The organism is Mesorhizobium sp. B2-3-5 (assembly GCF_006442395.1).
Taxonomy (GTDB): Bacteria; Pseudomonadota; Alphaproteobacteria; order Rhizobiales; family Rhizobiaceae; genus Mesorhizobium.
The window spans coordinates 1-55396 of record NZ_VFVX01000003.1 but is presented as its reverse complement, the minus strand read 5'-3'; the positions used below and the strand labels follow the sequence as shown (position 1 = coordinate 55396).

Below are 55396 nucleotides of genomic sequence, written 5' to 3'. Positions count from 1 at the left end.
GACGTGGTGGTCGTCGGCGCCGGAGGTGCCGGCCTGCGCGCCACGCTCGGCATGGCCGAGCAGGGCCTGCGTACCGCCTGCATCACCAAGGTGTTCCCGACCCGCTCGCACACGGTAGCCGCACAAGGCGGCATTGCCGCATCGCTCTCCAATATGGGTCCCGATTCCTGGCAGTGGCACATGTACGACACCGTCAAGGGGTCGGATTGGCTGGGCGATGTCGACGCCATGGAATATCTGGTGCGCGAAGCACCGGCCGCGGTCTACGAACTCGAGCATTACGGCGTGCCGTTCTCGCGCACCGAAGAGGGCAAGATCTACCAGCGGCCGTTCGGCGGCCACATGATGAATTACGGCGAAGGGCCGCCGGTGCAGCGCACTTGCGCCGCCGCCGACCGCACCGGCCACGCCATCCTGCACACGCTCTACGGCCAGTCGCTGAAGCACAACGCGCAGTTCTTCATCGAGTATTTCGCCCTCGACCTGATCATGGAGCCGGACGGCGCATGCACCGGCGTCGTCGCCTGGAACCTCGATGACGGCACCATTCACCGCTTCTCGGCCAAGATGGTGGTGCTGGCGACCGGCGGCTATGGCCGCGCCTATTTCTCGGCAACATCGGCACACACCTGCACCGGCGACGGCGGCGGCATGGCGGCGCGCGCCGGCTTCCCGCTGCAGGACATGGAATTCGTGCAGTTCCACCCGACGGGAATCTACGGCGCCGGCTGCCTGATCACCGAAGGCGCGCGCGGCGAGGGCGGCTATCTCGTCAATTCCGAGGGCGAACGCTTCATGGAGCGCTACGCGCCCTCGGCCAAGGACCTTGCCTCGCGCGACGTCGTCTCGCGCTGCATGACGCTGGAAATCCGCGAGGGCCGTGGCGTCGGCAAGAAGAAGGACCACATCTTCCTGCATCTCGACCACCTCGATCCGGCGGTGCTGCATGAGCGGCTGCCCGGCATTTCGGAATCGGCCAAGATCTTCGCCGGCGTCGACCTGACCAAAGAGCCGATCCCGGTGCTGCCGACGGTGCACTACAATATGGGCGGCGTGCCGACCAATTACTGGGGCGAGGTGCTGAACCCGACGGCCTTCAATCCTGACCAGGTGTCGCCCGGCCTGATGGCGGTCGGCGAGGCCGGCTGCGCCTCCGTGCACGGCGCCAACCGGCTGGGCTCGAACTCGCTGATCGATCTGGTCGTGTTCGGCCGCGCCGCGGCGATCCGCGCCGGCCAGGTCATCGAACGCAAGTCGGCCATCCCTTCGCCCAACGAAGCCTCGGTCGAAAAGATCGTGGACCGCTTCGACAAACTGCGCCACGCCAATGGCTCGACGCCGACGGCGGTGCTGCGCGAGAAGATGCAGAAGGCGATGCAGGAAGACGCCGCCGTGTTCCGCACGCAGGAATCGCTGGAGAACGGCTGCAAGCGAATTTCGGAAATCTGGGGCGAGCTCAAGGACATCAAGGTCTTCGACCGCTCGATGATCTGGAACTCCGACCTTGTCGAGACGCTGGAACTGGAAAACCTGATGGCCAACGCCATCACCACGGTCTACAGCGCCGAGGCGCGCAAGGAGAGCCGCGGCGCGCATGCGCGGGAGGATTTCTCGGCGCGCGACGATGCCAACTGGCGCAAGCACACGCTGGCGCGCGTCGCCGAAGACGGCAAGGTGACGCTGAGCTACCGCCCGGTGCATACCGAGCCGCTGCTGGCCGAAAAGGACGGCGGCATCAGCCTCGCCAAGATCGCCCCGAAGGCCAGGGTGTACTGATGGCGCCGGCGGCGACGGGATATTCGGGCACGCCTCTTCCGGCCAAGCTCGGCCTGAAGGACGGCATGATCGCCGCCTTCATTGCGCTGCCGCCTGAACTCGACGAGCTAGCCGAAGCCGTGGACTTCGCCGAAGTCGACCGGCTGGCCGACTGGTCCGGTATTTCCGGGACGACCCTGAAATACGACGCCATCCATGCCTTCAGCCGCCAACGGGCCGAGATCGAAGATCGTCTTGGCGATATCGAGGCGGCGATCAAGCGCGACGGCATGGTCTGGGTCTCCTGGCCGAAGAAAGCATCGAAAGTGGCGACAGATGTCACCGAGGGGGTCGTCCGCGCCGAGGCGCTGAAGCTCGACCTTGTCGACGTGAAAGTCGCCGCCGTGAATGAAATCTGGTCCGGGCTGAAGCTCGTCATCCGAAAGGACCTGAGGTAATGGTCGAACTGACGCTCCCCAAGAATTCGAAGATCCAGCAGGGCAAGACCTGGCCGAAGCCGGAAGGCGCCACCAATCTCAGGGAATACCGCATCTACCGCTGGTCGCCGGACGATGACGAGAACCCGCGCATGGACACCTATTTCGTCGACATGGACGATTGCGGGCCGATGGTGCTCGACGCGCTGCTCTGGATCAAGAACAAGATCGATCCGACGCTGACCTTGCGCCGGTCCTGCCGCGAAGGCATTTGCGGCTCCTGCGCCATGAACATCGACGGCTCCAACACGCTCGCCTGCACCAAGGGCAGCGACGACATATCCGGCGCCGTCAAGGTCTATCCGCTGCCGCATATGCAGGTGGTGAAGGACCTGGTGCCGGACCTCACCAATTTCTATGCCCAGCACGCCTCGATCGAACCGTGGCTGAAAACGGTGTCGCCGCAGCCGGCCAAGGAATGGCTGCAGAGCCACGAGGATCGCGAGAAGCTCGACGGGCTCTACGAATGTATCCTGTGCGCCTGCTGCTCGACCTCATGCCCGAGTTACTGGTGGAACGGCGACCGCTATCTCGGCCCGGCGACCTTGCTGCAGGCCTATCGCTGGCTGATCGACAGCCGCGACGAGGCCAAGGGCGAACGGCTCGACAATCTGGAAGACCCGTTCCGCCTCTACCGCTGCCACACCATCATGAATTGCGCCCAGACCTGCCCGAAGGGCCTCAACCCGGCCAAGGCGATCGCCGAAATCAAGAAGATGATGGTGGAAAGACGGGTTTAGCAGGCCCCCAAGGCGATCCCTTCACTGATCGACAGCGCCGGATACGCTGATGTTCAATGTGGCGCATGCCGCCACTGGCCGGAAGACCGCGTGTGCCAGTATGGCACTGATACAGCGGACGCTTGGGCCGAATGCTTGTGCGGCTGCGCCGCAGTTCCGCCTTGCTCCGCCTGCTTTTGTTGCTTGGGCCCGCAGGCCGCGCATGAATTGCTGGCGTGCCGAACGCCATCATCATTGTTTCAAACATGTCGCTCGCCAGAACCGGGGACAGCGGCACATATTAGCAGTAATGCAAGTAATTGACTGCTGACGCGCGAAGCTGCGCAACGTTTGTCTTAGTATAGTTTTAAATAATCCTCGGTATCCAATTTCGAACTCCTCGCTCGAGTGCAAGGTGATGCGCGGCTCCATCACAAGTCGTTACTGGATAGTTGGACCATTGATCTCCACGGCGACAGTGGGATCGCTCACCTGGCTTGTGTCGCGGATCTATTTTCAGGAGAGCGGGCAGATCGCGGCTCTCGGCCTGGGGGTCTTGATAGCACTTCTCTTGCTAGATCGCTTCCAGGACAACAAGGCGGATCAGCAAGAAAGCAAGTGGTTCAGGCTCTATTTCTCGCTCTTCCCCTGCCTTTTATTCCTTGTCTATGTCTATCTCGAAAGTGCCTTCGGCTATTTTGACTGGGGTGCGATGCTGATGCATGCCGATGCCGGCATGCTGACCCCCGGTGTGGTGTATGAATATCTGCTGCATACCGGCGGCACGATACTGGTCATTGTGGTCGTCCTTTTCGGTCTTGGCGCACTCAAGGCACGCGGCACGCTGACCAGAGGATTGGATGTCGCCCTGATGGCGTTCTTCCTGGCGGCAAACCCGATGCTGACGCGTCCGATCTCGGCAGCGATCCATCCCAACCCGCTGCATGATTTCCTGTCCAAGCGGTTCGTCGACATCACCTCCTTGACAAAGCCGCTGGCTGAAATAGCGTCCGCGACCGCCGCGCCAAGGAACCTAATTCATATTTTCATCGAGAGCGCCGAGCGCACCTATATGAACGAGGAGTTCGGCGACGTTATGGACCCGTTGCGCGAATTCGACCGGCGTGGCCTTTCGGCAACCAACATGGTGCAGCTTGCCTACACCAATAATTCCATCTCAGGGATGGTCGCTGCGAACTGTGGAACGCCGCTGCTGATAACATTTTTCACAACGCGCCAGTATCTGGAGGAGAATTCGCAATTCCTGCCGGGCCTGACCTGCCTGGGCGATGTCCTGAAAGCACGGGGCTATCAGCAGAACTTTGTTACCGGTTGGCCACTCAGCTTCACCGGGCAGGGAACATTTTATTCCACCCACGGCTACTCGTCGCTTTTCGGAGGGTCCGAAGTGGTGGCCGCCGTCAACGGGCGCGGCAACTCTTTCGGCGCCGACGACGCCGAAGTGTTGGATCTGAGCATCGACATTCTGCGGCGCGCGAAGCGGGACGGCAAACCGTTCTCGTTGACGATCGCCGTCAGCGGCGGGCATGCGATGGATGGCTACCTGACGGACAAATGCATCGGCAAGACGGGGCTTTCTCCGCAAACGCCCAATATTCTCCATGCCGTGAAATGCACGAATATGCTCATCGCGGAGTTCATTCACAAAGCCGAAGCCGAAGGCCTGATGGCGAACACCGTCCTGGCGTTGCAAAGCGACCACCTTTCCGCGCCGAGCAAGGTCACGGATCGTTTGAACAGATATGAACGACGCAACTTTTTCTCCTTGTCGGGGGAAGGTATTCCTTCCAAACCGCATACCGGACTTTCGGGCACGATCGACATATTTCCCACCATTTTGGACGCGCTGCGTTTGCCGCCGCCCAATGGCAAGGCTGCCTTTGGCGTGTCGCTGCTAGGGAATCGGCCGACGCTGGCCCAGGAACTTGGACAGACCCAGTTCGACAGCGCAATCTATGCCGAGGATGTGCTCGTCAGATCATTCTGGCAGGTGAAACCGGCGCGGACGGCCGCGGCGCTTGGGGCTGCTGCATATTAGTGCCGACACGCGCACCGCTTCGCACCCTGTCCCGCCAATCGCCAACGACTCAAAGCGGTTCAGCGTTCGATCGAATTGTTGACCCGCTAACTCTTTGTTTTCGCGCAATTCCGGACGGAAACCGCTACACAGTTTTCCTGGAATTGCGCTACAACGGACGCCATCGACGAAGCTGCGGATCTCCGCTCGGAAAGGTCCGTCAGAGTCTGAAAGGATGCCCAATGAGCGATGACCTTCCTATCCTTTCTCCCAGCGAAGCGCGCGTGCTCGGCTGCCTGATCGAGAAGAAGGAACTGACGCCGGATGTCTATCCGCTGACGTTGAACGCGGCATTGGCCGCCGCCAACCAGAAGACGGCGCGCGAGCCGGTGATGGTCTTGGAACAAAGCGAGGTGCATCGCGCGCTGAAGCTGCTCGAGCAGAAGGGGCTGGTGCGGCAGATGTTCGGCTCGCGCGTCGAGCGCTACGAGCATCAGATGGCGCAGCGCTTCTCGCTGACCACGCCGCAGACCGCCTTGCTCGGTCTGCTCTTGTTGCGCGGACCGCAGACGGCGCATGAGCTGCTGGCACGTTCGGAACGCATGGCGCGCTTTGCCTCGTTCGAGGAGCTGCGCGACGATCTCGACCTGATGATCGGACGGCGGCCGCCATTGGTGCAGTTGCTGGAGCGTGCGCCGGGCCAACGGGAGGAGAGGTATGTGCATTTGTTGAGCGGACCGGTGGAGGCGGCAGCGGTTGCGGCGCCTTGGCAGCCGGCGATATCGTCTTCGGAGTCCGATCTCGAAGCGCGCGTGCGGGCGCTGGAGGAAGAGGTCGCGACGCTGCGGGCCAAGATAGAGGCGCTGGGCGGCTAGTTCACCGGAGGTTGGCGCGAGGCGCCCCCCTCTGCCCTGCCGGGCAACTCCCCCACGAGGGGGGAGATCAGATGTACGCCGGCTTTCGCCAATGTACGCCGGCTTTCGCCAATCGCCGACGTTGAAAGAGAAGCGCTAGCGACCGAGCTGCTAATCTCCCCACTCGTGGGGGAGATGCCCGGCAGGGCAGAGGGGGGGCGCGAAGGAACGCGATCTCGGCAAATAGAACGCAAATCACTCCAGCCTGGCGTCGAGTGACACTTTTATGGCGCCGAGCGCCTTCGAGACCGGGCATTCGGCCTTGGCCTTCTCGGCCAATTCCTTGAACTTCGCCGCATCGATCCCGGGCACCTTGCCGACCAGCGTGATCGCGCTGCCGGTGATGCCGGTGCCCGGAACCAGCGTCACCACGGCCTTGGCATCGAGTTCGTCGGCGGGCGTGCCGTTCTCGGCCAGGAAATGCGAAAGCTGCATGGCGTAGCAACCGGCGTGGGCAGCCGCGATCAGCTCTTCCGGATTGGTGCCGGATTTGCCGCTTTCATCCTCGAAGCGCGCCTTGAACGAATAGGGCGTGCCCTTGAGCGTCCCGCTCTGGCTGTCGAGCGTGCCCTTGCCCTCTTTCAGATTGCCTTTCCAGACGGCGGTTGCGGTGCGGTCCATTGTGGTCTCCTTGGCCTCGTTTGCGCCGGCCCGGCGCCAGCGTTCCTTCCAACTATAGCGCGGACGCATGGGAAGGCCATCGCGCCATCGCAGCGGAAACCGCGGCATCGGCGCCCGTGGCGAAATTTTTTCTGAAAAATGCGCGTGCGAAAATGTCGGCTTCCATCCGGTCCGGCCGTCCTGCGGACGGTCACGAAGCTTATGGCCGGATGGAGGTTCACATGGACAATCTGCTTTTCGCACTTTGGCACGAGCGGGGCCACAGGCCCGGGCGACAAGACGGCTTCTGGCTGGACCCGCCGGCGTCCGGTTTCGGCCGGCTGCTTGCGGCCGTCGCCATCATAGGGGCCGCGGCCTGCCTTCTCGACCAAGCAGCGGCGGTCGAGGGCAAGGCTGACACGCCCGCCGCCGCATCCTATGGTTCATCGCAGCACGGGAGCCGGAAATGAAATATGTCTGTCTGGTCTATGGTGAGGAAAAGGACCTCCATGCGCTGACCCCGGAGCGTGGGGCCAAGCTCAACGCCGATTCGCTCGCCTATGACAGGTCCCTGGACCAGGAGGGCAAGCTGATCGTCGCGCAGGCACTGCAATCGGTGCAGACCGCCACAACCGTGCGCCGCCGCAAGGGCAAGAGGCTGGTCACTGACGGACCATTCGCTGAAACCAAGGAACAATTGCTCGGCTTCGTCATGGTCGAGGCCGACAATCTCGATGAAGCGCTGGACATCGCCGCCAGGATTCCGTTGGCGGAGATCGGTACGATCGAGGTGCGGGCGATCTACGACGTACCGGGATCATAGAAGATGTCGGCTGGTGGGACAGCACCCCTCTGTCCTGTCGTCCACAGGGGTTGGGAAGGAACTCGGCGAACCGGTCTTGAACCCTGACGCCACTGCCAGCGCAACGAAATTTCTTCCCCTGACGCAACTTTTGCGTGTTGAAGCAACGCGACACTTCTCCTATCGTCGCCAGGATTTTGGGGGATTTCGGCATGCCTTTCCTGATTGCTATCCTTGGCGTGCTGGGAGCGGCGGCATTCTGGTATTACCGGATGAAGGCCATGAACGACGCCGCGCGCGAGGTTGCCGATGTCGTCGGGCGCGTGCAAGGCAACATCCGGCGCAAGAAGCTGCGCAAGCAGGCGGCGCTGTCGCCGCTGACGGCGATCGACGATCCAGTAGTGGCCGCCGCGACGCTGATCACATCGATCGTCTCCGAGAACGGGCCTGTCCTGCCGCAGCGCGAGGCCGTCATCCGCGAAGTCATCTCCGGCATTGCCGACAAGAAGAAGACAGACGAAGCGGTGATATACGCCAAATGGGCGGTGTCACAGATCGACGACACCACACTCGTCATCGACAAGCTGGCGCCGTTCCTGCGCGGTCGTCTCGACCCGAACGAACGGGAAGACCTGCTCAGGATGCTGAACCGCGTCGCCCAGGGCGGCGAGCAAAGCGTCAAGGTCGCCGACCAGCGGATGTTGAGGTTGCGGCAGAAGCTTGGGTTCGAGGTGAACTGAGGGGCCGCCTTCTCGTCATTCCATGGCGCAGCAAGGAGCGACGCGGCGCAGACCAGAATCCAATCCGTTACCTATAAGCGTTGCAGCGGTGCGGAATTGTGCTCGGCTGCATTCTTCGACCAAGGTCACGGCATGGATCCTCGGGTCTGCACGTCCGCTTCGCTCCCGCTCCGCCCGTGGATGACGACGTCGTGCAGGCCTCGGCCAATTGCCAGGCGATCAGATCGGCTCGCCTCGCAACAGCCTCGGCGTATTAACCGACAGTCCCGATGCCTGGCGGATGAAGAACTCCTTCAGGCGCGGCATGCGCTCGACCAGGCCGAGGCCGATGTCGCGGACAGTGCGCAGCGGGGTGATGTCGTTGGAAAACAGCCGGTTCAGCACATCTGTCGTGACGCCCATCTGCACCGTATCGAAACGGCGCCACTGCTGATAGCGCTCCAGAACGTCGAGCGCGCCGATGTCCTGGCCGAGCCGGTCCGCCTCGACGATCACCTCGGCAAGCGCCGCCACGTCCTTGAAGCCCAGGTTCAGGCCCTGGCCGGCGATCGGGTGGATGCCATGGGCGGCGTCGCCGGCGAGCGCGATGCGGGGCGCTACGAAGGCGCGCGCAAGCGTGAGGCCGAGCGGCCAGGCGCGCGGCTTGTCTGCAACGCGGATCTCTCCGAGCTTCAGACCAAAACGCCGTTCGAGCTCATGCTCGAAGACGAGATCGTCACCGGACACCAGCGCCTCGGCATCGGCGGTGCGCTCGACCCAGACGATCGACGAGCGGTTGGTGCCGTCCTCGTCAGGCTTGAGCGGCAGCGTGGCAAAAGGGCCGGCAGGCAGGAAATGCTCTTCGGCGCGGCCATGGTGGGGGCGCTCATGCGCCACGGTGCAGACGATGCCGGACTGGCCGTATTCCCACTTCACCGTCTTGATGCCGGCCATGTCGCGCAGCTTCGAATTGACACCGTCGGCGGCAACAAGCAGCCGCGCCGCCAGCGTGGCGCCGTCGGCGAGATGCACTGATATGCCGGCGCCGTTGGTTTCGAAGCCTTGCACCGCGACGCCTTCGATGATGTCGATGCCGAGCTTTTCGGCCCTGCGGCGCAAGGCGCCGTTCAAAACCTTGTTGGCCACCATATGCGCGAAGGGCTCGCCCGGCGCGACCTCGCCGCCGAAGGTCAGGAACACCGGGCGCACCGGATCGGAACTGCGCGAATCGGTGATGATCATCTCGGTGATCGACTGCGCCTGAGGTGCGATCTCGGCCCACACGCCAAGCTGGTCGAGCATGCGGCAGGCAGCCGCGGCAATGGCTGAGGCGCGGCCATCCCTTTGCCAGGCGCCGGCGGGTGCGGCATCGACCAGCGCTACGGCAAGGCCCGGCCGCGCTTGTTTCAGCGAGACAGCGCTGGCCAGCCCGACATAGCCGGCGCCGGCGACGAGAACATCGAGCCGGGATCTGGTCTTGGCGTCCGCCTTGCGTTCCATTGTCTTGGCTCCTTGCGCGCGCCCGGGCCTGCGCCCTTGACGGCTCGTTCTTCCTGTCGGAAACCGCCATAGCAATTTTGAGGCGAGGTCACAAAACATGACGGCGGCCATGGACGAGCTTCTGCGCATTCTCGACCTCGAGAGGCTGGAACACAATCTGTATCGTGGTCGCAGCCCCCAGGTGGAGTGGCAGCGCGTCTTCGGCGGCCAGACGATCGCCCAGGCCCTGGTGGCGGCGCAGCGGACCGTGGAGCCCGATCGCTTCGTGCATTCACTGCACAGCTATTTCATGCGGCCGGGCGACATCAAGGTGCCGATCATCTACGAGGTCGACCGCATTCGCGACGGCGGCTCCTTCACCACGCGCCGCGTGCTTGCGATCCAGCACGGGCAGGCGATCTTTTCACTGGAAGCCTCGTTCCAGGTCGACGAGAAGGGGCTGGAGCATCAATTCGCGCTGCCCGACGACGTGCCGCCCCCGGAAGGACTGAAGACGCAGCGCCAACTGCTCGAAACGGCCGACCGGGTGCCGGAAGCCGTTCGACGGTTCTGGGCACGGGAGCGGCCGCTCGAGCTGCGGCCGGTCAACCTCGAACACTATGAGAGCCGCGACAAGCTGCCGCCCCGGCAGAATGTCTGGATCCGGCTAGCCGGACCGGTTCCCGAGGACCGCGCGCTGCAATCGGTGCTGCTCGCCTATCTCTCGGACATGACGCTGCTCGATACCTCGACCTTCGCGCATGGGCGCGGCCTGTTCGATCCCGACATCCAGGCGGCGAGCCTCGACCATTCGATGTGGTTCCACCGGCCGCATTCGCTCGACGGGTGGCTGCTCTATGCGCAGGACAGCCCGTCGAGCTCGGGATCGCGCGGCTTCAGCCGCGGCATGCTCTACGCACGCGACGGCACGCTGATTGCCTCGATGGCCCAGGAAGGTTTGATCCGGCTCAAGCGTTGATCGGAAGCCGGCGAAATAGGCATTTCCAAAAAATTGCATAAATTTTAAGCATGCGGCATGCCGCAGGCTCCGGCACCTGTTGGCCGCGGCCCATCCATTTCTTTTGTTTACAACAGGTTAAGATGCTGCTTCGGCACTTGGCACGGAGCTTGAATCCTTGGGGGCACTCTCCGGCTCCTCGGGATCGGTGCAGTCGTGCAAACGCGGGGGACCGCAACAGCAAAGGGTGAAACCTTATGAAAATCGTGATGGCAATCATCAAGCCGTTCAAGCTGGACGAGGTGCGCGAAGCGCTTACCGCCGTCGGCATCCAGGGCCTGACCGTCACCGAAGTCAAAGGCTACGGGCGTCAGAAGGGGCATACGGAAATCTATCGCGGGGCGGAATACGCGGTCAGCTTCCTGCCGAAGATCAAGATCGAGGTCGCGGTCAGCGCCGACATGGCCGACAAGGCCGTCGAGGCCATCACCGCAGCCGCCAAGACCGGCCAGATCGGCGACGGCAAGATCTTCGTTTTCGGCATCGACCAGGCGGTGCGCATCCGCACCGGCGAAACAGACAGGGACGCACTTTAAGCGGCGGACACGTATTCCAATGGAGAGTTCAATGAACATGCCTTCCACCTTGAAGAAGACGGGACGCGCCGCCCTTTTGGGCTCGCTCGCTCTCGCAGCATTGGGCACGGTCGCCGCCTTCGCGCAGGAGGCCGCCCCCGCTGCCGCGGCGGCCGCGCCGGCCGCGGCCCCGACCCCGGTGCTCGACACCGGCAACACCGCCTGGATGCTGACCTCGACGGCGCTCGTGCTGATGATGACGATTCCGGGCCTGGCGCTGTTCTACGGCGGCATGGTGCGCAAGAAGAACGTGCTCGCCACGATCATGCAAAGCTTCGCCATCACCTGCCTGGTGACGGTGCTTTGGTTCATGTTCGGCTACTCGCTGGCCTTCTCCGACGGTGGCGGCATGAATGCCTATCTCGGCGGTTTCTCGAAGTTCTTCCATCACGGCATCACCACCGCGACGCTGTGGGCGCCGGGTGTGGCCAACATCCCCGAATTCGTCTTCTCGATGTTCCAGATGACGTTCGCCATCATCACGCCGGCGCTGATCGCCGGCGCCTTCGCCGAGCGCATGAAGTTCTCGGCGCTGCTGATCTTCATGGCGCTGTGGCTGGTGTTCGTCTACGCGCCGATCGCGCATTGGGTGTGGGGCGGCGGCTTCCTTGGCACGGCGGGCGTGCTCGACTTTGCCGGCGGCACGGTGGTCCACATCAACGCCGGTGTCGCGGGCCTGGTCTGCGCACTGGTGCTCGGCAAGCGTGAGGGCTACGGCACCACCAACATGGCGCCGCACAATCTGGTCTATTCGGTGATCGGCGCTTCGCTGCTGTGGGTGGGCTGGTTCGGCTTCAACGCCGGCTCGGAACTGGCGGCGGACGGGCTTGCCGGTGCGGCCATGATGAACACGCAGGTCGCGACCGCGGCGGCGGCGCTTGCCTGGATGTTCGCCGAATGGATCATCGCCAAGAAGCCATCGGTGCTCGGCATCGTCTCGGGTGCCGTCGCCGGCCTCGTCGCGGTGACGCCCGCTTCCGGCTTCGTCAACCCGACGGGCGCCTTCATCGTCGGCATCGTCGCAGGCGTCGTCTGCTACATCTCGGCGGTCAAGGTGAAGCATATTTTCGGCTATGACGACTCGCTCGACGCCTTCGGCGTGCATGGCGTTGGCGGTATCGTGGGTGCGCTGCTCACCGGCGCGCTCGCCGATCCGGCCATCAACGCGCTCGGCAAGGGCGCGTCGGTCGCCACCCAACTCTATGGCATCGCCTTCACCATTCTGTGGACGGCGGTCGTCACCTTCGTGATCCTCTACATCGTCAAGGCGCTCGTCGGCCTGCGTCCATCGAGCCAGGAAGAAGTCGAAGGCCTCGACGTCACCCAGCACGGCGAAGTGGTGCCGTAAGGCCACCCTCGCCAAAGGGCCGGCGGAACCTCCTCCCGCCGGCCCATATCTCCGCGCATTTCCGGGCGATGAAGCGCTGCATGCGTTTCCCGGAATTGCTTGAAAACAATCCCGTCGTGACGCTCCCGCAAGGAGCTCACGCCTTGAGGCCCGGATCGCATCCGGGCCTCTTTTTTGAGAAATTCGTTCCGGCCGCGCCTGGATTCGCGCAATCACGTTGGCGTGAGAAAGATTTTTGAAAGAAACATCCACTGCTTTGGCCCGAACTGTGGAGGCGATCGTCGTCCTGGCGTTCGTCTGTACAACGCAGGGAAGGAATTTTTCATGAACCTCAAGAATATCTGCCTCGGGGCACTGGCGCTTTCCATGATCAGCGGCGTGGCTTTGGCTGGCGGCGCTCTCGACAGCCCAGTCGACATGTCGCCTTTCTTTACCGATTCCAGCATGAAAACCATGAAGCCCATGGAAGAATTCAAGGCGGCCTTCATGGCCATGCCGAAGGAAAAGCAGGACGCCATGATGAAGGAGTGCAACGACGCGGCGATGAGCAAGCCGCATGCCGAGTTCTGCGCCAATGTGCGCGCCCTTGGCGGCGCCAGCAAGTAACGCGCTGCCTGATCCACCCGATCGGATGGCGGGCCAGGGCGCCCGCCATTTTCTGGGGTGCTGGGCCCAGAAGTTCTCTGTAGCAGAGGGGTAACCATCGGCGGCCTTATAGTTAATGCGCCCTTAACCTTCCCACGCATAGTCTGGTCCTCGAATCTGCCGGAGTGCGTCATGCGCTCGGGCCAGGCAATCACTGACGGGGAAGAGCATGCGTTCAGGGGCTTCAGCACCGCTCGCGCTGACCGATACGGGGCACGGCATCCACGCTTTCGCGCGGCGCCAGGTCGGCCGGCTTGTCGGCGCCGGCCTGTTCCTGGCTGTGGCCTTCGGGGTCGCCAGCCTCGCCACCTGGAATGTTGCCGATCCAAGCTTCTCGCACGCCACGAACAACACCGTCACCAACGCCATGGGCTATGCCGGCGCGGTGTTCTCCGACCTTGCCATGCAGTTCTTTGGCCTCGCCGCGGTTGCGGCGCTGGTCCCGGCGGTGATCTGGGGATACCTCCTGTTTTCGGCGCGCGGTGTCGACAGGCTGCCCAAACGCGGGCTGTTCTGGTTCGGCTTCGCGCTGCTCGCCGCCGCGATCGCCGGCTGCATCGTTCCACCCAAGACCTGGCCGCTGCCCACCGGCCTCGGCGGCGTGTTCGGCGACATGGTGCTCAAGATCCCCGGCGTTCTCATCGGCGGTTATCCGACCGGGCTGATCGCCAGCGTGCTCGCCGTGTTGCTGGCAGCGCCGGCGCTCTGGCTGTTCGCCTATGGCTCGGCGCTGATCGGGCGCAAGAACGGCTTTGCCATCATGGAGGAGCCGGCGGCCGCCGATCCGCGCGAGGATGAGCTTCTGTTCGACAATGACGAGGATGAAGGCGACGAGGGCATACTGGCGCTCGGCGCCATCACCCATTGGTGGCTTTCATTCCGCGCGTGGATGCACCGGCGCGCGATGCGCCGGAGGCAGGAGCGGGACGAATACGAGCCTGAGATGCAGCCGCGCGCCAGCGCCTGGCGCCGCGCCGCCGAACGGGTCGAATCGGCCGAGTTCGCCGAGCAGCGGATGAGCCAGGATGGCCGCGCCCGCGTCGAGCCCGAATTCTTCGCCGCCATGGTCAACGACCGCAGCGTTTCCGTCGATCCGGACGATGACGACGTCTTCGGCAGCGGCGAAGACATGGATTTCGACGACGAGCCTGTCGCCCGGCGCGGTGCGGCCCCCACGGCCAAGGTGCAGCAGTTCCGTTCCGATGCCGCCACCCGCGTCGAGGCGCCGGCGCCACGCCCGGCGCCCGGCGCACGCGTCCAGCGTGAGGCGCAGACCTCGCTGATCGGCTCGGACAGGTTCGAGATGCCGTCGCTGCATTTCCTGTCGGAACCGAAGAACGTGGCGCGCGACCCGAGCCTGTCCAAGGATGCGCTGGAACAGAATGCGCGGCTGCTCGAAGGCGTGCTGGAGGATTTCGGCGTCAAGGGCGAGATCATTGCCGTTCGCCCGGGCCCGGTCGTCACCCTCTACGAGCTCGAACCCGCGCCCGGCATCAAATCGTCGCGCGTCATCGGCCTCTCCGACGACATCGCCCGCTCGATGAGCGCGATCGCCTGCCGCGTCGCTGTCGTGCCCGGCCGCAACGCGATCGGCATCGAACTGCCGAACGCCAAGCGCGAGACGGTCTATTTGCGCGAGATCATGGCCAGCCGCGATTTCGAGACGACCAAGGCCAAGCTGGCGCTGGCGCTGGGCAAGACCATCAATGGCGAGGCGGTCATCGTCGATATCGCCAAGATGCCGCACGTGCTGGTCGCCGGCACCACCGGCTCGGGCAAGTCGGTTGCCATCAACACCATGATCCTGTCGCTACTCTACCGGCTCACCCCGCAGGAATGCCGGCTGATCATGATCGATCCGAAGATGCTGGAACTCTCCGTCTATGACGGCATCCCGCATCTTCTGACACCCGTCGTCACCGATCCGAAGAAGGCGGTGGTGGCGCTGAAATGGACCGTGCGGGAGATGGAGGACCGCTACCGCAAGATGTCCAAGGTCGGCGTGCGCAACATCGACGGTTTTAACGCACGCGTCAGCCAAGCCGAGAAGAAGGGCGAGAAGATTTCACGCACGGTGCAGACCGGCTTCGACCGCCAGACCGGCGAGGCGATCTACGAGACGGAGGATCTCGATCTCGAGCCGATGCCCTATATCGTCGTCATCATCGACGAAATGGCCGACCTGATGATGGTCGCCGGCAAGGACATCGAGGGCGCGGTGCAGCGCCTGGCGCAGATGGCGCGTGCCGCCGGCATCCACGTCATCATGGCCACGCAACGCCCCTCGGTCGACGTCATCACGGGCACGATCAAGGCCAATTTCCCGACCCGCATCTCCTTCCAGGTGACGTCGAAGATCGACAGCCGCACCATCCTTGGCGAGCAGGGCGCCGAGCAGCTGCTCGGCATGGGCGACATGCTCTACATGGCCGGCGGCGGCCGCATCCAGCGCGTGCACGGACCCTTCGTCTCCGACGACGAGGTCGAGAAGATCGTCGGGCACCTGAAGCTGCAGGGCGTGCCGGAATATCTCGACGCCATCACGGAGGACGACGGCGAAGATGACGACGAGCCGTCCGGCAAGGGCGGTTCCGGCGGCGGGGGCGGCGGCAATTTCGAGGATTCCGACGATCCCTACGATCAGGCCGTCGCGGTGGTGTTGCGCGACGGCAAGGCGTCGACCAGCTACATCCAGCGCCGGCTCGGCATCGGCTACAACCGTGCCGCCTCGATCATCGAGAAGATGGAGAAGGAAGGCATTGTCGGCCCGGCCAACCACGCGGGAAAACGCGAAATCCTGGTACCGACCGAAGAGGATAAGTTCTGACGGAGGGGGCCACGGCAACTTTGAACCCTCTGGCGCGTTCAAGCGACTGGGCAGCGTTCGTCCCGCCAAACTTCAGCCCAACTGGGGGTCCAGGACAGCGATCAAATCAGGAATCAGATGAGAGTGACCGATATGAAAAATGATCTTTCAGCGCTCAGCGATCTTGCCACGACCCGACGCCGGCTGCTTGGCCTTGGACTGGTGTTCGCGGGTGCCGCAGCCCTCAATGTGGTGCCTGGATTCGAGTTGCTGGCGTCCGCGCAGGCCGCAGTACCGCCGGCCGCGCAGAAAATCGCCGACCATTTTTCCGCGGTCAAATCGATGAGCGGCGAATTTGTCCAGTTCGGCCCAAAGGGCGAGCAGACCGGCGGCAAGTTCTTCCTGGAACGGCCGGGCAAGATCCGCTTCAACTATGACGGGTCGTCCAATTTCCGGGTGATCTCCGACGGCAAGTCGGTGGTCATCCTCAACAAGAAGCTGAACACGTCAGACCTTTATCCGCTGTCGAAGACGCCGCTGAAGCTGCTGCTCGATGACCGGATCGACCTGTCGGGCGACCGCGTCAAGAGCGTCAAGGAAGAGGACGACCTGACCACCATCCAGCTCGCCGACAAGTCGGTGTTCGGCAATGCGCGGATCACCATGATGTTCGACCCAAAAACCTATGACCTGCGCCAGTGGACGATTACCGATGCGCAAGGCAAGGACACGACGGTGATGATCTTCAACACCAAGGAAGGGGTCAGTTTCGCCCCCGACACCTTTGCCATCGACTATACCGCAAACCGCGAACTGAATACGAAGACCAGGTAATCCGCAATCTCTGCGGAAAGCTTTTGAGCGCCGGCGCCGGCCCCTTATCTGGCTGCCACCATCTCTCCCGGACAGCTCTGTGTTCACGGGAAGAATGCCCGGCAAGGCAATGAGGGCCGCGCTGGCCTCTGACATTATTGCAGTACTTGTCTTTGTGACGCGCGGCTGGCAGTAGTTCGATCTTTGTCGGACCCGCCGCATGCCCTTTTCCATCGCCACCTGGAACATCAACTCCGTTCGCCTGCGCATGCCGATCGTCGAGCGCCTGCTCGATGAATACGCGCCCGATGTGCTTTGCCTGCAGGAGACGAAAGTTCCCGATGAACTGTTTCCCGAAAAGGCCTTCCGCAGGCTCGGCTACCAGCACATCGCCTTCCATGGCCAGAAGGGCTATCATGGTGTTGCGACGGTGGCGCGGCGGCCGATCGAGGTGGTCGAGAAGCGCCGCTTCTGCGAGATCGAGGACAGCCGGCATCTGTCGGTGACGGTGCGGGCCGGCGGCAAAGCGATCCTGCTGCACAATTTCTACGTTCCGGCGGGCGGCGACGAACCAGACCCGGAAATCAACAAGAAGTTCAGGCACAAGCTCGATTTCGTCGCCGAGATGAACGCCATCCGCGCCGAGCACAATGAGGTGTCGGGTTCGATCCTGGTCGGCGATCTCAACATCGCGCCGCTCGAACACGATGTCTGGTCGCACAAGCAACTGCTCAATGTGGTCAGCCATACGCCGGTCGAGACCGAAAGCTTCGAAGCGATGCGGCTGGCCGGCAACTGGGTCGACCTCATGCGGCTCAACGTGCCGCTCGAACAGAAGCTCTACACCTGGTGGAGTTATCGTGCGCAGGACTGGGAGCTTTCCAATCGCGGCCGGAGGCTCGACCATGTCTGGTCGTCGCCAAACCTGGTCTCCGATTTCACCGGCTACGAGATCCTGCGCGCGGCGCGCGGCTGGGATCGGCCGTCGGACCATGTGCCTGTCATCGCGCGCTTCGATCTGGATTGACCTGCCGAAGACAGCTATCCTCCACGCCCCCCTGCGCTCTGGCTTAGTAGGATTTTATATTTGCCGCGCCTTCACTCGCTGGTAAATCGCGGCGCCAATTGCTCGATGCGGCGGATCATGGCCTGAAAATCCTCCAGGATGCGCTGGTGCAGCTTCACCGCCACTTCCGGATATTCCTCCAGGATGCGGCGGAACATCTTGCGGCTGAGCCGGATCACTTCCGAATCGATTTCGGCCGACGCGCTGGTCAGCCGGTTGGTGTCGGCGATCAATGCCAGTTCGCTGAGCATCGTGCCGGGGCCGACTGTGCCTAGCGGGATGCGCTCGCCACCGTTCTGCTCGCGATAGAGCACGATACGCCCGCTGACGACGACGTAGGCCGAGTCGGCCACGTCGTCCTCGCGATAGAGCTTGTGGTCTGCCTGCAAGAAAGTGGTTTCGGCACCGAAGGCGAGCAGGCGCAACTGTTCCTGCGTGAAGCCTTCGAAAAGCCTCACGGCGGACAGGATGCGGATGTCGTCATCCAGCGCCATCTAGCTGTGTCCCCGAACGGTCAGTCCAGTCCTCCTTTGCGGTACGATCCAGAATCCCCCTCCAACCGGATCGTATCCGAAAGCGGCCCCGCCCAGACCGCCTATTGGATAGTGAAATGTTTAAGGAACCAGCTTGTAGCCGCCGCTTTCTGTCACAAGAATTTCGGCATTGGAAGGATCGCGCTCGATCTTCTGGCGCAAGCGGTAGACATGGGTTTCAAGCGTGTGCGTGGTGACGCCGGAATTGTATCCCCACACTTCCTCCAGCAGCACGTCGCGCGTCACCACCTTCTGGTCGGCGCGGTAGAGATATTTGATGATCGATGCCTCCTTTTCCGTCAGCCGCACCTTGCCGCCGCGCGGGTCGATAAGCAGTTTCTGGCTGGGCTTGAAGGTGTAGGGGCCGACCGAGAAGGTGGCATCCTCGCTCTGCTCATGCTGGCGCAGCTGCGCACGGATGCGCGCCAAAAGCACCGCGAAACGGAACGGCTTGGTCACATAGTCGTTGGCACCGGCCTCGAGACCGAGAATCGTGTCCGAATCGGTGTCATGGCCGGTCAGCATGATGATGGGCGCCTTGTAGCCGCCCTTGCGCAGGATCTTCACCGCCTCGCGGCCATCCATGTCGGGCAGGCCGACATCCATGATGAGCAGGTCGACGAGGCCACCGCGCGCCGCGGTGACGCCTTTTGCCGCAGTCGATTCCTGCAGCACGTCGAATTCCTCGTAGAGGGACAATTGCTCGACCAGTGTGCCGCGCAGGTCGTCATCGTCGTCGACGATCAGGATGGTGCGTGAAGTCATGGATCAATCCGTTGTTTTGAAAAGAAAATTCAGTTGACCGCTGCCTGTTTATGCGGAAGCTGACCGGCACAACAGCCGATCACAGTGATTTGTTCCGTGGCACGATCATACAAGAAAAAACGCGCGCGCAATGCAGCCGGCGCAATTTTGCCGAAAGGGCTGCGTGTGCTGACCGTGCGGCCAAGGCCCGGTCATCCGACTCAGGGCCTGCTGCAGGTCGGAAAAACGGTGTTTGCGTGCGCATTGGGGCGCGGCGGCATCTCGGCCGACAAGCGCGAAGGCGATGGCGCCACGCCGCTTGGCTCGATGCGCATCCTGGCGGGCTATTTCCGGGGGGATCAGTTTGCCGCCGGCCGCAGAACCCGCCTGGCGATGGCGCCGATCGGCCCCGATCTCGGCTGGTGCGAGGTATCGGACGACCGCAACTACAACCGTCCGGTCAGGATTCCTTATGGCGCCAGCCACGAACGCATGCGGCGTGACGACCGGCTCTATGACGCCTGCCTTGTGCTCGACTGGAACATCGCGCCGCGCCGCAGGGGACGCGGCAGCGCCATCTTCTTCCACCTGGCACGCCCCGGTTTCACGCCGACGGAAGGCTGTGTCGCCGTCACCGCGCGCACGATGGCGCGGCTGCTGCCGCTGCTGTCGGACCGTACGGTGATGCGGGTGGTGAGGTAGGCAGTAGGCAGTAGGGGACTGTCTTTCTGATGCCCACGCCCTACTGCCTATTCCTTATCTTCTTGGCTGCTGCCAGCCGATGTCGAGAAGGCCGAGCCGGCCGATCTCGCGGTCCATGGCCCGGACGATGTCCTTGCGGGCAGCGCCGATGTCGCGCAGCTGGCGGTCGGACAGGTCCTCGACATTCTGGTGCGGAAGGCTGACCGCGACCCTGGCCTGACGCAGCCAGTCACGGACCGACGATAGCCAGCCCGGCCGGGGGGCATAGGCAGGATGGAGAGCGATGTGAGACATGATGTGATCCGTTCTTCCGGGCTTCAAATCCGGCTTGACAGTGTTCCGATGTTCACATCATGCCCGATTGAAATCCTGGGAGGAAACGAGTAGTTTTTTCCCGATTATCAAGTTTTCTTTGAGGATCGAGGGGACGTCATGAGCCGCTTCGCGGAGGTCACGCGCTGATGGCGGCCCTGCTGCCGGGGACGCGGGCGCTGAGGACGCTGGAGGCTGCGGCCCGCCACCTCAATTTCACACGCGCCGCCGACGAGCTCGGCCTGACGCCGGCCGCCGTCAGCCATCAGATCAAGGAAATCGAGGATCAGCTTGGCATCGTGCTTTTCACGCGCACCAGCCGCACCATCCGGCTGACGGAGGCGGGCACGGTGCTGGTCGAAGCCGCGACCGATGCGCTCGACCTGCTCGGCAGGGCCGCCATGCGGGCGCGCAAGATGGCGCGTGGAACGGAATTCCTGAAGGTGACGCTGGACGCGCAGTTCGCGGCGAAATGGCTGATGCGGCGCGTCGAGGATTTCCGCAAGCAGAGGCCAGGCATCGAGCTCAGGTTCGACATCGCCTACGGGCTGCGCGACTTCGATCTCGACGATGTCGATGTCGGCATCCGCTTCGGGGCCGGCAAATATCCCGGGCTTTGCGCGCACCGCCTGTTCGACAATATCATCATTCCGGTGTGCAGTCCGGGCCTTTTGGCGTCAGGGCCGCCCTTGCGCGAGCCGCGCGATCTCTTCCAGCACACGCTCGCCCATATCGAATGGGCACGGCAGGGCGTGACATGGCCGAACTGGCGCATGTGGATGGCGGCGGCCGGCATCAACGACTTCGATGACAGCCGCACCGTGGTCTTCGGCACCTCCACGGACGCCGTCCAGGCGGCGCTCGACGGCAATGCCGTCGCGCTCGCCGATTTCGCCATGGTGGCAAACGACCTCTCCGAAGGCCGGTTGGTGCGGCCTTTCGAGCTGAGCATCAAGGTTGCCCCCGAATACGCCTATTTCCTGGTCTATCCCAAGGCGACGGTCGACGATCCGCGCATCGTCGCCTTCCGCGAATGGATCCTTGAGGAAGTGGCCAGAACGCGCGCCACGGACAAAGCTTATTAGGCCGGCCGCGCCAGCGTTTCGCTCAGGACCGGGCGTTGTGGCCGAAGATCATGCGGGTGTATTTCTTCCAGTTCCACTGCAGTTTCTTGTAGAGGAGCGGGTGCGGCTTGCCGGCAACGGAGGTGTGGAAGGTGCCGTTTTCACTGCCCTGTTCGGCGATCGGCCGCTCAAACCACAACATTTCCACCCCCAGTTCTTCGTCCATCCGTTCGATCTGGTGGTCGATACCCGTGGAGATCTTGTTGCGGGCGATCCAGGCGCAACGGGCTTCGGCGACCGGGCGGGTGATGAGGTAGGAATCGGCGCATCTGGCATGCAGTGCGGGATAGAGTCTTTGACCCCTGCGCAATTTCCAGCTCGGCGTGTAATAGTTGCTGCCATTGCCGAGGTAGATGACGGCCTTGCGCGCGGGGTCGCCGAGCTCGGCGAGCCCTTGCCGGAATTTGGCGACGAAGCCACGGGCGAGGAAGACGTCATCCTCGAACACCAGGCAATAGGGCAGGTCGGTCTCGAGGAAATCGCGCCAGATGCCGACATGCTTCAGCGCCAGCGAGACGGCGGCCGGGTGGGTAAAGGTTGGAGCGATCAACTCGTCGCGAATCTCAGGGGTGATGTCTGGGCGGTCCCAGTCGGTGTAGAAGTAGACGGGCACGCCGCGCCGCTCGAACTCACCGACAATGTGCCGGCGCCGATCATCGTAGCCCTGCTTGACGTGGCAGATCCGGGTGAACACCAGGTCGCGTGGAAATCCGGATTCGTCTGCCATCCTCAACGCACCCGTCATTCGTTCAGCCTGCCGCGGCGCCGAACCAGCCGACCACAGCGCCGATGATCAACAGCACGCCGAGCCAGTGACCGCCGTCGATGAGGGTCAGGTCCCAGCCGAAATTTTGATAGCGATGGTTGACCGAAAGCGTCGTGGCGACGAAACCCAGCCAAAGCACGAAACCGAAGACAAGGCCGGCCAGCAGTGTCGGCTCGCCCCCGGTCATCGCTCCGACAACCAGCGCCATGATGTAGGCCATGACCAGTTCGGCGATGAAGCTGATGACGAAAGGCAGCGGCGATCTCTTCATCGTCGCCGGGTCGAGTTTGGCGGCCTTCAGCCAGGGCTTGCTCAAAGCCATGTACCAGGCGGCGCCGAACAGCCATGCGACGATGGCGGCGGCGATCACCGCCAGCCAGTTCACTGCGGAAAAATCCATGAATTCCCCTCCGATGCGGATTTTATGGAAACGCCTGTTCGGCGACGGCGTCAAGCAAGTCGCCAGACCGTCGTGCGCTTGATCTCCGCGTCCTCGAGCGCCCGCGTCACCGGAACCTCGTAGACACCGAGCGGCTCCAGTCCCGATGGTGGCAGATAGGACCGCCCGGGATCGCCGACCAGAATCTGGGCGCCACGCTGTTTGAGCGCCGAAAACCAAGGCATCAGCCGGTCGGCGAAAGGCTTGTCGTAGAAGACGTCGCCGGCCAGCACGACGTCCCAACCCATATCGGCGCCGATGCAGTCGGTGCCGAGGAATTCGATTTCGACGCCATTGGCCTGTGCATTGAGGCGGACCGCGGTTTCACTGAACGGATCGATGTCGGCGGCGGTTACCCCGGCCGCGCCCGCCTTGGCGGCGGCGATGGCGACGAGGCCTGATCCCGAGGCGAAGTCGAGCACGCGCTTGCCCCGCACGGTGGCCGGATTGTCGATGACATAGCGGGCGAGGCCCTGGCCGCCGGCCCAGGCAAAGGCCCAGAAGGGTGGCGGCAGGCCGATCTCGACCAGCTCGTCCTCGGTTCGCTGCCACAGTCCGTGTGCTTCATCGGCAAGATGAAGCTGAATCTCGGGTACGTGCGGCGGCGCCATCAGCGCGGTGTTGTCGAGGATGAATTGCCTGGCGCTGTCCGGGGTAAGCGCCGTCACGGAGCAGGTGCCAGCCCACCCATGCGGCAGACTTCCTTCCATTCGGCCGTGGTCACCGGCTGCACGGAAAGCCGTCCAAGCCGCACCAGTGCCATGTCGGCAAGCTTCGGATTGGCCTTGATCTCCGCCAGCGTCGGCGGGGTCGGCACGTCCTTGAAGGCGCGGATGTCGACGCACTCCCAGCGCGGGTCGTCCGATGTGGTGTCGGGGTGGGCCAGCGCGCAGACCTCGGCGATGCCGACGACGTTGAGCCCCTCATTGGAGTGGTAGAAGAAGCCGAGATCGCCGATCTGCATGGCCTTCATGTTGTTGCGGGCGGCGTAGTTGCGCACGCCGTCCCATTGTGTGCCGGCCTTGCCCTTGGCCTTCAGTGCCTCGAAGGAGAAAACCGAGGGCTCGGACTTGAACAGCCAGTAGTTCATCTCAGGGGTTCCTTACCGTTGTCGCAGTATATCACCATAGCGTCGGCGCTGCCCCGCACCCTGCCCGATGAGGGTTGCGCGACCGAACGGTCATTCGCTCGCAGGCTTCATGAAGACCCAGTTCCACGCGCGGATCTCGACGCTTTCGAACAGGCCGGCCTTGGCATAGGGGTCGGCTGCCGCGAGGGCTTGCGCGCCGGCCATATCAGGCGCTTCGATCATCACCAAGCTGCCGTCCGGCTTGCCGTCGAAATCGAGGAAGGGGCCCGCAAAGGCAAGCCTCCCTTCGCTGATCAGGCCTTCCAGAAACGCCGCGTGCGCCGGCCTTGTATCGACGCGCAGCTGCAGGCTGCCGGGCTTGTCCTTGCAAATCAACGCAAACAGCATGGTCTCTAACTCCGGATGGTTCAGTCGTTGGTTTCGGTTTTCAGCGGCCGCGTCATCAGCGCCGTCACGGCCTGGTCTATGGTCACCTTGCCGTCCAGTATGGCGGCGACGGCGGAAATGATCGGCGCGTCGATGCCACGCTCGGCGGCGATGCGGGCGGCGATCGCCGCCGTCGGCACGCCCTCGGCCAACGGCAATCCGGAAAGCGCCTTGCCTTGCCCAAGCGCCAGCCCATAGGCGAAATTGCGCGATTGCGCCGACGAGCAGGTGAGTAGCAGGTCGCCAAGGCCGGAAAGCCCCATCAAGGTCTCGGGCCTGGCGCCGAAGGCGGCACCGATGCGGCGCAGTTCGACGAAGCCGCGCGTCACCATGGCGGCCTGGGCGCTGGCGCCGAGCCCGGCCCCGATCACCGCGCCGGCGGCAATGGCGAAGACATTCTTCAAGGCGCCGCCGATCTCGACGCCGATCAGGTCGCTGCTCGAATAGCAGCGCAGGTTCTCGGCGGAAAAGCGGGCGGCAAGGTCGGCGGCCAGCATCTCGTCACGGGCGGCGACCACCACCGCTGTCGGCAGGCCACGCGCGACATCGGTTGCGAAGCTCGGGCCGGACAGGGCCGCGACGGGATTTTTCGGCAGGATTTCTTCGACGATTGCCGACAGCAGGGCGCCGGTGTCACGCTCGATGCCCTTGGCGCAGAGCACAAGCGGGATGCCGGCCGGCATATGATCTCTCGCCGCCGCCAGCGTTGCCCGTAAGGATTGCGCCGGGGTTACCGCCAGCACGCAATCGGCGTCGGCGAGCGCTGCCTCGATGTCGCTCGTCGCCTCGATGCCTGGCGCTATGGCAATACCGGGCAGATAGCGCGGGTTCTCGCCACGGCCGATCGCCGCCACGGTTTGCGGGTCGCGCGCGTACAGGCGCACCGAATGGCCGGCGCGCAGCATGGCCAGTGCCAGCGCCGTGCCCCAGGCTCCGCCGCCGAGCACGGTGACACGCCATCCGTTTTTGCCCGGACTACTTGTCGCTTGACCGCCTATCGCTTGGCCGCTCATTGCCTCACCAGTCATGCCTTGGCTCCGCGCCGGCCGGAACCGACCATCGGCGCCGAGATGCTGTCCAGCGGCCAGCGCGAGCGCGGCACGAAATCGAAGCCGTTCTCCTGCGCCAGGCCTTCGCGCAGCCGTTCGATGCCGGCCCAGGCGATCATCGCCGCATTGTCGGTGCACAGCTGCAGCGGCGGCGCGACGAAGGTGAAACCGGCCTCCGCGCAAAGCCGCTCCAGCGTCGCCTTGATCGTGCGGTTGGCGGCGACGCCGCCGGCAACAACCAATGCGGGCTGCTTGGTGCCGGGAAATGTTTCGCCGAACCGCTTCAGCGCGCGAGAAACGCGGTCGGCCAGCGCATCGGCGACCGCCGCCTGGAACGAGGCGCAGATGTCGGCGACATCCTGATCGCTGAGCGGCTCGATCGCCGTCGCGGCCTGGCGCACGGCGGTCTTCAGCCCGGAGAAGGAAAAGTCGGGCTGTGCCGAGCCCTTCATCGGACGGGGGAAGGCAAAGCGTGTCGCGTCACCTCCTGCCGCCGCTTTCTCGACATTCGGCCCACCGGGATAGGGCAGGCCGAGCATCTTGGCCGTCTTGTCGAAGGCTTCGCCGAGCGCATCGTCGATGGTGGTGGCCCAGCGCTGGTAGTCGCCGACGCCGCGCACGGCCAGGATCTGCGTGTGGCCGCCGGAGACGAGCAGCAGCAGGTAGGGAAACTCGAGCCCGTCGGTCAGCCGGGCCGTCAAGGCATGGCCTTCGAGGTGATTGATGGCGATCAGCGGCTTACCGGCCGCCGCGGCGATAGCCTTGGCCGTCATCAGCCCGACGATCAGGCCGCCGACCAGGCCGGGGCCGGCGGTGGCGGCGACCGCATCGATATCGGCAAGGGCCGTGCCCGAATCGGCAAGGGCGGCCTCGATGATGCCGTCCAGCGCCTCGACATGGGCGCGCGCGGCGATCTCGGGCACGACACCGCCGAAGGCGGCATGTTCCTCGATCTGGCTGAGCACCACGTTGGAGAGGATTTTCGGCGCGCCGCCGCCCTCCAGCGCCACGACGCTGGCGGCGGTCTCGTCGCAACTCGTCTCAATGCCCAGAACGCGGATCAATTCGTCGCTGTCTCCAGAGATTGTATGTCCGGGCGTTCCTCGTTAGGAGAATGCCCGGAAACGCAAAGCCAGCCGGGGGTTATCACGGACCGCGCGCCATGCAAACAATCTTGAAAATCGGAACACGCGGCAGCCCGCTGGCCCTGGCGCAGGCGCATGAGACACAGGCGCGGCTGATGGCCGCGCATGGCCTGCCGGCGGAAGCCTTCGAGGTCGTCGTCATCTCGACCAGCGGCGACCGCATCCAGGACCGGCCACTGTCGGAAGCCGGCGGCAAGGGCCTGTTCACCAAGGAGATCGAGGAGGCGCTGCTCGCCGGCGCGATCGACATCGCCGTGCATTCGTCGAAGGACATGCCGACGCAACTGCCCGATGGCCTTGAGCTCTCCGCCTTCCTGCCGCGCGAGGATGCGCGCGATGCCTTTGTCGGCAAGGCGGCGAAGAGCATCGCAGAGCTGCCGCGCGGCGCGACAGTCGGCTCGTCGTCGCTCAGGCGACAGGCGCTGATCCGCCGCATGCGGCCGGATCTCGACGTGGTGATGTTCCGCGGCAATGTGCAGACGCGGCTGCGCAAGCTCGATGAAGGCGTCGCCGCTGGCACCATCCTTGCCTATGCCGGGCTGAAGCGGCTCGGCCTCGACCATGTGCTCACCGACCTGATGCCGCTCGACATCTTTCCGCCGGCGCCGGGCCAGGGCGCGATCGGCGTCGAGACGCGCATCGGCGACAGCGAGGTCGAGAAGATACTGCTGGCCATCCATGACGTGCCGACCGGACAGGCACTCGCTTGCGAGCGCGCCTTCCTGGCGGCGCTCGACGGCTCCTGCCGCACGCCGATCGCCGGCTACGCGGCGATCGTAGCCGGGACGCTCTCGTTTTCCGGGTTGATCATTTCGCCCGATGGTACCCAGTCGCACACGGTCGAGCTGCGGGGGCCGGCACAGGACGCCGTCCGCATCGGCGATGAGGCGGCGCGGACAGTGCGGGCCAAGGCCGGCGAAAAGTTCTTCGACGGCTGGCTCTGAAAATGCTTCGCGTCCTGGTGACCAGACCTGAGCCGGGCGCATCGCGCACGGCGCGGCGGCTTCAGGATAAAGGTTTTAAGCCGGTTCTCCTGCCCCTGACCGAAACGGTGGCTTTGCCTGCCGATGCCCGGCTGGTTCCAGACGACGCTGTCGCTGTTGCCGTCACCAGCGCCAATGCGGTGCGCCATGCCTCAAACGAGATAATCGCGGCGTTGGCTGCTTTGCCTTGTCACGCCGTTGGCGCCAGAACCGCCGAAGCGGCGCGCAAAATGGGACTTTTGCCGGTCGTCGAGGGTTCCGGCGATGCCGAGGCGCTTGCCGGCGGCATTGTGGCGGCGTTTGCCGGCAAGACCGTCGTCTATCTCTGCGGACGCGTGCGGTTTCCAATATTCGAACAGCGGCTGGAGGCGGCTGGAGTGCGGGTTCGCGCGGTCGAAACATACGACACCCTTCCGGTGCCGTATTCGGACGAGACCGTTCTTGCGCGGCTGTCCAGCGAGCCGGTCGATGCGGTGCTGCTCTATTCCGCCAAGGCGGCTGTCGCGTTGCAGGCCCTGGTCAAACGACCCGCCTTGAAAGGACTATTTAAAAATACAAGGATTTTCGTACTTTCCGCGCGCATCGCCGCTGCCTTCGACGACAGCGCCGGCAAAGCAATTCGCATTGCCGCACGGCCCGACGAGGAGGCATTGCTGGCGCTTTTGACGGAGCAGGCGTGACCCGCGTCATCACACCGCCCCTTTTCACCGCTTGGTGATGTGCTAGACCCTTCTGAACCATCACGCGCCGCCAGGCGTTGAGACGAAGCGAATTTTGCGGAGCCCAGGCATGGTCAAGACGCCGAAGATGCGACACTCGAAAAGCCGCCGCGAGCCGGTGACCATCGATCTCGAGCCCGGCGCCGTGTCCCGCATCGTCGACGAGGATGCCGCCAACGACGCGGCCCAGACCGACGAGGCGAAGGCCGAGGAAGCCGCTAACGCTTCGCAGCCGGAGGCTCCGGAAGAGCCGGTGCATGCCGACCAGACCGATCTCGAACCCTGGGAGCATGCCGACGCCGCGGGGCAGGCTGGAGCGGATGCGCCGGCAAATGCGGGGACCAAAGCCGCGGAACCGGAGATGCCTTATCCCGGTTCGGAGGCGCCGCCCGCCGAGCCTTTCGACTACGGCTTTGAGGACGCAAGCACGAAGGCCGGCGAGACCAAGGCGGCTGCCGGAAAACCCGAGGCAAGGAGCGAACCGATGGCGGGACAGCCGAAGCGTGGCGGCGTCAACGGCATCGCCGCCGGCATTATCGGGGGTGTCATCGCACTGGTCGGCGCCGGCGGCCTGCAGTTCGCCGGTCTGCTCGGAGCGCCGGGTTCCGGCGCCGGTGTTTCACTCGACGGGGTCAATGGCCAGATCGCCTCGCTGAAGTCTGAAATCGCCGGCATGAAGGAAGCGGGCGGCGGCGACGCCTCGGCCAAGGTTGACGGCCTGTCGGCCGCACTTGATCAGGTCAAGAGCGATGTCGCGACGTTGAAATCGACGCTCGCACAGGGCGGCGCGGGTGACAGCGCCGGGCTTGCCGCACTCGGCGACAAGGTCAAGCAGATCGAAACGACGGTCACCGCCCTTGGCAAGGCCGGCAATGCGGCACCGGTCGATCTCGGCCCGCTCAACGAAAAGCTGGCGGGTCTTGAGGCACTGGTGAAGTCGACCGACGAGGCGACGAAGGCGCAGGAAGGCCGGCTGACCGCGCTGGAGCAATCGGTGTCGCAGCTTTCCGGCAAGGTCGACGCGCAGGCCGGACAGCCGAAGATCGCGCTCGCCATCGCCGCCTCGGCGCTGAAGGCGGCGCTCGACCGTGGCGCGCCGTTCTCGGCCGAACTCGATACGCTGGCCGCGATTTCGCCCAACGCGCCGGAGCTCGCGACCTTGCGGCCCTATGCCGAAAAGGGGGTTCCGACCCGCACCGAGATCGCCTCGCGGATGGACGCCGCGGCCAATGCCATGGTCGCCGCCGCGACGCCTGTCGACCAGAACGCCGGCTTCCTGCAGAACCTGATGTCGAGCGCCGAATCGCTGGTCAAGGTCCGGCCGATCGGTGCCGTCGAAGGGCCTGGCGTGCCGGAAACCGTGGCCCGCATGGAAGTGGCGGTCAATCAAGGCGACTATGCCAAGGCGCTCCGCGAATACGACACGCTGCCGGAAGCCGCGAAGGCCGCCGGCGCCGACTTCGCCGGCAAACTGAAGGCGCGCATCGAGGTCGAAGCCCAGGTCGACGCGCTGATCTCCGGCGCGATGAAGGCATGAGGGCAACACGATGATCCGCCTGCTCGCCTTCCTCATCGTCGTTTTCGCGCTCGGGCTGGGCTTTGCCTGGCTGGCCGACCGGCCGGGCGACATGGTCGTCACCTTCAACGGCTACCAGTACCAGGTCAGCCTGATGGTGGCGGCGGTGGCCGTCGTCGCTGTCGTCGCCGCGGTGATGATCCTGTGGTGGCTGATCAGGTCGTTGTGGAACAGCCCTTACACCATCTCGCGCTATTTCCGCGTGCGCCGCCGCGACCGTGGCTATCAGGCGCTGTCGACCGGCATGATCGCCGCCGGCGCCGGCGACGGCGCGCTCGCCCGCAAGAAGACCAAGGAAGCGGCCAAGCTGATCCGCTCCGACCAAGAGCCGCTGATCCATCTGCTCGAGGCGCAGGCATCGCTGCTCGAGGGCGACCATGAAGGCGCGCGGCAGAAATTCGAGAGCATGCTCGACGATCCCGAAATGCGTCTGCTCGGGCTGCGTGGCCTCTATCTCGAAGCTGAACGGCTGGGCGACCGCAACGCCGCCCGGCACTATGCCGGCCGTGCCGCGGCGATGGCGCCGCAACTGGCCTGGGCCGCCGAATCGACACTGGAGGAGCTGACCGCGCGCGGCGACTGGGACGGCGCCCTGAAACTGGTGGAGGCGCAGAAGGCGACGCGGCAGATCGAACGCGACGCCGCCAGCCGCCGCCGCGCCGTGCTGTTGACCGCCAAGGCGCAATCGCTTGCCGACAGCGACCCCGCCGCCGCCAGGACAGCGGCAATCGAGGCCAACAGACTGCGGCCGGATTTCACGCCCGCCGCCGTCGCCGCCGCCGCGGCGCTGTTCAAGCAGAACGACGTGCGCAAGGGATCCAAGATCCTGGAAACGGCCTGGCGGGCCGAGCCGCATCCCGAGATCGCTGAGCTCTACACCCATGCGCGGCCGGGTGACGCCGTGCTCGACCGGCTCAACCGGGCCAGGAAACTGCAGGAGATGAAGAAGAACCACGCCGAATCGTCGATGACTGTGGCGCGCGCGGCACTCGATGCGCAGGATTTCGCCACCGCCCGCCGCGAGGCCGAGGCCGCGATCCGGATGGATCACCGCGAGGGCGCATATCTGCTCCTCGCCGATATCGAGGAAGCCGAGACCGGTGACCAGGGCAAGGTCAGGCAGCTGCTCTCCAAGGCAGTGCGGGCGCCGCGCGACCCGGCCTGGGTGGCGGACGGCGTGGTTTCGGAACGCTGGGCGCCGGTATCGCCCATCACCGGCCGGCTCGACGCCTTCGAGTGGCGCGCCCCGATGGAGCGCCTCGGCCAGCTGATCGACAGCCACGACGACGCGGCGGATGGTGCGGTCGCGGCAATCGAGGCGCCAGCCAAACCGGTGCCGGAAAAGCCAATCGACGTCATCGATCATGGCGTCCAGGCCAACGAGGCGACAAGCAAGGAAACCGAAAGCCGCGACGACCATGTCACCCCTGTCACCGCGGCGGCGTTCGCGGCGGTGCCGGCCGGTGCCGAGGCCGTCGAGCCGGCGGAAGAGCTGACGCGGTTGCCGGACGATCCGGGCGTCGATCCGGACGACGAGGCGGGAAAGTCACCGCGCCGTTTCCGGCTGTTTTGATCTGGGCCAATCATCTGGTCATTTGGGAATGGATTGATGTTCGAGCGCGTGCTGTCGTTTCTCAAGGAATTGCCGACCGGCGCCGGGATCCGGCCGAGCGCGGATGATCCGCGCGTTGCCGCCTCGGCGCTGCTCTATCATGTCATGAATGCCGACGGCGTGCGCCAGGACGTCGAGTGGGAGCGCTTCAAGGCGGTGCTGGCGCAGACCTATTCGATCAGCGGCGCCGAACTTGAAGCGCTCGCCGCCGCCGGCGAACGCGCCGACAATGAGGCGATCGATCTCTATGCCTTCACCAGTGTGCTCAAGCGGCATCTCGACGCCGAGGGGCGCAAGGCGTTCATCGGCCTGATGTGGGAGATCGTCTATGCCGATGGCGAACTGCACGAGCTCGAGGACAATACGGTCTGGCGCGTCGCCGAGCTGATCGGCGTCGAGCGCCACGACCGGATCGAGACGCGCCGCAAGGCGGCGGCGCAGGCGCCGGGCGCCCGTGGGACGTCGAGCGACGAATAGACGGGAATTCGCCTGCCGATGCCGCGCACAACGAGGTCGAAGCCAAAAATCCTGATCGTGCTGCATCAGGAGAATTCGAGCCCCGGACGCGTCGGCCATATGCTGCTCGAAGAGGGCTTTGACCTCGACATCCGTCGTCCGCCGCTGGGCGATGTTCTGCCGGAAACGTTGGACCACCATGCCGGCACCGTGGTGTTCGGCGGGCCGATGAGCGCCAATGACGAGGACGAGTTCGTCCGCCGCGAAACCAGTTGGCTCGAAGTCCCGCTCAGGGAAAACCGGCCGCTGCTCGGCATCTGCCTTGGCGCGCAGATGCTGGTCAATCATCTCGGCGGCAAGGTCGAGGGTCACGGCGAAGGGCTGGTCGAGATCGGCTGGTATCCGCTCACGGCCACCGAGGCTGGCAAGAGGCTGATGCACTGGCCCGAAATGGTCTACCAGTTCCATCGTGAAGGCTTTTCGCTGCCCAGGGACGCGACCTTGCTGGCGACGGCGGAAACCTATCCCAACCAGGCCTTCCGCTATGGCGACAATGCCTGGGGCATCCAGTTCCACGGCGAACTCACGAGGGTGATGATGCAGCGCTGGGTGGTGCGCGGCGCGCACCGCTTCGAGCTGCCAGGCGCGCAGCCCGGCCGCGACCATCTCGGCGGCCGCCTGATCTGGGACATCCATTTGAAGCGCTGGCTGGACGAGTTTTTGCGGATGGTGTTCGGCAAGCCCGAGGTGCCGTAACTTACGAGGTCGCGCTTCAGTTTCGTCCGTTGAGGTGACGAACCTTGCGCAGTTGAGGGAACAGGTACGCCCACAGGCCGGCAACCGCGACGGCGCCGACGCCGCCGATCACGACTGCCGGAACGGTGCCGATCAGCGCCGCCATCGTGCCGGCACGGAATTCCCCGAGCTCGTTGGAAGCGCCGACGAAAACCTGGTTGACGGCGTTGACGCGCCCGCGCACCGCATCCGGCGTCCACAGCTGGATCAGCGTTTCCCTGATGTAGACGCTGAACATGTCGGTGGCGCCGAGGAAGGCAAGCGCCACGATCGACAGCCATGTGAGGGTCGACAGGCCAAACAGCACGGTGAAGGCACCAAACGCCGCCACGAAGCCGAGCATGATGAGGCCGGCATGGTTGCGGATCGGGTGTCCGGCCAGCCACACCGCGACGCAAATGGCCCCAATGCCCGGCGCGGAACGCAGCAAGCCGAGCCCCCAGGGGCCAAGTTCCAGAATGTCGCGGGCATAGACCGGCAGCAGTGCCGAGGCGCCGGACAGAAGCACGGCAAAAAGGTCGAGCGAGATGGCGCCGAGCACGATCTTCTCGCCCCATATATAGCGAAAGCCGGCAAACAATGTCTGCACGGTCGGCTTGTCGGTCGACGTCTGCTGGGCGGGCTTCGGGATGGTGAAGATGAGCAACGCCGCGGCGAGCATCAGGATCGCCGCCGTGGCGTAAGCCACTTCGGCCGATACGCCGTAGAGCAGGCCGCCGGCAACCGGACCGATGATGGTCGCCGTCTGCCAGGCGGACGAATTCCAGGCGATCGCGTTGGCGAAATCCTCCTGCGGCACGAGATTGGCGAACAGCGACGACGATGCCGGTCCATAGAAGGCGCGGGCAATTCCGAACACGACGAGCACGGCGAAGATCGGCATCGGGCTGGTAAGGACGTCCAGCGTCAGGAACAGCAGAGCCAATGCGCAACCAGCTTCGATCAGCGTCGACAGCGTCATGATCAGCCGACGGCCGAAGCGGTCGGCGACGACGCCAGTGACCAGCACCAAAAGCAGTGACGGCAGGAACTGGACAATGCCGACGATGCCGAGGTCGAATGGATCGCGCGTCAGGTCATAAATCTGCCAGCCAACGGCGACGGATACGATCATGGTCGCGAAGGTGGTGAGGAAGCGTGCCGTCCAGTAGCTGAGGAACGGACGGTGGCGGAACGCGGCGTAGCGCTGGTCCGGCGAAGTTTGTGCGGCAGTCATGAATGGAGCCCCGTTGCGATGGCACTGGAGCGACGTGCGTCCAATCGAACGCACAAAGTACACCCCAGCACTGTTGGTTTTCGCATCGTGCCTTTCCGAAAATCGGAACCGATTTTCGCGCCGATGCGATGCCGGCGGGGCACTTCCACGACGGGCGCTGGTCCGACCAATGGAACTTCTAGCAAAGTTCGCGGCGCGATGTGCTTCAAAATTTCTGTGCTATCAAGAAATTTCAACCGATCAGCCCGACTGCACGTGAAGGTTACTGCCGTAGCGCCGCCGAAATGGCATCGAGCCCGCCTCGCAACTCGGCCTCCGTCGGCCAGCCGAAGCCGACACGGAAGAAGCGCTTCGGCGTTTCGAACCAGTGACCGGGCCCGACATAGGTGCCTTGGTTTTCCAGCAGCTTCACATAGAAGCGGTCGACGTCGAAGCCGGCATCGACATCGAGGCGCGGGAAGCCGACGACGCCGCCCTCTGGCCGCACCCAGTCGACCAGTGGCTCGCGGTCGATCCAGGCCTGGACGATGTCGCGCCGCTTCGCCATTTCGGGCAGCAGCGTCGCCAGGAAGGTATCGCGCCGCTCCAACATGCCACGCGCAATGGCTTCGTCGATGACGCTGCCGCAGATGCCTATCTGCTCCTTGGCGGCGAGGAATGTCTCCTGAAGTGCCGCATCCCTGGTGACCAGCCAGCCGATGCGGATGCCGGGAATGCCGAAGGCCTTGGAAAGCGAGGAGACGCTAATGGCGCGCGGGCTGAGCGAGGCCGCCGAAGGCAAGCGCCTGCCATAGGACAGGTCGCGATAGGTCTCGTCGACCAGCAGATGACAATTGCGGCTCTCCGCGAGCCCAATCAGCGCGTCGAGGTCGGGGCGCGACATCATCGTCCCGGTCGGGTTGTGCGGGCAGGTGACGCTGATCAGCCGGGTGTTCGGCCGTATCGCCGCCCGGATGGCCTCGACATCGATGGCAAAGCCGTCCTCGAAGGCCAGGTCGACAAAGCTGATGGCGCAGCCGATCGCCCGTGGGGTTTCAATGTTGGTGGCATAGTTGGGCCTGATGACGACGAGGTGGTCGCTGGCCGACAAAAGCGAAGTCGAGATTATGAAAAGCGCACCGGCGGCCCCGGCGGTGACCAGCACGTCATCGGGCGAGATGCCGGCATCCTGCGCCGCGATCAGGCCACGCAATTGCTTGTCGCCGCGATGCTCGCCGTAGAAAAGCGTCAGGTCGGGCAGCGACAGGCCGATGTCGGAGAGCTTCTGGTCGGCGATCGAGCTTTCGGAGAGATTGTAGCGGATACGGTCATAGCCGTACTCCTCCGGCGCCTCTTTCTCGATCACCATCCTGGTGTAGTTCATGGCTGTCCCCCAGATCATCTTGTCTGATGTATCCAAGCCACAAAAATCGGAAGCCTGCCAAGGCGGTTTCGCCGGCAGGCTTCTGTTCCAACCGTCTTAATATTGGCTCAGGACCAAATGATATTGGCTCAGGACCAAATGCTCAGGCCGAAACCTTGGCCTTCCGGCCCTTCGCCTTGGCGGGTGCCGGCGCGACGGCCTTGCGACCGAGGCCGATCGACTTCGCCAATTGCGAGCGCGAGGCCGCGTAGTTGGGAGCGACCATCGGATAGTCCGCCGGCAGGCCCCATTTGGCGCGGTAGGCATCCGGCGTCAGCCCAAAATGCACGCCCAGATGACGCTTCAACGATTTGAACTTCTTGCCGTCTTCAAGGCAGATGATGAAATCCGGCGTCACCGACTTCCTGGGATTGACCGCGGGGACCAGCGGCGCGGCGACGGGAGCGACCGGCTTGCTCAGTCCACCGATGGAGGCGGCGACGCTGGCGATCAGGTCGGCCAGGCCGGAGGCGGGCAGGCGATTCTTCTCGACGTAAGCGGACACAATATGGGCGGTGAGCTCGAGAAGGTCGATGTCCTTGCGAGCGTCGTTGCTATCGTCGTTCAATCTTTCCTCCGTCTATGGCGCACGGCCTCGAAAATCGGGATCGGTTTCGAAAGGACGAGGCACAAAATCAAAAATGCCGAATCGTCTTTGGTGTATCCGTGGGAGCACGCCGGCAGTGGGGCGGAATTCCTAGTCGGCAAATCTGCCCAACGCAATGATTTAGCGCGGCATCACACGTTATTTTGAACAACTATACTAAACTGTAATAATATCAGATGATCAAGGCCTTGTCTCGCCATAGACGAAAGCCGCCTTCGAAGGCCCGTGTGTTGTCGCCGCGCCTGCTGTTGGCGGGCAGTTGGTCGAGCATGTCGACATTGCCGCCACCGATGACGATATAGTCGGGCTGCATGGCTGCGCGGAGCCGGTCGACGATGTCGAAGACGTAGCCGCGCCACTTCTTCTTGCCGCGCTTTTGCAGGCCGCGCTCGCCGACATAGTCCTCGAAACTGCCACCCTTCTTGTAGGGAAGATGAGCGAGTTCCATCGGCTGGGCGACGTTGTCGAGGATCATCGCCGCACCGAGGCCCGTCCCGAGCCCGAGAAACAGCATCCGGCCGCCCTCATAGCTGCCGATGGCCTGCATCAGCGCGTCGTTGACCACCTTGACCGGCTTGCCGAACTGGGCGGCGAAGTCGAAGCCGGCCCAGCCCTTGCCGAGATTCATGGGATCACGCGTCGGCTTGTCGTGACGCACCGGACCGGGATAGCCCATCGATACCACGTCGTAGGACAAGCCCTCGGCCAGTTTTCTCACCGTTTCGATCATCTGCTGTGGCGTCAGGCCTGGGCCGGAATCGGCTCGGCGCTCCGCACCACCGGCGCTGGTCAGGATCTTGACGTGCGAGCCCCCGATGTCGATCGCCAGCACGACCTTGTCCGTGCCCGATGCTGCTTGCTTCACCGCCTTGGCCATCGTGTCCCCTCACTCACGCCACCGGGTCGATCCAGCCATTGGGCGGCCCGAAGCCGGCCATGGCGTCCGCCGGCCCCCAGGTCTTCGGCTCGTAAAGATGCGGCGGCGTGGTGTCACCCAGCACCGGACCGACGATGCGCCAGGCAAGCTCGGCCGCGTCCTGGCGGGTGAAGAGCTGGCCGTTGCCGTTCATGGCGTCGCCGATCAGCCGTTCGTAGGGAGGCATGTCGCCCTTGCTGTCGTCGAGCGCCGTCAACTCGACCTGCTCGCCGATCATGTCGTCGCCGGAAGCCTTGCGCTGGGCGCCGATGGCGATCATCACCTGCGGGTCGATGCGGAAGCGCACGTAATTCTGGTCGGCGGGCTTGATCGGATCGAAAACGTCGAGCGGCGGCCGCTTCAACCGCACCACCACCTCGGTGACATGCACCGGCATGTTCTTGCCGGCGCGGATGAAGAACGGCACGTCCTGCCAGCGCCAGGTGTCGACGAAGAATCGCACCGCAGCGAAGGTCTCGACCGGCGAGTTCGGCTTGACGCCGGGCTCGGCAATATAACCCTTGAACTGGCCGCGCACGACATCGTCCCTGGTCAAGGTCCGGATCGCCCGCAGCACCTGCACTTTCTCGTCGATGAGGTCGTCGGCGGAGCGGCCGACCGGCGGCTCCATGGCCAGCAGCAGCAGGATGTTGAGCAGATGGTTCTCTATGACGTCGCGGATGGCACCGACATCGTCATAGAAGCGGCCCCGGCCCTCGACGCCGAAATCCTCGGCCATGGTGATCTGCACGCTCTCGACGAAATTTCGGTTCCAGATCGGCTCGAGCAGGGAATTGGCGAAGCGGAAATAGAGCAGGTTCTGGATCGCTTCCTTGCCGAGATAGTGGTCGATGCGGAAGATCGACTGTTCGTCGAACACAAGGTGGAGCACCCGGTTCAGCCAGCGCGCCGACTGCAAATCGTGGCCGAACGGCTTTTCCACCATCAGGCGGGCACCATGCGCGGTGCCGGATTGTTCAAGCCCTTGCACGACAATCTCGAACATCGTCGGCGGAACGGCCATGTAGTGCAGCGGCCGCTGGGCGCTGCCGAGCGCGCTCTTCAGTTTCTCGAACGTGGCCGGATCGCGATAATCGCCGCTGACATAGCGCAGCAGCGAAGCGAACTTGGCGAACACCTTCTCGTCGATCTTGCCCAGCGTGTTGACGATGCCGTCGCGGGCGCGGTCCTGCAACTGCTTCAAGTCCCAAGCGTCGAAGGCAACGCCGATCACCGGCTCGGTGAGCGTGCCCTTGGCGACCATCTGGTAAAGGGCTGGAAATATCTTCTTGTGGGCGAGGTCGCCGGTCGCCCCGAAAAGCACCAGCGTATCGGATCGTTCCTGACTCATGCGTGCGTCTCCCGCTTTGGCGTCACTTGCCGGCCTTCGGCTTCTCGACGTGGCCGCCGAATGCGTAGCGCATGGCTGACAACAGCTTGTCGGCGAATTCGGATTCGCCCTGCGAGGAGAAGCGGTCGAACAGGGCCGAGGACAGAACGGGCGCCGGCACCCCGGTGTCGATCGCCGCTTTCAGCGTCCAGCGGCCTTCGCCGGAATCCGAGACCCGGCCGCCGAACTGCACCAGCGCCGGGTCGCTCTTCAGTGCGCCGGCGGTGAGGTCGAGCAGCCAGGAGCCAATGACGCTGCCATGCCGCCAGACCTCGGCCACCTGGGGAAGGTCGATGTCGAACTGGTAGTATTGCGGGCTTTCCAGCGGGCTGGTCTCGGCGTCCGCGGTGCGTTGCCTTTTGCCGGCGTTGGCCGATTTCAGGATGTTCATGCCTTCGGCATAGGCGGCCATGACGCCATATTCGATGCCGTTGTGCACCATCTTGACGAAGTGGCCGGCCCCGCTCGGCCCGCAATGCAGATAGCCGAAGGGCGCGGTGCCGGCATCCTTGGGCGGATTGGAACCGGCATCGGCGCCCGGCGCCAGCGTGGCAAAGACCGAATCCAGGTGCTGCACCGCCACGTCGGGACCGCCGATCATCAGGCAGTAGCCGCGATCCAGGCCCCAGACGCCGCCGCTGGTGCCGACATCGACGAGATGGATACCCTTGGGGGCGAGTTTCGCGGCCTGGTCGACGGCGTCGTGATAGTAGGAATTGCCGCCGTCGATGACGATGTCGCCGGGCTCCATCAGGGCCGCGACCTGATCGATGATCCTGCCGGTGATCGCTGCCGGCAGCATCAGCCACACACAGCGCGGCTTGGCGAGCTTGCCGACGAATTCCGCCAGGGAGGCCGCTCCCAAGGCGCCGTCGGCCACCAGGGCGGCGACGCTGGCCGCGTTGATGTCGTAGACGACGCATTCATGGCCGTCGCGCATCAGGCGCCGGACCATGTTGGCACCCATCCGGCCCAGTCCCATCATTCCGATCTGCATGGTTTTCGTCCCTGTTTCTTGGAGGATTTGCTGGATTTATCGAGGAAGGGTCTATTGGCTGCCCTGAGCGCCTGACATGACGGAGAAGTCGACATTCTCCCAATCGCCGGTCCCGGGCCAGAAAAAAGTGAAGATCAGCGTGCTGCCGTTGGGGAGGCTTGCCGTGGGCAGATCGACAAGATGGATGCCGAAAGCATTTTCCGCTGTCTGGCTGTCACGGGCGGTTGCCCAATTGTCGGTGCTCCAGCGGACGGTCGCGGCTGCCAGCAACTCGACGCGCAGCGTCTTGCCGGCGGGCAGCGTGCGGATCTTGTTGTTGAAGCGCCAGGTCCGGACCGGCGATACGGTCTTGTCTTCGATGTAGCGCTTTACACCTTGCGGCGGCATGTCGAAGACCGCCCCGTCGCGCAGCGAGCGCAGAAGCTTGATGTGCTCGGAATGCGCCCAGACCAGGGGCATGGCGCTGCCCGAGGGGCCACCACGTACCAGTTCGCGTTCAACCAGGTCGGTGCCATCCCAGACCTGCTCCGGCAACAAGCCGCCTGGCCCGGCCGATCGTTCCATTGCCGCCAGCAAGTCGACCGCTTTGTCCTTACGCCCTGCCGCCAACTCATAATGGGCGCGTTCGCCGGCCAAAAGCGGCCACGGGCGGCCCTGGCCAGTGCCGTCGAAGGGCGCGCCATCTTCGTGCTCGCCATAGCCGTCGCCGGTGTAGCGGTACCAGAGCGGCCCTTGCGGCAGCTCGCAGCGCAATCGCGCGTCGATGACCTTGACCGTATCGACGATGCGGGGATCGTCGGCGGCCCTCAGGCCAAAGCGCACCAACGCCAGCGCGTCCGGGCTGACGATTTCCTGGGCGGGCCTGTCGGTGTCGCCCGGCGGCCGGTTCTTGATCGGCACATAGCCGTCCTTCGGCGAACCGGCATCGGCGCTGTCGGGCGGTGCGATGCGGACGTAGTAGCCTTCGACGCCGACCGCCTTGCAGATGGCCGTGGCGGTGACGTAGGTCCAGCGCTCGACCTGGTCGTTCCAGCCATCGGCGGTCTCGCGCAGATAGGCGGCGGCCGCCTTCTCGCCGCAGGCGTCGAGCAGGTCGGCGCCGGCAAGCAGGGCGGCGATCTCGACGGCCAGCGTGAACGGGCTGTAGCCGGCGTCCTCTTCCCAACGATCCTCGCCGGTGACCGGTCCGTTGCGCACGACGTAAGAGGCGGCGCTTTCGATCATCGGCAGGAAGGTTTTCAGCCTGGCGTCCGGCAGATGGCCGGCGCGATGCAAGGCGTCGGCGAGCAGCAGTGGGAAGGCACACTCGTCCATCTGGATGCCGGGCCAGTAGGCCGACCCGTCGAGCCAGGCATTTTGCGGCCAGTGGCCGTCGGGCTGTTGGATGGAGCGGAGATAGCCGAGGATCTGCAACGCGGAGGCGGCATCGCCGGCGGCAAGGAAGCCGCCCGCCGTTTCGACCAGATCGCGCGGCCAGACCAGATGGTAGCCGCCAAGATCGTCATCGCCCTTGCTGAAGCCCCAGGGGATGGACAGGCTGGCGACCGCCGCACCCGGTATGGCGATCGAGCGGTGCGTTGCCAGGACAGCGGTGGAGACCCGATAGCTGTTGACCTCGCCATGCCGGTCCATTGGCAACAACCCCGATTGCCATTTACGCCACCTCTCGACGTAGGATTTCGCCGCGGGCTCAAAGCCTCGCTTCAGGCTGGCGAAGGCATTTTCGGCGGCCTCTTCGGATGTTGCGCCAAATCCCAGTGCCAGCACGGCCTTTGTCCTGGCAGCGGTGAAACCGATCTCGCCGGTCAGCGCGACATTGCCGTCCTCGGCGCGCTGGCAGGCCGGATCGAGTGCGCCGGTGTTGTGAAGCTGCTGCCAGCCGTCGGAGAAGCCGACATAACCGGCCGAACAGTCTCGCCACGACAGTGACGAGGCCAGCGCCAGGCAGGCGCCACGTCCCGTGGCGAACAGCACGGGCCTTCCCTCATGGTTGCCGACCCAGGCGGTGTTGCCCATGCCGGCATTGACCAGATGCGGCGCCAGAAGCGCATAGACCCGGTAGTCGGCGACAGCGCCCTTGAGCGGGGTGAAGGTGATCTCCTGCAGCAAGGTCGGGCGGGTCGGATCGGCAAGGATGCGCTTCTCGATCCGGCAGGCGCCGTCGTCAGCCGTGTTGACCAGCCTGTAGGCGGGCACGCCGGCCTCGAACGGTTCGATGGCGTGCGTGGCGTCGCGCTTTTCTTCACAGAAATAGCCGCCGGGGCGAGTGACGATCAGGCCAAGGTCGCGCGTGCAGGCGCTGTCGAGGCGCGGATAGTAGATCTCGTTCAGGATGCCGTGGCTGATGGTGAACCAGACCTGGCTGTGCCGGGAAAGCGCCGACCCGACACCGCTCTTGGCGCTGGACGTCCAGCGCGCCGGGATACCCGGTGCGCCCGGGGGGACGGTCGGCGTCATGCTTTCACCCTCATGCACGCAGGACTAGCCATCCGCCGAAGCCTTTTCAACCGCCGCACCGCAAGTTGATCGCCAGTCAGCTACCGATCGCAGTTGACAAGCGCGCCCAACTACATTTGTCTGACAATAGATAAAAAACAGGAACGCAGGCACGACGTCATCGAAATCAGCCACGACCACAAACCTTGGGAGGAGCATGACATGAAGAAACTGTTCGTCTTGGGCACCCTGGCAGCGGTGCTCGCAGCCGGTACGGCTTTGGCCGATACCAGCGGCAAGAAAATCGCATTCTCCAACAACTATGCCGGCAATTCGTGGCGGCAGGCGATGCTCGACAGCTATGGCATCGTCACCAAGAAGGCGGTGGACGACAAGATCGTCGCCGCCGCCGATGTCTTCACCACCGCCGACAAGGAAGTGCCGACGCAGGCAGCGCAGGTGCAGAACCTGATCCTGCAGGGCTATGACGCCATCGTCATCAACGCCGCCTCGCCGGACGCGCTCAACGGCGCCATAAAGCAGGCCTGCGATGCCGGCATCGTGGTCGTCTCCTTCGATGGCATCGTCACCGAACCCTGCGCCTACCGCGTCGTCGTCGACTTCAAGGACATGGGCAAGCAGGAAGTCGAGCACATGGCCAAGTTCCAGCCGAAGGGCGGCAACCTGCTTGAAATCCGTGGCCTTGCCGGCACTTCGATCGACGATGCCATCCACGCCGGCATCCTCGAAGGTGTCGCCGCCCATCCCGAATTCAAGATCGTCGGTTCGGTCACCGGCGACTGGGACCAGACCACCGCCCAGAAGGCGGTGGCGACCGTCCTGCCGTCGCTGCCCGACGTCGTCGGAATCGTCGACCAGGGCGGCGACGGCTATGGCGCCGCACAGGCCTTCGCCGCAGCCGGCAAGCCGCGCCCGACCATCATCATGGGCAATAGGCAGGACGAGCTGAAGTGGTGGAAGGAGCAGAAGGACAAGGACGGCTACAAAACCTGGTCGGCATCAATCGCGCCCGGCGTGTCGTCGCTCGCCTTCTGGGTGGCACAACAGGTGCTCGACGGCCGCAAGGACATTCCGCACGACCTGCTGGTGCCGTATCTGGCCTTCACCCAGGACGACTTCGAGGCAGCCTTGCCGAAAATCAAGGAGGGCGGCGTCGCCACCCACGAATACAGCCAGGAAGACGCCATCGCGGCCATCAAGGCAAACATCAAATAAATCGTGGCAGCGTTGCCGTCCATATCGCCGAGCGGATATCGTTGAGCATGGCCGAAAGCAACGCTGACATCATCAGACTGAACGGCGCCGAAAAACATTTCGGCGCCGCCAATATTGACATCGTAAGACTTGACGGTGCCGAAAAGCATTTCGGCGCCGTCAGGGCGCTCAGCGGGGTGGATTTCCATGTCGGCCCTGGCGAGTGCGTGGGCCTTGTCGGCCACAACGGCGCCGGCAAGTCGACCTTGATGCACATGGTGGCCGGCACCTCGACGCCCGACAGCGGCAGGATCGGGGTGCATGGCGGCATCGAGGAGAACTACTCGGTGTCGAGGGCACAGCAGCTCGGCATACGCTGCGTGTTCCAGGAACTGTCGCTATGCCCCAATCTCGACGTCGCCGAAAACACGCGCATCAACCACGCCTCACTCGCCGGCTTCGGCTGGCGCCGCAGGGCGGCGGAGCTGATCGCCGGCAAGCTCGACGAGATCTTTCCCGGCCACGGCATCTCCGCATCCGACATTGTCGGCGACCTTTCGATCGGCCGGCGCCAGATGGTCGAGGTGGCGCGCGCCTTCACGGTCACGCAGGACCGGCTCGACCTCGTCATCCTCGACGAGCCGACATCGTCTCTCGACGCACATACCGCTGGCCAACTTCTGGCCTTCGTGCGCCGCTTCGTTGCCAGCGGCAAAAGCTGCATTCTCATCTCGCACGTGCTGGGCGAGGTATTGAGAAATGCCGACCGCATCGTGGTGATGCGCGACGGCAAGGTGGTGGCATCGGCAGCCGCGGGTGCCTTCGACCGCGACCGGCTGGTGACGGTGATGGGCGGGGCGGAAGCACGCCAGAAGATGGCAGCCGAAATAGCCGCCAAGCCAGAGGCCGGTCCGCTGCGGGTTCGGGCGCGTCCCGCCGTGCAGAAGGACGGCGTTGACCTCGTCGCCCGCGCCGGCGAGATCATCGGCCTTGCCGGACTGGCTGGCCACGGCCAGACCGACCTGCTGCTGGCGATCTTCAATGCCGCGTCACGCGCCAGGGCCAGCGTCGAGGTAACGGCGCCAGTGGCGCTGGTCGCCGGCGATCGCCAGTCGGACGGCATTTTCCCGCAATGGTCAATCGCGCAGAACATCGGCATCCGCTCGCTGGCCCGCCTGCGCAACGGGCTGCTGATCTCGCCGCGACGCGAGGCCGAGCTCGCCGCCTTGTGGCAGAAGAAGATCGGCATCCGCACGCCCGATATGAACAACAACATATTTTCTCTCTCTGGCGGCAACCAGCAGAAGGCGCTGTTCGCGCGCGCGCTGGGTTCCGATGCCGGGATCGTGCTGATGGACGATCCTATGCGCGGCGTCGATGTCGGCACCAAGCTCGAAGTCTACGATCTGGTGCGCGAGGAGGCCCGGCGCGGCCGCACCTTCCTTTGGTACACAACGGAAACCGAAGAGCTCGACAATTGCGACCACATCTATGTCTTCAAGAACGGCCGCATCGTCGCCGATCTCACGCGCGACGAACTGAGCGAAGAAAAGATCATCCAGTCCTCCTTCGGCGACGCGGCCTGAGATGACGGCGGCAACTGTGGAAACCGGTCTCAAACCATCCGCGGCGCGCGGGAGCGCGGCACGTGCCCGACTGCTGCGCGGGCTTCTGCCAGCGCTGTCGCTGGTGCTTGTGCTGCTCGCCATCGCCTGGCTCAACCCACGTGCGATCAGCTATTTCGGCTTCAGCCTGATGCTGAACCTGGCGATCCCGATCGCACTGGCGACGACAGCGCAGATGTTCGTCATAGCAGGCAACGAGCTCGACCTGTCGATCGGCACCTTCGTCGGGTTCGTCGGCTGCGTCACCGCGACCTGGCTGAAGGACGCGCCGCTGATAGGTATCGCCATCCTGCTCGGATCGATCGGCATCTATGCGCTGCTCGGCGCGCTGATCCATCTGCGCAACCTGCCGTCGATCGTGGTGACGCTGGGCATGAGCTTTGTATGGCAGGGGCTTGCCATCCTTGTCCTGCCCAAACCAGGCGGAAAGGCGCCGGACTGGCTGCTGGCGATCCTGTCCTTCAAACCGCCCTTCGTACCCTTCCCGATCATGGCCGCGCTGCTGATCGGGCTCATCGTTCATTTGAGCCTGATGCGCACGTCATACGGCGTCATCCTGCGTGGCTCCGGCGGCAATGCGGCAGCCCTTCGGCGCGCCGGCTGGTCGCTGCTCAAGACCAAGGTCGTGCTGTTTGCGCTCGCCGGCGTGTTCGGCGTGCTTTCCGGCATGGCGCTGATCGGCATCACCACCTCGGCCGATGCCAATATCGGCAATGGCTACACGCTGCTTTCGATAGCCGGCGTCATCCTCGGCGGCGGCGAATTCGTCGGCGGTCGCGTTTCGCCGATCGGTGCCGTGATCGGTGCGTTGACGCTGGCATTGGCGGCGTCACCGCTGCTCACCTTCATGCACATCCCGCCTGACTGGCAGGTGGCCGCCAACGGCGCCATCCTGATCATCGTGCTGGCGGCGCGGGTGCTGATCAGCCGTAGGGAAAGGTGAGCAATGACATCGGTGAAATCGCTGGCCGCCAAGCCCTGGATATGGTCCTTTCTCGCCGCGCTGCTGGTGTGGCTTGCGACGATCGTCTTCACCGGCGGCCATGGCGCCGGCGGCATGGTCACGGCAGCCCTTTCGCTTGCCGTGTTCACGGTCATCGTCGGCATTGGCCAGATGTTCGTCATCACACTCGGCCCGGGCAATGTCGACCTGTCGCTGCCGGCCAATATCGGCCTTGCCAGTGCTGTCGCCATGAAGGTGATGGGCGGCAGCGATTCCATGATCGCTGCCGGGCTGCTGGCTGCGCTTGCCTGCGGCGCCGCGATCGGCGCCGTCAACTATCTGCTGATCTGGGCGCTGCGCATCCCGCCGATCATCGCCACGCTGTCGGCCAGCTTCATCATACAATCGGTCGACATCAGCTATGGGCGCGGGCTGCAGATCAAGCCGCCGCCAGGCTTCGCCGATTTCACCAATTGGCAAATATCAGGCATTCCGGTGCTGGCGATGCTGACCGTGCTGTTCACCATCGGGGCCGGCATAGCCTTGCAGCGCATGATCTATGGCCGATCGGTGCTGGCGATCGGGCAGAACATCCGCGCCGCCTGGCTGGCCGGCGTCAATGTCGGCCGCATCCGCTTTCTTACCTACACGCTTTCGGGCGCGCTCGGCGGCCTCGATGGCGCATTGCTCGCCGGCTATTTCCGGGGCGCCAATGTCGATATCGGCAATGAGTACCTGCTCGCCTCGATCGCCGTCGTCGTCATCGGCGGCACGTCGGTCGCCGGCGGCAAGGCCAATGTGCCCGGCGTCTGGGGCGCGGCACTTTTCCTGGTGCTGCTGCTCACCATGCTCAACACGTTCGGCGTGAGTGCCGGCGTGCGGCTGCTGCTGACGGGGCTAATCATTGTCGGGGTGATAACGGCGGCGGGTGGCGAGAAGGCGGTGCGGTAGTTCTGACGATTGCAGAGCGGTGACGCTGGCGGGACAGCACCCCCCTCTGTCCTGACGGACATCTCCCCCGCAAGGGGGGAGATCAGACGTTGCTTCCGTTTTCGCTAATCCCAATGTCGCAAGAAAGTGCGAAGCGTTGACACTGCCAATCTCCCCCCTTGCGGGGGAGATGTCCGGCAGGACAGAGGGGGGTGGGAAGGATCGCGACGACTTCGTTTTGACCTCCTGAAGCTACGTCAGCCGTCGTTAGCCGCCTGTAAATGCCGCGCCAGCATCAGCCGCAATTCCTCCAGCACGCCGTCGCGCAACCGTTTCTCGCCAACCAGTGCCAGCGGGATGCGCATCAGCTGCGGCACGATTACGGCCAGCCGCTCGGCCTGGCCTAAGGGGAGCGGCGGTTCGGCCTGCGCGAACAGGGCGGCGATCTGCTCACGTCGGCGGGCCCGCATCTTGCGCCGCCAGCCTTCGTCGCCGGGCAGGTCGAGCAGGGCGGAATAGGCCGGATGCGTGGCGAGAAAATCGCCGAGCAATTCGAACAGCGCATCGGCGATGGCAGCCGGCGGCTGGCCCCTGGCGCGTTCCTGCAAGGTGTCAAGCTGCGTGGACAGACCTTCCGCGTTCTCGGCCAGAATGGCTTGCGCCAGGGCCTCCTTGGTCGGGAAGAACAGATAGAGCGTGCCGATGGCAGCACCCGCCCGCGCGGCAATCTCGGTCATCGTCGTGGCGTCGAAACCCTTCTCGACGAACAGCGCTGCCGCGCTCGCCATCAGTGCCGTGACCCGTTCGCGCCCTCTTTTTTGCTGCGGTGCACGCGGATTCGCCGCCGAAAGCGCGTCGCGTCTAACCGAATTCATGCGACGCGCCTTCGGTCTTTGTTTTCATGCATGTCGATATCCCAAAACCGAGCTCACTTTTGGGCGACATGCAGAAGGCTCTTGCTTTTCCGAGGCCATCCTCATATTTCCAAACCTGAGACTATCCTCATATATAGCGCTGACGGCAACCGCGCCAGCGCCCGTCGAGAGTTACCACCATGAATACCTCCGTTGACAGCCGCCCGCAGAGCCACAAATGGATGGTTCTGAGCAACACCACGCTCGGCATGCTGGCCGCCGCCATCAACGGGTCGATTCTGCTGATCAGCCTGCCGGCGGTGTTTCGCGGCATCGGCCTCAAGGCGCTCGACCCGGGCAACATCAATTACCTCCTGTGGGCGATCATCGGCTACATGATCGCCACGGCTGTGCTCGTCGTTGCCTTCGGCCGGCTTGGCGACCAGTTCGGCCGGGCGAGGATGTACAATCTCGGCTTCGCCATCTTCACCGCCGCCTCGATCGCGCTCAGCCTGCTGCCCGGCCAGGGCGACTTCGCCGCGATGTACCTGATATCCGTGCGCATCATCCAGGGCGTTGGCGGCGCGCTGATCATGGCCAATTCGACGGCGCTGCTCACCGATGCCTTTCCGGAAAACGAACGCGGTTTCGCGCTCGGCATCAATGTGGTGGCGGCCATTGGCGGCCAGTTCGTCGGCCTGCTGATCGGCGGGTTGCTCGCCGACACGGACTGGCGGCTGGTGTTCTGGATCAACGTGCCGTTCGGCCTCGTCGGCACGGTCTGGGCGTACATGAAGCTGCACGACGCGCCGAACCGCTCGACGCATACGATCGACTGGCTTGGCAATATCAGCTTCGGCCTCGGCCTGGTGCTCATCCTCACCGCGATAACCTACGGCCTGCAGCCCTATGGCGACCAGGTGATGGCGTGGACCAGCCCGAAGGTGCTTGTTCTGTTTGCCATCGGCTTCATTTCGCTGATCGCCTTCATCTTCATTGAACAGCGCGTCGCCAAGCCGATGCTCGACCTGAAGCTGTTCCGCATCCCGGGCTTCGCCTATGGCAACATCGCCAATCTCGCCTCGGGCATCGCGCGGGGCGGGCTGCAATTCATGCTGATCGTCTGGCTGCAAGGCATCTGGCTGCCGCTGCACGGCTATTCCTTCGAGGAGACGCCGCTGTGGTCGGCGATCTTCATGCTGCCGCTGACGGTTGGCTTTCTCATTGCCGGGCCGGTGTCCGGCTATTTCTCCGACCGGGTCGGCGGCGTGCCTTTCGCGGTCGGCGGCATGGTCGTGGGCGCTGGCAGTTTTATCGCGTTGATGGCCTTGCCTGCCGACTTCTCCTATACGGCCTTTGCCGCGCTCCTGTTCCTCAACGGCCTCGGCTCCGGCCTGTTCGTGGCGCCGAACTCGACGCAGATCATGAATTCGGTGCCGGCGCGCGAACGCGGCCAGGCGTCAGGCATGCGCGCCACCACCACCAATGCCGGGCAAGTGCTGTCGATCGGTCTGTTCTTCAGCCTGATGATCCTGGGCCTTGCCGCCAGCCTGCCGCAGAGCATGGAAGCCGACCTTTTGGCGCAGCACGTGCCGGAGGCGGTCGCCCACCAGATCGCCAACATGCCGCCGGTCGCCAGCCTATTCGCCGCTTTCCTCGGCTATAATCCGATGGGCGAGCTGATCCCGGCCGATGTGCTGCATGCGCTGCCGCAGCAGAGCATCGACACGCTGACCGGCCATGCCTTTTTCCCCGAGCTGATGTCGGGGCCGTTCAAGCATGGACTGGTCTTCGCCTTCACCTTCTCGGCGATCCTCTATCTGGTCGCGGCTTTTGCCTCCTGGCGCGGCGGGCGCACCGCCAGCGACGCAATGCCGGAGATGATGGCAACGGAGGCCGCCGGCCGGCACTAATCGTTGTGCCAGACTGGAGGCCGGTTCCCATCCGCGTCATGGCGCTATAAATCCCGTTCAAGCGGCGGCCAGCCGCTCACCGTTGCTGGGAGGTTTTTGCGTGTCCGATTCCCTGAAGGTCAGCCGCGACGGCGATGTCGCCATCATCATCATCGACAACCCGCCGGTCAACGCGCTTAGTTTTCATGTCCGAGAGCCGCTGATGCAGGCGTTGGTTGCCTTGCGCGACGACGCTTCGGTTGCCGCGATCGTGCTCGCCTGCGCCGGGCGGACCTTTGTAGCCGGGGCCGACATTACCGAATTCGGCAAGCCGGTGCAGCAGCCTGACCTGCGCGCCATCGTGGCCCTGCTGGAAACTATTACCAAGCCGACGGTCGCCGCCATTCACGGCACCGCGCTCGGCGGTGGGCTGGAACTCGCGCTCGGCTGCCATTTCCGTGTCGCCGATGCCGGGTCCAAGCTTGGCCTTCCCGAAGTGAAGCTCGGCCTGCTGCCGGGCGGCGGCGGCACGGTGCGGCTGCCACGGCTGGTCGGGGCATTGAAGGCTCTGAAGATGGTCGTTTCAGGCACGCCGATCGGAGCTGATGAAGCGCACGCTGCAGGGCTGGTTGATGCCGTCTTCGAAGGCGATCTGACCACGCACGCGGTGAATTTCGCCCGGGAGATCGCACGCAAGGGTGGTCCCTTCACGTCGGTGCGCGATCGCGACGACCTGCTGAGGGAGACCGACCTGGCGACGTTCGATACCGAGGCGGCGAACCTCGCCGGGAAGGCGCGGGGACTGGAAGCGCCGATCGCCTGCGCGGAGGCGGTGCGCAACGCCGTCACGCTGCCCTTCGACGAAGCGCTTGCGGCGGAGCGGGCACTGTTCGTGAAGCTGGTCGCCAGCGACCAGTCGCGGGCGCAGCGCCATCTGTTCTTCGCCGAACGCGAGGCGGCAAAGCTTCCGGGCAAGGATATCGTCAAGCGCAGGATTGCCCGCGTCGGTGTCATCGGCGCCGGCACGATGGGCGGCGGCATCGCCATGGCCTTCGCCAATGGCGGCTTTCCCGTCACCTTGCTGGAAGCCAGTCATGAAGCCTTGCAGCGCGGGCTAGCCACGATCGAGAAAAATTACACCGTCTCCGTCTCCCGTGGTTCGCTGAGTGAAGAGGCCAAGCGGCAGCGCCTCACCCAGTTCAAGGGCTCCACCGACTACGCCGATCTTGCCGATTGCGACCTGATCATCGAGGCGGCGTTCGAAGACATGGCGGTCAAGAAAGAAATCTTCGGCAAGCTCGACGCGGTGGCCAAGGCGGGCGCGATTCTCGCCACCAACACCTCGTATCTCGACATCAACGAAATCGCCGCGTCGACCTCTCGCCCGCAAGATGTGCTCGGCCTGCATTTCTTTTCGCCAGCCAATGTCATGAAGCTGCTGGAAATCGTGCGGGCGGAAAAGACCGCGCCAGATGCGCTAACGACGGTCGTCGATCTGGCACGGCGGATCGGCAAGGTGGCTGTCGTCGTCGGCGTCTGCCATGGTTTCGTCGGCAACCGCATGCTGGCCGCGCGTGGCTCGGAATCCGAAGCGCTTCTGCTGGAAGGCGCGACGCCCAGCCAGATCGACAAGGCCTTCACCGATTTCGGCTGGCCTATGGGGCCGTTCCAGATGGGCGATCTCGCTGGCCTCGACATTGGCTGGCGCAACCGCAAGGCGCGCGGCCAGACGGCCGTGATCGCCGACGCCCTGTGCGAACAGGGCCGGTTCGGCCAGAAGACCGGCCGTGGCTTTTACCTCTACGAGGCCGGCGCGCGCACGCCGGTTCCTGACCCCGAGGTGGAGGCGCTGATCCGCGGCAAGGCGGCCGAGCGAGGCATCGCGCCGCGCGCGATCGGCGCCGAGGAAATCATCGAGCGCACGCTCTATCCCCTGGTCAACGAGGGGGCGAAGATTCTGGAGGAAGGGATCGCGGCACGCGCCTCCGATATCGATGTCGTCTGGGTCAACGGCTACGGCTTTCCGGCCGGCAAGGGCGGCCCGATGTTCTGGGCCGGGCTTGAAGGGCCGGCGCGGATCGTCGAAAGGCTTGAGTACTGGCACCAGCGGACCGGCAGGCCAGTTTTCAAGCCTGCGCCGCTGCTGAAGCGAATGGCCGAAACCGGCTCCTGGGACCGCGGCGCGGCGGGCTGAGTTCGTCGCCAGCTATTTTGCATCGCCGCCTCGCTCTCCGCGACGGCCTATTGTTTCCGTCTCGCGCGCTTTGATCGAGGCGATCCAGGCGTAAAAGGAGACTTATTTACGGTCGGCAGGATTTCCGAACGCGGGATCGCGTGGCCGCGAATAGGTATCGATACGCGGCAGGTCGTCCGAGAATTCCACCCAAGGCAGTCTCAGGCGCCAATAGGCGTGCGCTTGCGGACTGAACCGCTCCGGATGGTCGAAAAAGCCTATCGTGACGTAGACTTCGTCGCTCAGCCCTTCGTCGCGATAGGCGATCGAGGAGCCGCAATCTCCGCAGAATGTTCGCACAATGCCCTTGGTCTTGGAGAATTCCTTCGGCCGGCCACGGGTCAGCCGCACCTGATGCGGGCGGTAGCCGACCCAGACGGTCAATGGGCCGCCGATTGCCCGGCGGCAGTCGTCGTCATGGTCGGAGCAGACCCAGAACGGCTCGCCTTGCATCTCGGCGGCAATTGCCCCGCAAAAACAGGCGCCCGATTCAATCCTGCCGTCCATCTCGTCGCTCCGATTGTAAGACCGCCAGCCCCATGTCGACCTCATGAGAACAACCATCCGCGTGGCCCGAGGTTCCTGTTGCTTGCCTTCGCAAGGAAAGCCGGTGTGGCCTGGACGTGCATGCGGCCGCCGGTCGCGCGGAGCCAGCTGTCGGGATAAGGGTACCACCATTCCTGGATCGCCGGCTTGTGGTCGATCACCATCTTCAAGCGGCGGGAGGCATCCAGCCCCTGGCGGCCGAGTTCATGGCCGAGTCCGGATGCTTTCCAGCCGCCGAGGGGTGGCGCGTCATTGTCGATCAGGGGATTAACAGACTGACGGAGGAGAATCTGCTCGACCGTGCGGGCTTCCAGCTGGGCGGGACGCGGGCCGTGGCGTTGCGCCAGGGCGTGGAGGCGCTGGCCGCGTTGCCGGACGCCGCCTTCGACGCGCGCCAATTCCAGCGACTGGACATCGATTTTAACGGCATGATCGCCGAGGGCTGTGCCAATCGTTTCCTCACCGATGCGCTGTCGGATCCTCTAAGGTTGCGCCGGTTGCCGGGCATTTACGCCGGGGTCAATGTGTTCCGCCTGAAGCAATCTTTGCGCGAACACCTGAACATACTCGACCATCTCGAAAACCGGCAGTATGAGGTGGCTGCCGATCTGCTTCGTATCCACCTGCGGCTCTCCCGCAGCCAGCGACCGCAAGCGGCCAGCCGCGGCGCCCCCGCGCTGTTTGGCATGATCAGCCGGCCCGATTGAAGAGGAAATAATTGACGCGTAAAGCCAGCCCGACCATCGCGCTGTTTCCCGAATCCAGTTTCGGCGCGGCGTTGAATTGCGTCGGCATTGCGCAGTCGTTAGGCGCGCGGGGCGCGCGCTTTTGCGAGGCGCTGCGCTTCGGCGTGCCGTCGCTGATCATGCCCTATTGCTGGAACGGCCACGACAATGCGCAGCGCGCCGGAGAGACCGGCGTCGGCGACCATATCGGCCGTGACGGCTGGACAGAAGGAGTATTGGAGAGAGCCATTCTCGGCCTGCTGGCCGACGATGCCATGCGCGCCCGCCTGAGGGACAATGCAGCCCGGATGGCGCTGGAACCCGGAACGGACGTGGCCGCGCAAGCCATACTCTCTCTGATACGGAATTAAACGAAATGCTTGATAAGAACACCGACACCTCGCTCTCCAGCGGCAACGACCCCAGGGCCTGGCTGGCGCAGCACGGCATCAATGAAGTCGAATGCCTGGTGCCCGACATGAACGGTGTGCTGCGCGGCAAGGCGCTGCCGACGGCGAAATTCCTGAAGGCGCTGGAAGACCGCGCGCTCTATCTGCCGAGCAGCGCCTTCCTGGTCAGCATCGACGGCCGCTATTCCGGCTCGATCGACGAGGGTTTTGCCTATTCGGACCCGGACATGCGCATGGTGCCCGATCTCTCGACGCTGTGCCTGGCGCCCGGCGCCGGGCCTGGCAAGGCCTATGTCTTCGCCGACGCCTTCCACATGGATGGCAGGCCATGGATGGCCTCGCCGCGCCATGTGCTCAGGGCCGTGCTGGATCTCTACCGGCAGCGCGGCTGGCGGGCCGTCGTGGCGCCGGAGCTTGAATTCTACCTCACCGCGCCCAATCCCGATCCGGACAAACCGCTGACCGCCCCGGTCGGCGCCAATGGCCGTGCCGAGGGCGTGCAGCACCCCTATGACATGGCGGCGCTCGAGGAGTTCGAGCCGGTGATCCGGCGCGTCTATAACTATGCCGCGGCCGCCGAACTGCCGCTCGACACGCTGATCCATGAATCGGGCACGGCGCAGCTGGAGATCAACCTGCTGCATGGCGACGCGCTGCCGCTGGCCGACCAGGTGCTGCTGTTCAAGCGGCTGACGCGCCAGGCGGCTCAGCAATGCGGCATGCACGCCACCTTCATGGCCAAGCCGATCGCGGCGCAGGCGGGAAGCTCGATGCACCTGCACATGTCCATCATCGACGAGGCGGGCAACGCGCTGTTCGCCGGCGCCGACGATGCCGACACCGAGATGTTCGGACACTTCATCGGCGGCCTGCAAAAATACGTTCCGGAGATCATGCCGCTGTTTGCGCCGAACATAAACTCGTACCGCCGCATCCGGCCGAACCACAGCGCGCCGGCCAACATCGAATGGTCGCATGACAACCGCTCCTGCGGCCTGCGCGTGCCCGCCGGTGGCCGTGCCGCGCGGCGAGTCGAGAACCGCCTGCCGGGCGCGGATTCCAATCCCTATCTGGCGATCGCCGGTTCGCTGCTCGCCGGCTATCTCGGCGTCGAACAGAAACTGGCGCGCTCGGCCGAGGCGTCGGGCAATGCGTACAAGATCAAAAGCACGCTGCCGAAGACCATGGAGGAGGCGCTCGACCGCTTCACGGATTGCGAGCCGGTGCGGGCGCTGCTCGGCGAGGATTTCTTCCAGACCTATCTGCGCGTCAAGAGCGTCGAGCTCGACCTGTTCCAGAGCGTGGTGACGAGCTGGGAACGCGACCACCTGCTGTTGAAGGTGTGACCATGGCATCTTCAACGGGTTTCAATTCGGGCCTCGATATCGGCAAATCCTACTATGTCGCCACCGCCAATCTGGCGCCGGACCATTCGCCGCTCGTGGGCGATGTCGACGCCGACCTGGTGGTCGTCGGCGGTGGCTGCACTGGACTGTCCGCCGCCCTTCACGCCGCCGAGCGCGGCCTGAAAGTGGTGCTGCTCGAAGGCGGCAAGATCGGCTGGGGGGCGTCGGGGCGCAATGGCGGCCAGATGATCCCCGGCCTGCGCAAGGGCGCCAAGGGCCTGGTCAAGCTCTACGGGCCCGAGCGGGCGAAGGTGCTGTTCGACCTCGCTTTCGAGGCGCGCGGGCTGGTGCTCGACATCATCGAGCGCCACGCCATCGATTGCGACCTGAGGCTGACCGGTCATCTGGTCGGCGCGATCAACGGCTCCGACCTAAGGGACCTGGAGGAGGAGGCCAGCTGCCTCGAAAGCGTGATGAAATTCCGCGACGTCGAGATATTGTCGGCGGCGGAAGCCCGGGCCAAGGTCGACACGCCCTATCATGGCGCGATGTACGAGCCGCTTGGCGGCCACATGCATCCCTTGAATTACACGTTGGGCCTCGCCCGCGCGGCGGTCGCAGCCGGTGTCACCATCCACGAGAATTCGGTGGCCACGCGGCTGGAGCGCGAGCCTTCCATACGGGTCTCGACAGCAAAGGGATCGGTGCGCGCAAGACATGTCGTGCTGGCGGGCGACGCCTTGCTCCACGGGCTCGAGCCGCGCGTCAACAGCCGCATCATGCCGGTCGGAAACTACATTGTCGCCACCGAGCCGCTGGAGGGCAAGCGCAACGTCATCCCGACCAATGTCGCGGTGTCCGACACGCGCTTCGTCGTCAACTATTACCGCATGTCGGCGGACGGCCGCCTGCTGTTCGGCGGCGGCGAGCGTTATACGCCGTCACCGCCGGCCGACATTGCCGGCTTCGTGCGGCCGCACATGGAAGGCACCTTCCCGCAGCTCAAGGGCTGCCGCATCGATCATGCCTGGGGTGGGCTGGTATCGGTGACGACATCGCGCCTGCCGCATGTCGGTCACTATGGCGAGGTCTATTTCGCACATGGCTATTCCGGCAAGGGCGTCATCCTGTCGACGCTGTCGGGCAAGCTGCTTGCCGAAGCGATCACCGGCGACGCCTCGCGGCTCGACCTGTTTTCGGCGCTCACGCCGATGCCGTTCCCGGGTGGCACGGCGCTGCGCGGCCCGCTCTATGTGCTGGGGATGTTGTGGTACGCGATGCGGGATAGGATCAAGCATTGAGGTCGCGTGGGTTCGTCCCCGCCATTGATTGTTGGCGTTAGCGCCGCCCCTCACCTGCCTACCGGCATCCTTGTAACTTGTCATTTGCCGAATCCGTTATGATGGCGGGAGCGGTGGCGGACGAGAGGCCGACGCATCTTTGGGCCA

General features: G+C 64.3%; 54 protein-coding genes and 1 pseudogene (1 of these 55 cut by a window edge). 33 read left to right on the top strand and 22 right to left on the bottom strand.

What is annotated here, in order from left to right:
* The 5 genes from sdhA to FJ958_RS04825 form a co-directional block, all read left to right on the top strand.
* Nucleotides 1-1776, top strand: partial view of a succinate dehydrogenase flavoprotein subunit gene (gene sdhA, locus FJ958_RS04845; protein WP_140740105.1) — the 3' portion only. The gene continues 60 nt to the left of window position 1, outside the view; 1776 of the gene's 1836 nt are visible here — the last part of the coding sequence; its start codon lies off the left edge, out of view; the stop codon is at nt 1774-1776.
* A complete protein-coding gene (locus FJ958_RS04840; protein ID WP_140740102.1) occupies nt 1776-2213 on the top strand; it encodes a DUF3052 family protein in 438 nt (145 codons plus the stop codon). The genes sdhA and FJ958_RS04840 overlap by 1 nt, the downstream gene beginning before the upstream one ends.
* Complete coding sequence (locus FJ958_RS04835) at nt 2213-2992, top strand: succinate dehydrogenase iron-sulfur subunit (protein WP_140740099.1); 780 nt, start codon at nt 2213-2215, stop codon at nt 2990-2992. The genes FJ958_RS04840 and FJ958_RS04835 overlap by 1 nt, the downstream gene beginning before the upstream one ends.
* A gap of 397 nt (nt 2993-3389) precedes the next feature.
* Nucleotides 3390-5030, top strand: coding sequence for an LTA synthase family protein (locus FJ958_RS04830; protein WP_140740096.1), 1641 nt, complete (start codon nt 3390-3392; stop codon nt 5028-5030).
* Nucleotides 5031-5251: 221 nt separating this feature from the next.
* Entirely contained in the window at nt 5252-5884 is a 633-nt protein-coding gene (locus FJ958_RS04825; protein ID WP_140740093.1) for a DUF480 domain-containing protein, read from the top strand.
* A 234-nt stretch (nt 5885-6118) separates the two neighbouring features.
* On the opposite strand, the gene FJ958_RS04815 is transcribed toward FJ958_RS04825, so the two are convergent.
* The gene (locus FJ958_RS04815) at nt 6119-6544 is read right to left on the bottom strand and encodes an OsmC family protein (protein ID WP_140612451.1); all 426 of its coding nucleotides are present in this window, start codon (nt 6542-6544) and stop codon (nt 6119-6121) included.
* A gap of 221 nt (nt 6545-6765) precedes the next feature.
* Here FJ958_RS04815 and FJ958_RS04810 point away from each other — a divergent pair, with 221 nt between their 5' ends.
* The 3 genes from FJ958_RS04810 to FJ958_RS04800 all read left to right on the top strand — a co-directional run bounded on the left by FJ958_RS04810 (nt 6766) and on the right by FJ958_RS04800 (nt 8065).
* On the top strand, nt 6766-6993 hold the full coding sequence (locus FJ958_RS04810; protein WP_140740090.1) for a hypothetical protein: 228 nt from the start codon (nt 6766-6768) through the stop codon (nt 6991-6993).
* Nucleotides 6990-7346 carry a YciI family protein gene (locus FJ958_RS04805; RefSeq protein WP_140740088.1) on the top strand — a complete coding sequence of 119 codons (357 nt, stop codon included), beginning with the start codon at nt 6990-6992 and terminating at the stop codon, nt 7344-7346. The genes FJ958_RS04810 and FJ958_RS04805 overlap by 4 nt, the downstream gene beginning before the upstream one ends.
* Nucleotides 7347-7537: 191 nt before the next feature.
* Entirely contained in the window at nt 7538-8065 is a 528-nt protein-coding gene (locus FJ958_RS04800; protein WP_140740085.1) for a hypothetical protein, read from the top strand.
* 219 nt (nt 8066-8284) lie between these two features.
* Here FJ958_RS04800 and FJ958_RS04795 read toward each other — a convergent pair whose 3' ends face one another.
* On the bottom strand, nt 8285-9544 hold the full coding sequence (locus FJ958_RS04795) for a ubiquinone biosynthesis hydroxylase (protein ID WP_140740082.1): 1260 nt from the start codon (nt 9542-9544) through the stop codon (nt 8285-8287).
* Between the two features lie 97 nt (nt 9545-9641).
* Between FJ958_RS04795 and tesB the strand changes: the two genes are divergently transcribed.
* The 7 genes from tesB (at nt 9642) to FJ958_RS04760 (ending at nt 17755) form a co-directional block, all read left to right on the top strand.
* Complete coding sequence (gene tesB / locus FJ958_RS04790; protein WP_140740080.1) at nt 9642-10502, top strand: acyl-CoA thioesterase II; 861 nt, start codon at nt 9642-9644, stop codon at nt 10500-10502.
* A gap of 236 nt (nt 10503-10738) precedes the next feature.
* Entirely contained in the window at nt 10739-11077 is a 339-nt protein-coding gene (locus FJ958_RS04785) for a P-II family nitrogen regulator (RefSeq protein WP_140740077.1), read from the top strand.
* A 205-nt stretch (nt 11078-11282) separates the two neighbouring features.
* A complete protein-coding gene (locus tag FJ958_RS04780; RefSeq protein WP_246679514.1) occupies nt 11283-12464 on the top strand; it encodes an ammonium transporter in 1182 nt (393 codons plus the stop codon).
* Between the two features lie 324 nt (nt 12465-12788).
* Nucleotides 12789-13070 (top strand): hypothetical protein, encoded by a 282-nt coding sequence (locus tag FJ958_RS04775; RefSeq protein ID WP_140612469.1) that lies wholly within the window; start codon nt 12789-12791, stop codon nt 13068-13070.
* Between the two features lie 208 nt (nt 13071-13278).
* On the top strand, nt 13279-15936 hold the full coding sequence (locus tag FJ958_RS04770) for a DNA translocase FtsK (RefSeq protein WP_140740071.1): 2658 nt from the start codon (nt 13279-13281) through the stop codon (nt 15934-15936).
* 132 nt (nt 15937-16068) lie between these two features.
* Nucleotides 16069-16749: an outer membrane lipoprotein carrier protein LolA gene (locus FJ958_RS04765; protein WP_140740791.1), complete on the top strand. Its 681-nt coding sequence runs from the start codon at nt 16069-16071 to the stop codon at nt 16747-16749.
* 199 nt (nt 16750-16948) lie between these two features.
* Nucleotides 16949-17755, top strand: coding sequence for an exodeoxyribonuclease III (locus FJ958_RS04760; protein ID WP_140740068.1), 807 nt, complete (start codon nt 16949-16951; stop codon nt 17753-17755).
* A 71-nt stretch (nt 17756-17826) separates the two neighbouring features.
* Here the strand turns inward: FJ958_RS04760 and FJ958_RS04755 are convergent, their stop codons facing one another.
* Nucleotides 17827-18288, bottom strand: a complete 462-nt coding sequence (locus tag FJ958_RS04755) for a cyclic nucleotide-binding domain-containing protein (RefSeq protein ID WP_140740065.1) — start codon at nt 18286-18288, stop codon at nt 17827-17829.
* Between the two features lie 120 nt (nt 18289-18408).
* Nucleotides 18409-19092, bottom strand: coding sequence for a response regulator transcription factor (locus FJ958_RS04750; RefSeq protein WP_140612477.1), 684 nt, complete (start codon nt 19090-19092; stop codon nt 18409-18411).
* A gap of 144 nt (nt 19093-19236) precedes the next feature.
* On the opposite strand from FJ958_RS04750, the gene FJ958_RS04745 reads away from it, so the two are divergent.
* Nucleotides 19237-19773, top strand: a complete 537-nt coding sequence (locus FJ958_RS04745; protein WP_181176301.1) for a L,D-transpeptidase — start codon at nt 19237-19239, stop codon at nt 19771-19773.
* 54 nt (nt 19774-19827) lie between these two features.
* Here the strand turns inward: FJ958_RS04745 and FJ958_RS04740 are convergent, their stop codons facing one another.
* Nucleotides 19828-20067: a hypothetical protein gene (locus tag FJ958_RS04740; protein WP_140740059.1), complete on the bottom strand. Its 240-nt coding sequence runs from the start codon at nt 20065-20067 to the stop codon at nt 19828-19830.
* Between the two features lie 167 nt (nt 20068-20234).
* On the opposite strand from FJ958_RS04740, the gene gcvA reads away from it, so the two are divergent.
* Complete coding sequence (gcvA, locus tag FJ958_RS04735; RefSeq protein ID WP_140740056.1) at nt 20235-21170, top strand: transcriptional regulator GcvA; 936 nt, start codon at nt 20235-20237, stop codon at nt 21168-21170.
* 22 nt (nt 21171-21192) lie between these two features.
* Here gcvA and FJ958_RS04730 read toward each other — a convergent pair whose 3' ends face one another.
* The 7 genes from FJ958_RS04730 to tsaD form a co-directional block, all read right to left on the bottom strand.
* Entirely contained in the window at nt 21193-21936 is a 744-nt protein-coding gene (locus FJ958_RS04730) for a glycosyltransferase family 25 protein (protein ID WP_140740053.1), read from the bottom strand.
* A 22-nt stretch (nt 21937-21958) separates the two neighbouring features.
* Entirely contained in the window at nt 21959-22375 is a 417-nt protein-coding gene (locus FJ958_RS04725; RefSeq protein ID WP_140740050.1) for a DUF1761 domain-containing protein, read from the bottom strand.
* Nucleotides 22376-22425: 50 nt separating this feature from the next.
* On the bottom strand, nt 22426-23124 hold the full coding sequence (locus tag FJ958_RS04720; RefSeq protein WP_181176282.1) for a methyltransferase: 699 nt from the start codon (nt 23122-23124) through the stop codon (nt 22426-22428).
* Nucleotides 23079-23504, bottom strand: a complete 426-nt coding sequence (locus tag FJ958_RS04715) for an EVE domain-containing protein (RefSeq protein ID WP_140740044.1) — start codon at nt 23502-23504, stop codon at nt 23079-23081. The genes FJ958_RS04720 and FJ958_RS04715 overlap by 46 nt, the downstream gene beginning before the upstream one ends.
* Before the next feature lie 90 nt (nt 23505-23594).
* Entirely contained in the window at nt 23595-23891 is a 297-nt protein-coding gene (locus FJ958_RS04710) for a YciI-like protein (protein ID WP_140740041.1), read from the bottom strand.
* Nucleotides 23892-23911: 20 nt separating this feature from the next.
* Nucleotides 23912-24943 carry an NAD(P)H-dependent glycerol-3-phosphate dehydrogenase gene (locus FJ958_RS04705; RefSeq protein ID WP_140740790.1) on the bottom strand — a complete coding sequence of 344 codons (1032 nt, stop codon included), beginning with the start codon at nt 24941-24943 and terminating at the stop codon, nt 23912-23914.
* A gap of 11 nt (nt 24944-24954) precedes the next feature.
* Nucleotides 24955-26040: a tRNA (adenosine(37)-N6)-threonylcarbamoyltransferase complex transferase subunit TsaD gene (tsaD, locus tag FJ958_RS04700; protein ID WP_181176300.1), complete on the bottom strand. Its 1086-nt coding sequence runs from the start codon at nt 26038-26040 to the stop codon at nt 24955-24957.
* Between the two features lie 101 nt (nt 26041-26141).
* Between tsaD and hemC the strand changes: the two genes are divergently transcribed.
* The 6 genes from hemC (at nt 26142) to FJ958_RS04670 (ending at nt 32226) form a co-directional block, all read left to right on the top strand.
* Nucleotides 26142-27068: a hydroxymethylbilane synthase gene (gene hemC, locus FJ958_RS04695; RefSeq protein WP_140740036.1), complete on the top strand. Its 927-nt coding sequence runs from the start codon at nt 26142-26144 to the stop codon at nt 27066-27068.
* 2 nt (nt 27069-27070) lie between these two features.
* On the top strand, nt 27071-27787 hold the full coding sequence (locus FJ958_RS04690) for a uroporphyrinogen-III synthase (protein WP_140740034.1): 717 nt from the start codon (nt 27071-27073) through the stop codon (nt 27785-27787).
* 109 nt (nt 27788-27896) lie between these two features.
* The gene (locus tag FJ958_RS04685; protein ID WP_140740031.1) at nt 27897-29363 is read left to right on the top strand and encodes a mitofilin family membrane protein; all 1467 of its coding nucleotides are present in this window, start codon (nt 27897-27899) and stop codon (nt 29361-29363) included.
* A 10-nt stretch (nt 29364-29373) separates the two neighbouring features.
* A complete protein-coding gene (locus tag FJ958_RS04680; protein ID WP_140740028.1) occupies nt 29374-30975 on the top strand; it encodes a heme biosynthesis protein HemY in 1602 nt (533 codons plus the stop codon).
* A gap of 36 nt (nt 30976-31011) precedes the next feature.
* Nucleotides 31012-31491: a TerB family tellurite resistance protein gene (locus tag FJ958_RS04675; RefSeq protein WP_140740025.1), complete on the top strand. Its 480-nt coding sequence runs from the start codon at nt 31012-31014 to the stop codon at nt 31489-31491.
* Nucleotides 31492-31509: 18 nt separating this feature from the next.
* Entirely contained in the window at nt 31510-32226 is a 717-nt protein-coding gene (locus FJ958_RS04670; RefSeq protein ID WP_140740022.1) for a glutamine amidotransferase, read from the top strand.
* A 16-nt stretch (nt 32227-32242) separates the two neighbouring features.
* Here FJ958_RS04670 and FJ958_RS04665 read toward each other — a convergent pair whose 3' ends face one another.
* From FJ958_RS04665 to FJ958_RS04635, 7 genes are all read right to left on the bottom strand, one after another.
* Nucleotides 32243-33481, bottom strand: coding sequence for an MFS transporter (locus tag FJ958_RS04665; protein WP_140740019.1), 1239 nt, complete (start codon nt 33479-33481; stop codon nt 32243-32245).
* 262 nt (nt 33482-33743) lie between these two features.
* The gene (locus tag FJ958_RS04660; protein ID WP_140740016.1) at nt 33744-34844 is read right to left on the bottom strand and encodes an aminotransferase class I/II-fold pyridoxal phosphate-dependent enzyme; all 1101 of its coding nucleotides are present in this window, start codon (nt 34842-34844) and stop codon (nt 33744-33746) included.
* Nucleotides 34845-34986: 142 nt separating this feature from the next.
* The gene (locus FJ958_RS04655) at nt 34987-35451 is read right to left on the bottom strand and encodes a MucR family transcriptional regulator (protein WP_140740013.1); all 465 of its coding nucleotides are present in this window, start codon (nt 35449-35451) and stop codon (nt 34987-34989) included.
* Between the two features lie 211 nt (nt 35452-35662).
* On the bottom strand, nt 35663-36367 hold the full coding sequence (locus tag FJ958_RS04650) for an ROK family protein (protein WP_140740010.1): 705 nt from the start codon (nt 36365-36367) through the stop codon (nt 35663-35665).
* Between the two features lie 13 nt (nt 36368-36380).
* Nucleotides 36381-37757: a glucose-6-phosphate dehydrogenase gene (zwf, locus tag FJ958_RS04645; protein ID WP_140740007.1), complete on the bottom strand. Its 1377-nt coding sequence runs from the start codon at nt 37755-37757 to the stop codon at nt 36381-36383.
* A gap of 22 nt (nt 37758-37779) precedes the next feature.
* The gene (gene gnd, locus FJ958_RS04640; protein WP_140740005.1) at nt 37780-38793 is read right to left on the bottom strand and encodes a phosphogluconate dehydrogenase (NAD(+)-dependent, decarboxylating); all 1014 of its coding nucleotides are present in this window, start codon (nt 38791-38793) and stop codon (nt 37780-37782) included.
* Nucleotides 38794-38844: 51 nt separating this feature from the next.
* Nucleotides 38845-41250 (bottom strand): glucan 1,4-alpha-glucosidase, encoded by a 2406-nt coding sequence (locus tag FJ958_RS04635; RefSeq protein WP_140740002.1) that lies wholly within the window; start codon nt 41248-41250, stop codon nt 38845-38847.
* A gap of 201 nt (nt 41251-41451) precedes the next feature.
* On the opposite strand from FJ958_RS04635, the gene FJ958_RS04630 reads away from it, so the two are divergent.
* From FJ958_RS04630 to FJ958_RS04615, 4 genes are read left to right on the top strand one after another with little or no spacing between them, the layout of a single operon-like run.
* Nucleotides 41452-42465 carry an ABC transporter substrate-binding protein gene (locus FJ958_RS04630; RefSeq protein ID WP_140612521.1) on the top strand — a complete coding sequence of 338 codons (1014 nt, stop codon included), beginning with the start codon at nt 41452-41454 and terminating at the stop codon, nt 42463-42465.
* 47 nt (nt 42466-42512) lie between these two features.
* On the top strand, nt 42513-44030 hold the full coding sequence (locus FJ958_RS04625; protein ID WP_246679488.1) for a sugar ABC transporter ATP-binding protein: 1518 nt from the start codon (nt 42513-42515) through the stop codon (nt 44028-44030).
* 1 nt (nt 44031) lies between these two features.
* On the top strand, nt 44032-45012 hold the full coding sequence (locus FJ958_RS04620; RefSeq protein WP_140739999.1) for an ABC transporter permease: 981 nt from the start codon (nt 44032-44034) through the stop codon (nt 45010-45012).
* Between the two features lie 3 nt (nt 45013-45015).
* Complete coding sequence (locus tag FJ958_RS04615; protein ID WP_140739996.1) at nt 45016-45963, top strand: ABC transporter permease; 948 nt, start codon at nt 45016-45018, stop codon at nt 45961-45963.
* A 236-nt stretch (nt 45964-46199) separates the two neighbouring features.
* Here the strand turns inward: FJ958_RS04615 and FJ958_RS04605 are convergent, their stop codons facing one another.
* Nucleotides 46200-46817 (bottom strand): TetR/AcrR family transcriptional regulator, encoded by a 618-nt coding sequence (locus FJ958_RS04605; protein ID WP_140739993.1) that lies wholly within the window; start codon nt 46815-46817, stop codon nt 46200-46202.
* A 179-nt stretch (nt 46818-46996) separates the two neighbouring features.
* Between FJ958_RS04605 and FJ958_RS04600 the strand changes: the two genes are divergently transcribed.
* On the top strand, nt 46997-48709 hold the full coding sequence (locus FJ958_RS04600; protein ID WP_140739990.1) for an MFS transporter: 1713 nt from the start codon (nt 46997-46999) through the stop codon (nt 48707-48709).
* A gap of 100 nt (nt 48710-48809) precedes the next feature.
* Nucleotides 48810-50882, top strand: a complete 2073-nt coding sequence (locus FJ958_RS04595; RefSeq protein ID WP_140739988.1) for a 3-hydroxyacyl-CoA dehydrogenase NAD-binding domain-containing protein — start codon at nt 48810-48812, stop codon at nt 50880-50882.
* 102 nt (nt 50883-50984) lie between these two features.
* Here FJ958_RS04595 and FJ958_RS04590 read toward each other — a convergent pair whose 3' ends face one another.
* Nucleotides 50985-51428: a GFA family protein gene (locus FJ958_RS04590; protein ID WP_140739985.1), complete on the bottom strand. Its 444-nt coding sequence runs from the start codon at nt 51426-51428 to the stop codon at nt 50985-50987.
* 113 nt (nt 51429-51541) lie between these two features.
* Nucleotides 51542-51736, bottom strand: a pseudogene (locus FJ958_RS31900) (aldehyde dehydrogenase); the annotation flags it as partial.
* On the opposite strand from FJ958_RS31900, the gene FJ958_RS04580 reads away from it, so the two are divergent.
* From FJ958_RS04580 to FJ958_RS04565, 4 genes are read left to right on the top strand one after another with little or no spacing between them, the layout of a single operon-like run.
* Nucleotides 51674-52174: an FCD domain-containing protein gene (locus tag FJ958_RS04580; protein WP_246679513.1), complete on the top strand. Its 501-nt coding sequence runs from the start codon at nt 51674-51676 to the stop codon at nt 52172-52174. The pseudogene FJ958_RS31900 and the gene FJ958_RS04580 sit on opposite strands and share 63 nt — an antisense overlap.
* A gap of 11 nt (nt 52175-52185) precedes the next feature.
* Nucleotides 52186-52563, top strand: a complete 378-nt coding sequence (locus tag FJ958_RS04575; protein ID WP_246679486.1) for a nucleotide disphospho-sugar-binding domain-containing protein — start codon at nt 52186-52188, stop codon at nt 52561-52563.
* A 5-nt stretch (nt 52564-52568) separates the two neighbouring features.
* The gene (locus FJ958_RS04570) at nt 52569-53948 is read left to right on the top strand and encodes a glutamine synthetase family protein (protein WP_140739982.1); all 1380 of its coding nucleotides are present in this window, start codon (nt 52569-52571) and stop codon (nt 53946-53948) included.
* Between the two features lie 2 nt (nt 53949-53950).
* Complete coding sequence (locus FJ958_RS04565) at nt 53951-55249, top strand: FAD-binding oxidoreductase (protein ID WP_140739979.1); 1299 nt, start codon at nt 53951-53953, stop codon at nt 55247-55249.
* Nucleotides 55250-55396: the final 147 nt, after the last annotated feature.

Excerpts from the sequence above, each read along its gene's own strand:
- FJ958_RS04840 (WP_140740102.1), top strand. The coding sequence starts at position 1,776 with ATGGCGCCGGCGGCGACGGGATATTCGGGCACGCCTCTTCCGGCCAAG.
- FJ958_RS04835 (WP_140740099.1), top strand. The coding sequence starts at position 2,213 with ATGGTCGAACTGACGCTCCCCAAGAATTCGAAGATCCAGCAGGGCAAG.
- FJ958_RS04830 (WP_140740096.1), top strand. The coding sequence starts at position 3,390 with ATGCGCGGCTCCATCACAAGTCGTTACTGGATAGTTGGACCATTGATC.
- FJ958_RS04825 (WP_140740093.1), top strand. The coding sequence starts at position 5,252 with ATGAGCGATGACCTTCCTATCCTTTCTCCCAGCGAAGCGCGCGTGCTC.
- FJ958_RS04815 (WP_140612451.1), bottom strand. The coding sequence starts at position 6,544 with ATGGACCGCACCGCAACCGCCGTCTGGAAAGGCAATCTGAAAGAGGGC.
- FJ958_RS04810 (WP_140740090.1), top strand. The coding sequence starts at position 6,766 with ATGGACAATCTGCTTTTCGCACTTTGGCACGAGCGGGGCCACAGGCCC.
- FJ958_RS04805 (WP_140740088.1), top strand. The coding sequence starts at position 6,990 with ATGAAATATGTCTGTCTGGTCTATGGTGAGGAAAAGGACCTCCATGCG.
- FJ958_RS04800 (WP_140740085.1), top strand. The coding sequence starts at position 7,538 with ATGCCTTTCCTGATTGCTATCCTTGGCGTGCTGGGAGCGGCGGCATTC.
- FJ958_RS04795 (WP_140740082.1), bottom strand. The coding sequence starts at position 9,544 with ATGGAACGCAAGGCGGACGCCAAGACCAGATCCCGGCTCGATGTTCTC.
- tesB (WP_140740080.1), top strand. The coding sequence starts at position 9,642 with ATGACGGCGGCCATGGACGAGCTTCTGCGCATTCTCGACCTCGAGAGG.
- FJ958_RS04785 (WP_140740077.1), top strand. The coding sequence starts at position 10,739 with ATGAAAATCGTGATGGCAATCATCAAGCCGTTCAAGCTGGACGAGGTG.
- FJ958_RS04780 (WP_246679514.1), top strand. The coding sequence starts at position 11,283 with ATGCTGACCTCGACGGCGCTCGTGCTGATGATGACGATTCCGGGCCTG.
- FJ958_RS04775 (WP_140612469.1), top strand. The coding sequence starts at position 12,789 with ATGAACCTCAAGAATATCTGCCTCGGGGCACTGGCGCTTTCCATGATC.
- FJ958_RS04770 (WP_140740071.1), top strand. The coding sequence starts at position 13,279 with ATGCGTTCAGGGGCTTCAGCACCGCTCGCGCTGACCGATACGGGGCAC.
- FJ958_RS04765 (WP_140740791.1), top strand. The coding sequence starts at position 16,069 with ATGAAAAATGATCTTTCAGCGCTCAGCGATCTTGCCACGACCCGACGC.
- FJ958_RS04760 (WP_140740068.1), top strand. The coding sequence starts at position 16,949 with ATGCCCTTTTCCATCGCCACCTGGAACATCAACTCCGTTCGCCTGCGC.
- FJ958_RS04755 (WP_140740065.1), bottom strand. The coding sequence starts at position 18,288 with ATGGCGCTGGATGACGACATCCGCATCCTGTCCGCCGTGAGGCTTTTC.
- FJ958_RS04750 (WP_140612477.1), bottom strand. The coding sequence starts at position 19,092 with ATGACTTCACGCACCATCCTGATCGTCGACGACGATGACGACCTGCGC.
- FJ958_RS04740 (WP_140740059.1), bottom strand. The coding sequence starts at position 20,067 with ATGTCTCACATCGCTCTCCATCCTGCCTATGCCCCCCGGCCGGGCTGG.
- gcvA (WP_140740056.1), top strand. The coding sequence starts at position 20,235 with ATGGCGGCCCTGCTGCCGGGGACGCGGGCGCTGAGGACGCTGGAGGCT.
- FJ958_RS04730 (WP_140740053.1), bottom strand. The coding sequence starts at position 21,936 with ATGGCAGACGAATCCGGATTTCCACGCGACCTGGTGTTCACCCGGATC.
- FJ958_RS04725 (WP_140740050.1), bottom strand. The coding sequence starts at position 22,375 with ATGGATTTTTCCGCAGTGAACTGGCTGGCGGTGATCGCCGCCGCCATC.
- FJ958_RS04720 (WP_181176282.1), bottom strand. The coding sequence starts at position 23,124 with ATGGAAGGAAGTCTGCCGCATGGGTGGGCTGGCACCTGCTCCGTGACG.
- FJ958_RS04715 (WP_140740044.1), bottom strand. The coding sequence starts at position 23,504 with ATGAACTACTGGCTGTTCAAGTCCGAGCCCTCGGTTTTCTCCTTCGAG.
- FJ958_RS04710 (WP_140740041.1), bottom strand. The coding sequence starts at position 23,891 with ATGCTGTTTGCGTTGATTTGCAAGGACAAGCCCGGCAGCCTGCAGCTG.
- FJ958_RS04705 (WP_140740790.1), bottom strand. The coding sequence starts at position 24,943 with ATGAGCGGCCAAGCGATAGGCGGTCAAGCGACAAGTAGTCCGGGCAAA.
- hemC (WP_140740036.1), top strand. The coding sequence starts at position 26,142 with ATGCAAACAATCTTGAAAATCGGAACACGCGGCAGCCCGCTGGCCCTG.
- FJ958_RS04690 (WP_140740034.1), top strand. The coding sequence starts at position 27,071 with ATGCTTCGCGTCCTGGTGACCAGACCTGAGCCGGGCGCATCGCGCACG.
- FJ958_RS04685 (WP_140740031.1), top strand. The coding sequence starts at position 27,897 with ATGGTCAAGACGCCGAAGATGCGACACTCGAAAAGCCGCCGCGAGCCG.
- FJ958_RS04680 (WP_140740028.1), top strand. The coding sequence starts at position 29,374 with ATGATCCGCCTGCTCGCCTTCCTCATCGTCGTTTTCGCGCTCGGGCTG.
- FJ958_RS04675 (WP_140740025.1), top strand. The coding sequence starts at position 31,012 with ATGTTCGAGCGCGTGCTGTCGTTTCTCAAGGAATTGCCGACCGGCGCC.
- FJ958_RS04670 (WP_140740022.1), top strand. The coding sequence starts at position 31,510 with ATGCCGCGCACAACGAGGTCGAAGCCAAAAATCCTGATCGTGCTGCAT.
- FJ958_RS04665 (WP_140740019.1), bottom strand. The coding sequence starts at position 33,481 with ATGACTGCCGCACAAACTTCGCCGGACCAGCGCTACGCCGCGTTCCGC.
- FJ958_RS04660 (WP_140740016.1), bottom strand. The coding sequence starts at position 34,844 with ATGAACTACACCAGGATGGTGATCGAGAAAGAGGCGCCGGAGGAGTAC.
- FJ958_RS04650 (WP_140740010.1), bottom strand. The coding sequence starts at position 36,367 with ATGGCCAAGGCGGTGAAGCAAGCAGCATCGGGCACGGACAAGGTCGTG.
- zwf (WP_140740007.1), bottom strand. The coding sequence starts at position 37,757 with ATGAGTCAGGAACGATCCGATACGCTGGTGCTTTTCGGGGCGACCGGC.
- gnd (WP_140740005.1), bottom strand. The coding sequence starts at position 38,793 with ATGCAGATCGGAATGATGGGACTGGGCCGGATGGGTGCCAACATGGTC.
- FJ958_RS04635 (WP_140740002.1), bottom strand. The coding sequence starts at position 41,250 with ATGACGCCGACCGTCCCCCCGGGCGCACCGGGTATCCCGGCGCGCTGG.
- FJ958_RS04630 (WP_140612521.1), top strand. The coding sequence starts at position 41,452 with ATGAAGAAACTGTTCGTCTTGGGCACCCTGGCAGCGGTGCTCGCAGCC.
- FJ958_RS04625 (WP_246679488.1), top strand. The coding sequence starts at position 42,513 with ATGGCCGAAAGCAACGCTGACATCATCAGACTGAACGGCGCCGAAAAA.
- FJ958_RS04620 (WP_140739999.1), top strand. The coding sequence starts at position 44,032 with ATGACGGCGGCAACTGTGGAAACCGGTCTCAAACCATCCGCGGCGCGC.
- FJ958_RS04615 (WP_140739996.1), top strand. The coding sequence starts at position 45,016 with ATGACATCGGTGAAATCGCTGGCCGCCAAGCCCTGGATATGGTCCTTT.
- FJ958_RS04605 (WP_140739993.1), bottom strand. The coding sequence starts at position 46,817 with ATGAATTCGGTTAGACGCGACGCGCTTTCGGCGGCGAATCCGCGTGCA.
- FJ958_RS04600 (WP_140739990.1), top strand. The coding sequence starts at position 46,997 with ATGAATACCTCCGTTGACAGCCGCCCGCAGAGCCACAAATGGATGGTT.
- FJ958_RS04590 (WP_140739985.1), bottom strand. The coding sequence starts at position 51,428 with ATGGACGGCAGGATTGAATCGGGCGCCTGTTTTTGCGGGGCAATTGCC.
- FJ958_RS04580 (WP_246679513.1), top strand. The coding sequence starts at position 51,674 with ATGGCCGAGTCCGGATGCTTTCCAGCCGCCGAGGGGTGGCGCGTCATT.
- FJ958_RS04570 (WP_140739982.1), top strand. The coding sequence starts at position 52,569 with ATGCTTGATAAGAACACCGACACCTCGCTCTCCAGCGGCAACGACCCC.
- FJ958_RS04565 (WP_140739979.1), top strand. The coding sequence starts at position 53,951 with ATGGCATCTTCAACGGGTTTCAATTCGGGCCTCGATATCGGCAAATCC.